This window comes from Desulfobacter vibrioformis DSM 8776 (genome assembly GCF_000745975.1).
In the GTDB taxonomy this organism is placed as follows: Bacteria; Desulfobacterota; Desulfobacteria; order Desulfobacterales; family Desulfobacteraceae; genus Desulfobacter; species Desulfobacter vibrioformis.
Genome location: NZ_JQKJ01000010.1, coordinates 115,343 through 164,305, shown reverse-complemented (window position 1 = coordinate 164,305; position 48,963 = coordinate 115,343). Strand labels below are relative to the sequence as shown.

Genomic DNA, 48,963 nt, shown 5'->3' with positions numbered 1-48,963 from the left:
CCACCTGTATGGCGGCTTCGAGGGGCCTTCCCTCATCTTTTGTGCAGCATGGCTGCACTGTTTATTGCAACAGAGTCTGCCTTCGTGGCACACAACCGTCGGCGTAGCTCCTTAAGTTCCGTGAATTCCGTTTGACTGGTTTTTTGGGCGTCTTTCATCAGGATAGCCACTTGCTTTAATAATTAAAAGTGATTGTTTTTCAATCTGTTGATAACTCTTCTCTGTTACGAAAATGGGTTGTGCCTGTCATGATACCCTCAATGCCATAAACTTAAGCATTCAGATTTTATTTTACCACGAAGAACACGAAGTTCACGAAGATAGAAGATATTAGAGAACTAAACTTCGTGTTCTTCGTGTTCTTCGTGTTCTTCGTGAACTTCGTGGTTTTAATCTGAAAAGTTTCTTAACTTTATGACATTGATGATACCCTCCACATTATTGAACGGCTTTAGAATTTTCATTCCATCATCGGTAATTTTATATTCAAAAATCTCTCTGTGGTGCATTGAACCACGCATTTTTATGACAGTGAGACCACGGCGCATAATTCCACCGGTTTCCACATATCGCAGGAGAATGATCGAATCGGTGAGTGTTGAAATATGGGTTTCGGTGATGGACTCGCCCCCAAGAAGGGTGGCTGTTGTATTGGTAAAAAGGCCTGCAATCTGAAGCTGTTTTGTATGGCTGGTCAACGCAATCACAAATTCTCTGAATGAACGGACACTCACGACCCGCTCCATTGCGGATAGCGAATCTACGGCAATTCGGTTTGGTTTAAAATCAGCGATCTCCCTTTTCATTCTCAGCAGGTGTTCTTCAGGGCCGCAATCCTCCGGATATTCACATATGACCTTTAACAACCCTTTTTCCTCCATGCCTTCAAGATTGACCCCAAAACTTGTTCCGTTTCTAAATAATTGGTCTTTTGATTCCTCAAAAGCAAACATAATGGCCCGCTGTTTTTCTTTTTGAGCCGCATGCAAAAACATGCTTGCCATCATTGTTTTACCCGTTCCGGTGGGTCCAGAGATCAGGATAATGGAGTCTCGGAAGAATCCACCACCGCACATTATATCGACATCCTTGTTTCCGGACGAAATCCGCACATTGGATGATTTAGCGTTGAGTTTCATCCCTACGTTCGGCACGATCACGATGCCTTCATCGGCAATGGTAAATGGATACTCGCCTTGTTTGTGCGCAGAACCACGAAACTTGAGGACTTGAATGGTTCGACGTGTTTTTTCATCTTCAAGAACATGTCGCATCACCAATACGCAATCTGAAACAAATATTTCACCGCGATAGGCGCTGAGAGATCCATATTCTTCAAAGCGCTCAGCCGTCAGTATGGTTGTCACACCCATTTCGTTTAGTTTTTCTGACAAATCTAAAAGCATTCGTCTGACAGGCGGGTGGTCACCGAGTTGCTCGAAAAATGCTGAGATCGAATCGATGAATAATTTTTTTGCGCCTATTTTTTCTATGGCATGGCGAATTCTGTTTACAATGATGGTCAGATCAAATTCCCCTGAAATCATGTACGAAGAAACGCTTCCCTTGTTAAACTCAACAAACGCCAACTTGTTTTCTTTTTGCAGGGCATGCAGGTCCCAGCCAAAGCTCTTTATATTTTGCATAACCCTTTGGGGGCTTTCCTCAAAGGTAACAAATACACAATTTTCCTTATAGTGGGTCATGCTTTTCCATAAGAATTCACACCCTAATACGGTTTTGCCGCTTCCTGCGGTACCTGACAGCATGGTGATCCGGTCCTCAGGTAATCCCCCCTCAAGGATGATGTCTAGCCCCTCGATCCCGGTCGCTGTCTTGGCAATATACTCATTTTTTTCTGTTTTTTTTACCATGCTGCCTCCGCCACTATTCGCCTGTTTATGAAGGTTGAATTACGGAAAAAAATTTCACACATTAATGTTTTTGATCCCTAAACCATACAACACCGTGTCTTCATTACTAAGATCACCAACGACCCTGACGATTGGGGCAGGTTGTCTGCGTTCAACCATTGGTGTCGCCCATATCCCGGAGTCCTCAGCCATTTGGGTATTGTTCTCCAGATCTATTACATCGATTTGATATCGATTTTTCAGGTACTTTTCACAAATCCGATTCAAATTGGCTACTGCAAGGGCCGATTTTTCAACCTTCCCTAAAGTGTATAGCCTGAAGAGATAGTCTTTTTTCATAGGTTCTCCATATCTACTTTGCTTTAAACCGCTCTCCAAGCTTGATGCCACCACGTTTGATTTCATAATGAAGGATATTACGGTTGTGATCACTACCTCTCAATTTAAAGATATTGAGCATTTTATGGATACTCTCATCACGTTCCACATATCGCATAAGAATGATTCCATCGACAATGGAGCTAAGACGCATTTCGTTGGTAGTGAGGCTGCCTAATAGCTGTCCAACGCCAGCACCGAACGTATCGCCGCTAAGATAGTTCATATAGCAAGTAACACCACGGGTTTTAAAAAAGGTGCTTGCCTGAATCAAAAATTCACGCACTTTGTTTCGGTCCATACTTGAGGATTCTAAGCTTGAGACAGAATCGATAACAACGTGGTTTGCGTTGATGCGCTCTACAGCGCGGACAATTCTGTAAAGCAACTGATCTGTACTGATATCTAAAAGACCCTCTCGGATAAAAATCAATTCGTTTTTCTTTTGATATTTTTCAAAATTCCATCCATGTGCGTTGGCCGTCTTTAGAATTTGTTGTATCGGCTCCTCAAGCGCAACGAAGACACACTTTTCGCCATCGTTCAATCCCTGATAAATAAATTGCATGCCCAGAAGGGTCTTACCGACACCGGTGTTCCCGGCAATTAACATGACATGCCCCTGTGGTATACCCCCCCTCAGGGCTTGATCGAGTTCGTTTATTCCCGTTTTTAGCCGGACGTCGAAATTGGTTTCTGCTACGTTAATGTCTACGGGAATTTTGGGGAAAACGGTTAAGCCACTCGGACTGATTTCGTATTCAACTTTGCCACTTCGATAATCAAGGCCACGGAGCTTGATAACCGACATTATCCGAATGGTTTTATTCTGGCCGGAATGAAGTTCAAGGGTCACTGCACCATCTGAAACGAATTCCTCTATACCATATCGAGAAAGTGCGGCATCTCTTGCAGTCTTTTCGCCGCTTATCATCACAGTTACGTTCATCGCTTTGAGCTTATCCATTAATAAAAAAAGGAGTTCGCGTACTTTTTGCTCATCCACAACTTGAGAAAATCTAACGAACGCAGTACCGATGCTGTCGATTGCTACCCGCTTGGCATCGACCCTTTTTATCATTTTTTCGATGCGACTGATCAACACATCCCAGGAAAATTCCCCACTTTGTAAGACAGGTACAGATTGTTGAGTGCAATCGACAATGGCAAGATTATCCTGTTCAATCAACGCGCTAAAGTCCCATCCAAAACTGGAAACATTGCGTATAATATCGTCAGGACGTTCTTCAAATGTTACAAAGACACCATTTTGTGTAAAACTCTGGATGCCGCGGTATAAGAATTCGTTAAGAAGAACCGTCTTTCCGGTACCCGCAGTGCCAGTGACAAGCAGCCCTCTTCCTTTTGCAATACCACCACCAAAAAGTTCATCAAACCCTTCAATACCAGTCTTTAGGCGGTCAACAGCCGATTGAATCTTTGTACCATTTTTTGTGGGATTTCGAGACTCCTTTTTCAAGGCTTTCATTTTTTATCTCCCTAAACTACAATGACTTGGTTTCATATATCTGAATTGATTTTGTTAAGAAGCTGCAATTCCTCCAGCCCTAGACCCTTTAGTGTTTTTGAGATTGCAGAAAGATCACCGATCACACGCATCTCCGGACGTGGAAATATGCGAACTGCTGTTGGTACAGCGTAAATGTCAGGTGGTATTTGGGCGGATTCGTCGTCAATATCCACAATTGTGAGTTTGTACTGGCCAGAAAGATATCGATCGCATATCTGTCTGAGGGTAGATTCAGCCTTCATCGAGGCAACTGAGTCCTCCATAATGTAAAGAACGAATTCCCATTTAATTCTGGAGATTATTGACGATTTATTTTTTTTATCCATCATAGACTTTCAAAGTTCGATACGTTAGAGTCATGCATACTTGCATTATTCATAGACAATCAAATGTGTAACGATACAGATGGTATAATCAGATTTTTTCACAGAGGATACATGGTCAGATACCATCGGAATTCATTCTTACTATAGATCCTGTCCACAATACACAAGCAAAAACAAAAAAGCAATCTTCCAAACGAAATAACCGTGCTGACGCATGCGTTGGCATTAAGATCATTTTATCCCATTCCGCGCTATGGATTTCAACACCCTTTATAAATGTGTTGAAAATTATTTTGATGAACCGGGCCGGTTTTCAGCTGCCGATCACTCCGATGGCGGTATAAAGATCAAGGCCTCCATGGAAAAGGGGCATGGTTGACAGCCCCAGGTTCAGGGCCTGGAACTCTTTTTTGCCCGGGCATACAATGCCTGTGCGCCATCCTTTGAAATCAGCCGCCAGCTTGTGCCCGATCTCTTTATATAGGGCTGTGATGTCATTATTTTTATCCAGGCGGATGCCATAGGGCGGGTTCAGGACCACCACGCCCTGGTTGTCTGTAATGGGCGGAGGCGTCATGCTGAAGAAATCATCGCAGACCGGGCAGATACGTTGAAACACCTTGTGGCGGGCACAGGCCTGTTTCAGGTGGTCAATGGCTGCCGGGTCCAGGTCCCGGGCCAGAATAGGGGGCAAAGGCCGGTCATCCATGCAGGCCCCGGCTGCTGCCATAAGCCTGTTCCGGGCATGCGCGATGCTTTTTTCCTCAAATCCCGGCCAGGCTTCAAAGGCAAAGGATCTGAATGCCCCTGGGGGCAGTGCCCACTGCATCATGGCGCCTTCCAGGCTGAAGGTGCCGGACCCGCACATGGGGTCGGCTAAAATGTCCTTTTCAGACAGATCCAGCCGGGTCAGAATGGCAAAGGCCAGGGTTTCACGCAACGGTGCTTTGACAACTTTTTTTTTAATGCCCCGTTTGTATAAAGGTGTGCCGGACATGTCCAGGGAGAGTTCAAATCTGTCATTTTCCCCGCGGACCATCAGGGTCTGGGGAATGGGCCCGGCTGGTCCGGTGGCGTCGTAAGGCCGGGGTATATCCTCTGAAAACAGCCGGTCATGGATCACGGGCCTGATCCGGTCAGCAATGGCTGTGGAGTGATACAGGCGCGATTTGTGGGTGGTGACCCTGATATCGGGCCGGGCCTGGTGCGGCAGGTACAATTCCCAGTCAATGGCGTTAACCTGCGCTTCAAGCCGGTTGAATCCATCTGCCTTGAACGATGCAATGCGCATGAGAATCCGGGTGGCCGATCCCATGAGCATATTGGCCAGACAGGCGGTTTTCAACCTGGTTGTGAATTCAATCCCCCCGGGAAGCACCTTGATATCACAGATTTTGTGGTTATCTGAGAATATTTCCCCGGCTTTCCGGGAGACCTGGGCCACTTCTTTTTCGCAAATGCCGCCAAGGCCCGGCGGGCATACAGCAAAAAAAACATGGGATCTTCCCGAAATACGGCGTTTGATCCGTTTTTCAAAGGCTATGGTTTTTTTATGGGTATCTGTTGGCAAGGGATTGACATTTTTCCGGCCCCGGGGCGTCACGCTTTGGGGCCAATGGAATGTATCCGGCAATAAACCGGCCGCTGCTGTGTCAGAAGGTTCTGCCGCAGCAGGAACCGGGACCTGAACACCCGCTGTTCTCCCCGGGCCTGGAACCGCAGCAGGCGGTGTCATTGGGGCCGGGCAGGGAAGTGCCGGATTTTCCCGAGAGACTTGAGTGGGCCGCCATGAGTTTTTCAAGGCGGGTAGAGCCGCACTCAGGACAGACTGCCTGGTCATTCCGGCTGGTCATGAGCAGTTCAACGATCCGGTTGCATTCCGGACAATGAAAGTCATATAAAGGCATAGCACCTCCTTTTATGTAGTAAATCGTGTTTGAACGCAAACCCGTGTTTGGACGAACAGTTGCCCAGATGCAAGGCGCAGAAAAATTTACAACCGGAGCATACTAAAGTATGTGAGGATTGTAAATTTTTCTGCAACGCCGCAGATGGGTGACTGTTCGTTCAAACACTAAATAGAGCACACCCTGTGCTGGTGACACCTTCTTAAATGAGACGGGGGTAAGATAGGGGTAAAAAGATGCCACCAAAACAGGGTGCGCGCCATATTAAATTTTACCAGTGTCCCTCGGCATTGGCGCTGTCGGAAAATGTGAATTTACCGGCTTTATAGTCTTCAACCGTACTCCTGACGGTGCCTGTGGCGTCATTGGCTACTTTTACGCCTGCGCTGTCAAGGGTTTTGAACGCATTGGGACCGCAGAACCCTGTGATCAGCACCTGGGCACCCTTGTCGCAGACCGCCGAGGCCGCTGTAATGCCGGCGCCTTTAAATGCATTTTTATTTTCAGAGTTGTCAATGACTTCAAAATCCAGGGTGTCTGTGTCCACCACAATGATGTAGGCAGCTCTGCCGAATCTGGGATCTACCTGGGCATCAAGGTCTTTACCCGTTGATGTGATCGCTATTTTCATTTTTTTATCCTGTTTTTATCCTGGCTGTAAAAGTGTTAAAACGTGTCCGTCCAGAAATAAATTGGGGATGGCACTATTTTGGGCCGCCGCCGCCACCGCCGCCACAGACCTGATCATTTGAAATCTGCGCAAGTTTACCTTCAATCAGGTCCATGACCACAGGCTCAATGTCCGCGCGCTGGTCATCATGATAGACATCAATGCCCACCTGGCGGAATCCCATGAGCGGCCGCATGCCGATGCCACCCACGATCAGGGCATTGACGCGGTGCTCGGCCAGAAGATTTACAGGCACCATGCATCCGCCCTGGGCATGCTCCTGGTTGGCAATGGTGGATACCTTCTCAATTTTTCCGTCCTTGATATCCACAAAGGTGAATACGTCACAATGTCCGAAATGGCCTGCACGGGTGCCGGAAAGTCCGCCTTCCCCGTTGGATGGGATTGCAATTCTACCGTTTTCCATAAGTTTTACTTACTCCTTTATTGGTGTCTATTGAATTTTAAAAGAATAATGTCTTTTTTTCTTTTGTCATGGTCAGCACAGTCTGTCCATCTTCATGGCCGGGTGCGCCATGACCCGGTTCCAGATCTGTCTGATTTGTGTTGCGGCAGGGCTGTCGCCATGGGTTTCCATGATGGTTTTGCACTGGATCATGGCTTTTGTGAATGCCGGATCAAAGGGAATTTTTCCCACATATGCCATGTTTCTTTTTTCGGCAATGACTTCAATGGCCCGGGCCTGGTCCGGGTTTAAATCATATTTGTTGATGCAGACCATGGCCGGGATTTTAAAATGGGCTGCCAGCTGGGCCACCCGTTCCATATCATGGATGCCTGAAACCGTGGGCTCTGTAACAATGAGAACGGCGTTGGCCTGCCCGATGGAGGCAATAACCGGACACCCGATACCCGGAGGGCCGTCTGTGAGCAAAATATCAATGCGGGCTGCCAGCACCCGTTTTCTGGCCTCTTCCCTGACCAGGGCCACCAACCGGCCGGAGTTCTCTTCTGCAATGCCCAGGCGGGCATGGATCATGTCCCCGAACCGGGTACCCGAAGCAAACCACTGGCCGCAGATTTTTTCCTCAAATGTAATGGCAGATTCAGGACAAAGATCTGCGCAGACCCCGCAGCCTTCACAGTCAAGGCCGTTAATATGGAATATTCCTGCGTCTTGAACCGGTTTGACAGCGTCAAATCTGCAAAGTTCCATGCACTGCCCGCAGCCGGTGCACGCGTCGGGGATGATCTGGGCCTCATAGCCGCCTGCAAAATCATGGGTTTCACGGATGTCGGGGTTCATAATCAGGTGCAGGTCTGCTGCATCCACATCCGCGTCACACAGCATCATATTTCCGGCAAGGCTTGCAAATGCAGATGTTAAACTGGTTTTCCCGGTTCCGCCTTTGCCGCTTAAAATAACAAGTTCTTTCATCAGGCAGCCCCTTTCCGGTTCACGAGTGCTTCAATGGATGTGTACAGACCTTTAAATATTTCCTTGTATTCAGGCAATGCCCGGACAAGCAGTTCGCCCTTTGAATAGGCTGAAGCAATGCGCTTGTCAAAGGGAATTTCCAGCAAAATGGGGATATTTTCCTTTTGGGCATAATTGTTAACACCATCATTGCCAAGGCCTGCCCGGTTGATCACAAGACCGCAGGGGATGTCTAACAGTTTGACCGCTTCCACGGCCAGGGTCAGGTCATGCAGGCCAAAGGGCGTGGGTTCTGTGACCAGCAGCACGAAATCCGTTCCTTTCATGGCCGCAATCACGGGACAGGAGGTGCCCGGCGGGGCATCTATAATGGTCAGCTTTTTTTGGCCTTCAAGCTGCCGCACCTGTTTGATGACCGGTGGGGCCATGACCTGGCCGATGTCCAGAAGCCCCTGGCCGAATGAGGCGCCCTCGGGCAGACCCAAGCTGCCTGTCTCCACTGTGCCGATGAACCGGTCTGTTTCGGTGATGGCTTTTTCCGGGCAGACAACCATGCAGCCGCCGCAGGAGTGGCAAAGTTCCGGAAAGGTCACCACTGCTTTCCCGGCCACGGCAATGGCGCCATACCGGCAGATTTCCATGCATTTTTTGCAACGGGTGCAAAGACTCAGGTCCACTTTGGGCACAGGGGCATTGACCTTTTTTTCTTCGGTGATGTTCGGGTTCAGGAAAAGATGGGCATTGGGTTCTTCCACGTCACAGTCCAAGAGCATCAGGTCGGCATCAAGACTTGCACAAAGATTGGTGGCCACAGTGGTCTTGCCTGTGCCGCCCTTTCCGCTTGCTATGCTGATAATCATATAATTTTATCTCCTTGCCGTAAGGTCATTTACCATCACCCCAGCAACCTGATTTTTTTCAATTGGTTTTCCAGGTTCCGGGCATCATCCTGCCCCGGTTCCACAGAAAGCTGCATCAGTACGCCGTATCCTTCATACACATCATGGAACTGTTTTTTGTCCATGGTGCCGGTAATTGCACAATTGGTCATGGGGCTTTGGGTGGTGACGGCCTGAACCAGGGCTTTGGCATTCATGTCCGGCAGTTCTTCTTCCATGATTACCAGATCAATCCACTTCCCTTTGGGGGTATTGGCAATCAGGGACAAAAGTGCTTTGCCGGTTGCGCACCATTTTATTTCAATGCTGTGTTGGCCCAGCATCTGTTCAAGTCCCTTAAACTGAGCGTTGTCCCTGCTTACAAATACCGCCTGTTTCATTTTATATATCTCCAGTCTCGTTGAATTCAAATTGCCAGGATCCTTGATCCCGGAATCTTCGGGATATCGGGATATCAGGATAGCAAAGCGTGTGCCATCACATGTTTAATAGTGAACTTATATGCAATGAATTGAAAAATAAGGCGTATTCTATTTTTGGCAAGGGGATTATGAAAAAAGACGGTCAAGAAATAGGCGCAAAAAAGCGACCATGTACTGCAGGTGCGACAATATGGGCGCAAAAATGAAACCATCGGGGCTGTTGCCGTTGATTTATAAAAACCACGGAAGACACGGAAAACACTGAAAGTTAGAACGCAAAGCGCTTAATTTGTACTTTTGGGTGACTGCCAAAGTTGACGTCTCTTCTTCAAAAATAAAACGCTTTTCCGTGTTCTTCCGTGTTCTTCCGTGTTTTCCGTGGTTCAGAATAGTGTTAAATTCAGGTCAACTTATCAAATGCGCAGTGGATAAGCTTTTCCGTGGTTTCCCATGAGATACATTCATCGGTGATGGATACCCCGTATTTAAGGTTGGCTGCATCCCCGTTGCATTTGCATTTCTGATTGCCTTCATAAAGATTGCTTTCCAGCATCAGGCCCACAATCCTGTCATTGCCCTCAAGTCTTTGATCCACGGCGCTTTTAAATACAAAGGACTGGCCGGTGTATTTCTGGCCGGAGTTGTCATGGGAACAGTCGATGATCACCGCATCCAAAAGTCCCCTTTCCCTGAGCCGGGCCTGGGCTTTTCCCACGGATACGGGATCGTAGTTGGGTGTGGTCCCGCCGCGCAGGACAATGTGGCCAAAGCGGTTGCCCCGGGTGGAGACAATTGCTGTTTTGCCATCCGGGTCAATGCCCAGAAAATGCTGGGGGGTGTTTGCGGCCTGGGTGGCATTGACAGCTGCGGTCAGGCTGCCGTCAGTGCCGTTTTTGAATCCCACGGGCATGGACAGCCCCGAGGCCATTTGCCGGTGGGTCTGGGATTCTGTGGTGCGTGCGCCAATGGCCACCCAGCTCAACAGGTCCGCAATATACTGGGGGGTGATGGGGTCCAGAATTTCCGTGGCCGCAGGCAGGCCCAGGGCATTGATGTCGATCAGCAGGGCCCTGGCCCTTCGAAGCCCTTGTTCCATATTATAGGATGAATCCAGAAACGGATCATTGATCAGTCCTTTCCAGCCCACGGTGGTTCTGGGTTTTTCAAAATAGACCCGCATAATCAGGCAGATCTTATCTTTGACCTCTTCGCGCAGGGCCTTCATCTTCCGGGCATACACCATGGCCGCATCCATGTCGTGAATGGAGCAGGGGCCTGCAATGACCATGAGCCGCTTGTCCGCTCCGGTCAGGATGTCCTGGATTTCCTGGCGGCCGGCAAGCACATTGTCCGCTGTTTTGTCGGGTACGGGCAGTTCTGTTCGTATGACTTCCGGGGAGGTCAGGGTGAGAAATGACTCTACATTTACATCGTTAATCAGTTTCATGGCGATTCCTTTCGCGGGCTCTTGTCGCCTGAAACTTTAAATAAAAAAGCCGCAGGCGGTGTCTGCCTGCGGCTTTAAAAAATGATCTATTTAGCGCAATACAGGCAGGCCGGTATAAAAATAATACCGGAAATAAAAATAAAAGTTGCCTGTCTTGCGGGTGGTCATAGGTTTTTCCTTTTTATAACTTTAGCAGATTGTATAGGCGCGTTTTTCTGGTAAGTCAAGCGTTAAATTTAGATCCCGGAAGACCCGATGTCCGGCGCGGCATTGTGCTTTACATAAGAAATGATGTCTGGTAATTATTTTATAATTTTTTGCGGTTTTTAACAAAACTGCAGTTAACAATCAGAAATCAGAATCTCTGGAATTGATTCAAGGCGACGAGGCAAGCAAATCAGGATTGAGGATGGGCGCATGCCTGCAAACGTCAGGAAAATTAGGATAGTAACATGAAAAGGAGTAAGCAGTATGGGGCTGGCACCGGAATATTTTAACGACGGCAGCGCATTTTTTGCCGTTGATCCTTTATCTATAAATCCGGCTTCTCTGACAGATTTTTCGCTGTTTGAACGATATGCTTCCAAAAATGGTGTTTACAGGTTCCGGTGCCTGCTCGTGGACACTGGATCGATTGAGATCGCGCGCCTGAAGGCCATGCTTGAAAACTGGGATACGGTTTATATTCATAAAAATGAAATTGGGGAATATAAAGAGTATGTGAAGGAGAACCTTACGTTTATCCTCAACCACGAGTCCATCTCTGTGGAGAAGAAAACCGCTATTCTGGTCAGTTTGTCCACGGATGCAATCAAAGAGACCTTTGCCGCCCCTTTTGTGCCCCAGGCTAAAATCAGTGAAACAGTAAAGAATCTTGAAAAACTTGTGTCCCGGGCCCTTGATTTTCTGTCCAGCATAGAATCCTTAAACGGCATCGCCACCATGATCGGGCATGATTATGATACCCACACCCATTCGATTAAAGTCGGATGGCTATCTGCTGTTTTCATCAAGGCCAACCAGGATTTTTTCGGCAATCCCGGCAGGGACCGGTTAAAAGAGCTTCTTCTCCAGGCGACTGTCGCCGGCTGTCTCCATGATCTGGGCAAGGTGAAAATTCCTGAAAATGTGATCCACAAACCCGGACGCCTGGATAATCTTGAATATGTCCTGATGCAGTCTCACCCCGCCCTTGGTGCGGCCCTGCTGTTTGAAAAAAAACTGCCCAATGACACGGTTCAGGCCATTTTGTACCATCATGAAAATGAAGACGGCAGCGGCTATCCATGCGGTTTGACCGGTGATGAGATCCCCCTGTCCGCCAAAATCTGCCATATTGCCGATGTGTTTGACGCATTGACTTCGGAACGGCCTTATAAAAAAGGGAAAACCCCGGTTGAAGCTTTGAGGATTATGGCCGGTAAAAATCCGTACCTGGATACATTGAAGCTTTTTGAAGCTGAAGCGATTAAGAATTCCCGGCCCCCGGTGACGGCCATTGTGCGAGATGATTATGACCCTAAACTGCGGCGCTTACGGGAACGGCAGATGGTTGAAGAAGAAGCGGCGAAACGGGTGAAAGCCAGGGTAAAATTGCGGGACCAGGGCATGGCCCATTGTTTTGACAGGGAATTGCTCAAGCGGTTTATTGTCACATTGAGCAAATCCGACAGCTTTGACCTATCGGGCCTTCTGTGACGCCTTCCTGACATATTCCCCGGTTTATGATAATATGCGGACCTGAAAGATGAACGTTAAAAAAGCATAGGGATTTTTATTTCCTAAAACTTAACACCTAAAACTTAAAACCTAACACCCAACACCCGCCCAAAGGGCGATAATTGAAGGACCTAACGTGACACAACTTACCGGCGCCAAGCGCAAATATCTAAGGGGCCTTGCCCATAACTTAAATCCTTCGGCTTTTGTGGGGACAAAGGGCGTGACAACGGCCCTGATCCAGGAGATGGACAACGCCCTGAACGCATCCGAACTGATTAAAATAAAATTTATTGATCACAAGGAAAAGGAGGTAAAATCCGCCCTTATTGAAGAGATTACAGCCCGGCTTAAATGCCATGTTGCCGGAACCATCGGCCATGTGGCTGTTCTTTACCGCTGCCATCCGGACCCGGAAAAACGGAAAATTACTTTGGCTTGAATTGACGGCCCAAAGGGAGCAAATGTTATGCAGGAAACTTCATGTATTGTTATCCGGGGCAACAGTATGCGGCTGGATGGCGGCAGCATGTTTGGCAATGCGCCTAAAGCCCTGTGGCAGAAATGGATAGCGGCAGATGAAAGCGGCATGATCGATATTGCTTCAAACTGTCTGCTGGTAAAAACCGGGGACCACAATTTATTATTTGAGACCGGCTGCGGCGCATATCTCTCCCCTGACATGAAAGCGCGCTTTGCCGTTAAAGAAGAAACGCATATGTTGCTGCAAGCCCTGGCAGAACAGGGCTTAAGCGACTCAGATATCAGTCACGTTGTGCTGTCTCATATGCATTTTGACCATGTTGGCGGGCTTTTAAGCGCCTGGGAACCGGACCGGGAACCGGACCTGCTTTTCCCCAATGCCTTTTTTGTGGTGGGAGAGGAAAATTTCAAGCGCGCCAAATCTCCCCATTACCGTGACCGGGCCTCATTTATTCCGGGGCTTTGTGAAAAGCTGCAGGCCACGGGACGTCTGGTGCTCAAGCGGGACGGAGACCGTTTGAATGTGGGCGGACTGTCCATTGAATTTTTACAAAGCCAGGGGCACACACCCGGTATGCTGGTTTCCTGGATTCAGGCCCGGGGCGGTACGGTTATTTTTACCGGCGATCTTACCCCGGGACTGCCCTGGGTAAATCTGCCCATTACCATGGGATATGACCGGTTTGCCGAAAAGCTGGTGGAGGAGAAAAAACTTATGCTGGACCGGGCCGTTGCCGAAAATGCCCTGCTGGTCTTTCCCCATGACGCTGTCCATGTGGCTGCCCGCGTTGATCACGATCCCGTAAAAAAAAGGGTGATGCCGGCACAGGTCTTTGAAACATTAAATATGACGCTTTAAAATTTAAAAAGAGGATAAACATAAAAGATGAAGCTAGGCATTATCGGACTTCCCCAGACCGGGAAGAAAACATTGTTCCAGATTCTGACCGGAAACGAGATCACGGATCCGGCCAAGGCATTTAAGCCGGTGCCGGGCACCGCCGACATTCTGGATTCCAGATTTGACCGCTTAGTGGCGATGTATGCGCCCAAAAAAGAGGTCAAGGCGCGTCTTGATCTGGTGCTTTTGCCCAAAATGGAGGCTGAGACCATTTCCAAAGGGGATATATTTAAAGATATATCTGACATGGATGCAGTTTGCCATGTGGTCCGAGCCTTTGAAGATGAGGCGGTTTACCATGCGGAAGGCAGTGTGGATGCCCTGCGGGATTTTGACATGGTCAATTCCGAGCTTGTGATGCACGACCAGATCTTTGTGGAAAAGCGCATTGAGCGTTTGTCTGCCATGATCAAGAAGATCAAGGATGAAGACCAGAAAAAAGAGCTGGCTCTCATGGAGAAAATGCTGGCCCATTTGGAACAGGAACTGCCGCTTCGCCTGCTTGAGTTATCCGAGGATGAGGAGAAACTGATCCGGTCCTACCCCTTTATTACGTTGAAAAAACTGGTGGTTGCAGTGAATGTAGCCGAAGATGACCTTGGCAATACAGGGATTCTGGATGCGTTTAAAAACAGTTGTGATGCCCTGGCCATAGAGGCGATGCTGGTCTCGGCCAAGGTGGAGGCGGAAATCGCCATGCTGGACAATGCAGCGGAAAAACAGGAGTTCCTTGAGGACCTGGGGATTACGTCCACGGCCCTGGAATCATTGACCGCGCTTTGCCTGAAGTCATTGAACCTGATCTCGTTTTTCACGGTGGGAAAAGATGAGGTCCGGCAGTGGCTGGTGAGAAAAGAAGCCAAGGCCCCCACAGCCGCAGGGGTCATCCATTCAGACCTTGAGCGCGGGTTTATCCGGGCCGAGGTGTTCAAGTATGATGAACTCATGGAATTTGGCTCTGAAGCAGAGCTGAAAAAGAACGGCAAATTCTATGTGGAAGGCAAGGATTACGTGGTCCAGGACGGGGATATTTTAAATATCCGCTTTTCGGTGTAGGATCCACAATCCTTCAATCCTGGGATTGAGGTGTTTGGACGAAAAGTTGCCCATATGCAAGGCGCAGAAAAATTTGTAACCGGAGCAACCTCTTGGTTGTGAGGATTGCAAATTTTTCTGCAACGCCGCAGATGGGTGACTTTTCGTTCAAACACTATTCCGGGGCGTTGCCGTGTGCTTCGGTGAGCCGGTCTTTCAGGTACGCCACTTCCTGTTCGTCATATTCATACATGTCAAAACAGTATCCGTCTTCGCCCAGAAGTCCTTCGGGCACAAGGTCTCCTGCCTCCTGGGGATCGGTGACCAGTTCCCCGTAAAAACAGACAGAGAGCCAGCGGTCATCCGGGTCATCATCAATGACATCCACCATGGCAAACAGCGGGCGTTTGGCCTGGGCCGCATGCCGGGGGCGAAGGGAGTAGCTTACCCCGGGCCGGCTCACAAATTCAAGGGTGGTGTCGGCCAGGGATTTCAAGTGGTCCACAAGTTCGGAAAATGCCTTGCGGGTCTGGTTGTCATTATCTTTCCAGTCGTTTAATAACGCGTCAAGTTCTTTCATTGTCTATTCCTTTGCATGTTTGATCAAATGTCCAAGTTCCGGGAAAATCAGATTGCTGCAGGCCAGTTTGCAGGCGTCAAGACTGCCGGGTATGCAGAATACGGCTGTGCTTTTGATAAAGCCTGCCGTGGTCCGGGACAAAATAGCGGCAGAGTCAATCTGTTCAAAACTGAGTTGGGCAAATACCGGCCCAAAGGCTGTCAGCTCCTTGTCAAACAGGGGCTGGACCGCCTCTAGGGTGACATCTTTGGGACTGATGCCGGTACCGCCGGTCATGATGACGGCATGGGGATCGATCCGCTCGATAATATTCCCAAGCGCATCTGTGATGGCATTTGCATCGTCGGGGATTACCTGGTGGATCACCACTTCATGCCCCTCTTTTTTGGCTTGTTTTTTTATCCATAAACCACTTTTGTCATTTTCAAAAGTCCGGGTGGAGGACATGGACAATATGGCAATTTTGAGATGTCTGGGCAAAGATGTCCGATGGGAGTGGACGCTCATGAAAACCTTTCTTTCCAAAGGGCAGCAACCTGTCTGTGCCCGGTTAATAGGCAAACAATGCAGGTTCAGGGCATGGAACTGATGGCTGACGGTCTAGTGCAGTTCCCTGTAGACACAGTCTTCTTTGTCCTGTTCAAGGACATGGACATGGATCATGTCGTTGGGTTCCGTGTCCGCAAAAATACCCTGGTAATCTGCCTGGATGGGCAGTTCTCTGTGACCTCTGTCCACCAGGATGGCAAGCTCAATGCGGGCGGGCCTGCCAAAATCCATCAACGCCTCCATGGCGGCCCGGATGGTCCGGCCGGTGAAAAGTACGTCATCCACTAAAATAATCTCTTTATCATCCACGGAAAAGGGGATGTTCGAGGGCCTTACCGTGGGCTGGTGGCTGATTTTTGTCCAGTCGTCCCGGTACATGTTGATGTCCATGGACCCCACGGGCAGCTGCGTGCCTTCAATGGCGGCTATCTGCTCGGCCAGGCGCTTGGCAAGAAAATCCCCCCGGGTCTGGATCCCCACCAAGGCCAGGTTTTTTACCCCTTTATGTTTTTCAATGATTTCGTAGGCAATGCGGGTGATGATCCGTTTATAATCCTGATCATTGAGAATGCTCTTTTTTTTTGTCATGATATGCCTTTTTACGTGTTCGGGTATGGCCTGAAAGTTTTTTCTATCATCTTTTTTTTAGCACGGCAACACCTTGATTTCTTATCCGGGTTCATATAATCAACAAATGCATGAAGGACAGCAGCATCAAATTCCGGAAACGAGACATACCCATCAGAAAACAGTAAAGCAGAAAGAATTAAAGGCATTGGAAAAAATAGACTGCACGGGCGTGATCCTGGCCGGCGGCTGCAACAGCAGGTTCCCCGGCATAAACAAAACATTTCACAGGGTTGGGGAAAAGACCATGCTGGATCGGATTCATACCCTGTTTTCCATGATGTTTAAGGAAGTGATGCTGGTGGTCAATGATCCGGCACTCTTTTTGGATATTAACGCCCTGGTTGTAACGGATATTGATCCGTCCCGCTGCGCTTTGGCAGGGCTTCATGCAGGCCTGTTCCATGCCTCCTTTGACTGGAGCTATGTAACGGCCTGTGACATTCCTTTTGTCAGTGAGACGATCATCCGCCACCTTCTGGCCCAAAGAATCCCGGGTAAACAGGTTGTCATACCCAAAACCCGGGAAGGGCTTGAACCCTTGTCTGCCCTGTATCATAAATCCTGTCTGCCAAGAATTGAGACCAATCTTGAAAAAAAGGTGTTTATGATCAAAAAAATTTTCAAGCCCGAAAGAATCAGGCAGATCCCGCCCCAAATCCTTGAAGCCCTGGACCCGGACTTACGTTTCAAGTTTAATGTGAACACCCCGGCTGACCTTGAAACCGCCCGGGGGATGGTCTGCCGGGGCCAGGAGCAAAAAGGCGACAGATAAGGAGTGTCCATGGATTTGCCTGCAATGATAAACCAGATGAAAAATCATCCGGATTTTTCCAAAGCCGGGATGGTGCTTTACCATAACGGGGTGGTCCGGGACAGTTCCCGTGACGGCCGGCCTGTCACGGGCCTGATTGTCACCGTGGACCAGGAGAAACTGGATCGGATCTTGGACCAGGCCAGGGCCATGCCCGGTATTGTGGAGGTACTGGTGCATATCAATTCGGATAGGCTGCTGATGGTGGGTGATGATGTGATGTTTCTGGCCGTGGCAGGCGATATCCGGGAACATGTGATAGATGCCTTAACTTGTGCCCTGAACCGGATAAAAATAGAAGCTACGGCTAAAACCCAGGTGTTTGCCTGAACCGGCGGGTGTTTAAAGGAGTTGATTTGAACGAATTTTCCCATGTTGACGGCCAGGGCCGTGTCAGGATGGTGGATGTGGGACAAAAAACTTCCACTAAACGTGTGGCCGTGGCAAAGGGGACGGTGTTCATGTCCCCGGATACCCTGGCCGCCATTGGCGATGAAACGGTGAAAAAGGGGAATGTGCTGGAAACGGCCCGCATTGCAGGGATCATGGCGGCCAAGCAGACCGGGTCCCTGATTCCCATGTGCCATCCCCTGAACATCACCCATGCCCGGGTGGATTTTTTTAACGATAAAAAAAACAGTTGTATTCATATTGAGGCGGAAGTGTCTTTGACCGGAAAAACAGGGGTGGAGATGGAAGCTATGACAGCGGTCAGTGTTGCGGCCCTGACCATCTATGACATGTGCAAGGCCCATGACAAGGGCATGGAAATATCCAATATTCATCTGGCCTTTAAATCCGGCGGCAAAAGCGGCACGTACACGGCCCCGGGAACATCTGTATGATTGATGTTGCCCACATGACCATCAGCACGGGCAACCTGGCCTTTTTAGGGGCCGGGTTTGTGCTTGGTCTGGTAACGGCCCTGGTCCTTGTTAAACTGGCCATGCATCTTTTTTCAGGTCGGTTCAAGGCCTTGTCCGACAAGGCGCTTTATGAGAATTCCCGGCAGTTTGTGGACATGGCCCAGTCCCATTTCAGCGGATATGTCCGGGAAGCCCACCAGGATTTCAAGGTCAAAGAGGATGCTTTTACCCGGGCCGTTGACCCGGTACACCGGATGCTGGACCGGTATGAACAGCGGCTTGGGACCATGGAAAAGGACAGAAGCCAGGCCTTTGGCGCCATCAGCCAGTATTTGTCGGATATGGCCAAAACCCAGCACCAGCTTGCCAAAGAAACAGATAACCTGGTCAAGGCCCTGCGGGTCCCCCATGTCCGGGGCAGATGGGGGGAGGTGACCCTGAAACGGGCCGTGGAACTGGCTGGTATGGCCGACCATTGCGACTTTATTGAACAGGGTGTGCATGGGACAGGCAAAGGCGCGCTTCGTCCGGACATGGTGGTGCAACTGCCCGGCAACCGCCAGGTGGTTGTGGATGCCAAGGTGCCGCTCATGGCGTACCTGGATGCCCTGGAAACAACAGATGAGCAGGCCCAGAAGGAACGGCTTAATGATCATGCCCGCCAGGTCATGGCCCACATTGTCCAGCTGGGATCAAAAAATTATGCAGCCGCCTTTAGCCCAAGTCCTGAGTTTGTGGTCCTGTTTATCCCCGGAGAAAATTTTTTTTCGGCCGCCCTTGCAGCCCGGCCTGATCTTATCGAAAAAGGGGTGGCCCACGGCGTGATCCTGGCCACGCCCACCACGCTCATCGCCCTGCTTAAAACCGTGTCCTATGTGTGGCTGCAGCAGGCAGGCTATGAAAATTCCCGGGCCATCCGGGAGCTTGGTCTGGAACTTTTTGAGCGGCTGTCCACCATGGCAGGGCATATGAACCGGCTGGGAACGGATATTGAGCGCACCGCCGCTACCTTTAACCGCACCCTGGGTGCCATGGAAAAAAGGGTGCTGGCCTCGGCCCGGAAATTTGAAAATTTAGGCGTCTCCAGCGTTGCCTTGCCGGATTGTGACCCTGTGTCTGAATCTGTTCTAACCCTTAAGCGGATGAAGGAAAGGAGTCCGGAAAATGATATTGATTAACGATCCTGAACAAAGATCTGTATATGATGTCGTATTTTATCTGTTCCTGGTACTGACCCTTGCCGGGATCCTGGGGTGCCGGGATCAGAAAAAGGTGGAGCCTCCCCTTGAAAAGCCGTTGGTGAAGGTGGCTGGGGCAGACCTGCCCGAGTTTGCGGACACCTTGTTCCTTCAGGATCTCGGAGTCTCCATTAACCAGAGCCTTGTCTATTTTAGACGGGTACCGGCAACCCGGACCTATGATTATGGCCCGGACGTGTACACGGCCTCCCATATGATCTCTTCCCTTGAAACCTTTAAGGCGTTTCTTGAAACCAGGCCCCCGGCCAAAAATCTGAACCGGTTTATCCGGGAAAAGTATACGGTGTACAAAAGTGTGGGCGGCTCAAATAAAGACGTGCTGTTTACCGGGTATTTTGAACCCACGTATCCGGGCAGCCGCACCGCCAGCCCGGAATATCCCTGGCCGGTCTACTCAATACCAGATGATCTGTTCCGGATTGACCTGCCGGCGTTCTCCGATGCCTACAAGGGACACAAGCGGCTCATGGCGCGTGTTGACACAACGTCCCGCAAAATTCTTCCCTACTACACCCGGGAGCAGATCAACCGCCAGCCGGATTTTGCCCAGAAAGCCCGGCCCGTGATCTGGCTGGCCAACCGTATTGACCGGTTTTTCCTGGAGATCCAGGGATCGGGCAGGGTGGCGCTGCCCGGCGGCGAGATTGTGCGCCTTCACTATGCCGGGGTGAATGGCCGAAAATACAGTGCGGTGGGCAAATATCTCATTGATAAAAACGAGGTGCCAAAGGAGAAGATGTCCATGCAGGCCATCCGCGCATGGCTGACCGCCCACCCGGACCGCATGGACGAGGTGCTTTTTACCAATGACAGCTTTGTGTTCTTTAAGGAAGGCCTGGGCGGCCCTTTTGGGTGCATCGGTGTCGCCGTAACGCCTGTACGTTCCATTGCCACGGACACCAAACTTTTCCCCAAAGGGGGCCTGGCCTTTATCCAGGCCGCACTGCCGGCTGCTGTGGGCCAGCCAAAAGAGGAATGGCCCAGGGCGTCCCTGTTTGTGCTTAACCAGGATACCGGGGGAGCCATAACCGGGCCGGGCCGGGTGGATCTGTTCTGCGGTGCCGGTGACTGGGCTGATTACACTGCCGGCCACATGGTGGCCAGGGGCCAGCTCTATTTTCTGGTGCTTACCCCGAAGAACTAAAGACGCACAAAAACTAACGGTCTTTTAAAAACAGGCTGTGGTATTCGTCTTCGGGAATGTGTTTTCTTAAATATGCGTTGACCCATTCATAAATCTCTTCAAGTTCCTGGTCGGACAGCCTTGGCAGCAGGGCTTTCATAAAAGAATCCTCGCTGAATTTCTGCAGATAGAACATGATGGTTTCCTCATCACTTGCCCTGTCCATGCCAAAGGCGGCAATGCCCTTATATTCCTGGATAAACTGGTGGGTGTCTTTTTGCATCGGCTTTGTGGGTGTTCCGGGTTTAAAATTAATTTAATAGTATAGGAATTTCCATTTCTTAAAACCTAAAACGTAACAACCCGCCCGAAGGGCGATAATTTAAAAATGGCGGAATAGCCAGCTAACAGGTGGTTGTGTTCTGGCCACAGTACAGCATGTGTGCCAAGATTGCCAGGCAATACAAGTTTGGTTTGCCGGATTGGCTTTTGGGATTTCCAATACCCCAATCCCATTTTCCAGATCAATTTCATCCTGTATTGGTTTTTAATGATAATAAATTCATGTTCAATTGATAATTATTATTGTTTTATTTGAATTTTTATTGACATTGAATTATAGGTCAGGTAAACAAGCAGGCAGGCAATAAAACAAAAAATGTTTAACGAATTTATCTGGAGGACAAAATGGAGAATAAAGAACGCATCACCCGGGCCAGCCGGACCTTGAGACGCACATGTACACTGCTTGTTTTTCTGGTACCGGTGATATGTGCACTGTACTGGATTTTTTTCAATCAGATCCGGCATTTGCCGAACATGGTGGACGTTCCGGTACCCATTACCGGTGACCTGCCTGCGTTTTCCCGGCTTCTGGCCTTTTTCACAGACCTGATTTCCCTGTCGGTGTTGATTTACGGGCTGCAGGTGCTTGCAAGGCTGTTTCGCCTGTATGAAAACGGGATCATTTTTGCCAAGGCCAATGTTGACTGTTTTAACCGCCTTGGCCGGGCTATGATTATCTGGATGGGTTGCCATTTTCTGAGCAATTCATTGATCAGTATCGTCGTAACCCTGCACCATCCCCCGGGACAGCGGATGATCACCGTGGGGCTTGAGGGCTCCGATTTCGGTGCCCTGTTTGTGGGCGGGATCGTTCTTACGGTGACATGGGTCATGGATGAAGCGCGCAAAATAAAAGAAGATCAGGAAATGTTCATTTAGGAGGCGTCAATGACCATCACCATCACCCTTGATGTCATGCTTGCTAAACGCAAGGTCAAATCAAAGGATCTGGCGGAATTTATCGGTATAACGGAGCAAAACCTCTCTTTAATAAAAACAGGGAAGATCAAAGGCGTTCGGCTGACCACCCTGGATGCCATATGCAGGTATCTTCAATGCCAGCCCGGGGATATATTGGAATTTAACGAGAATGAACCCTGATATTTTAGGGTTCAAAGGCAAAAAAGAAAGAACGATTTTAATGGAACCGTCTTTTAACAAAGTTGATTTGTTAAAATGTCTTGACAACTTGACAGATTGTCAGCTATGATTCCCGCATATTAATTTGGCGGCATGGCCGATAACGGGTGAAATACAATTTCCGGGCGGCTGCAAACCTATAAAATAAGACTGACAATGCTGAATCCTGACTCCCCTGTACCTTTGTATCACCAGATTTGTGAGCAGCTCCAGTCCCGTATCCGGGAGGGCGTTTACCTGCCCGGGCATATGATTCCGCCTGAAACGGAACTTGCAAAATCATATGGGGTGGGCCGTCCCACCGTGCGCCAGGCCATGGATCTTCTGGTGCAAAGGGGCCTGATCCAAAGAAAGCGGGGGGCCGGAACCTTTGTGAAGGAACCTTCGCCGCAAATTGATCTGTTTTCCCTTGCCGGAACCTCCCAGGCATTTTCCACCCGGGGGGTTCCTACCCAAAAAAAAGTGATTGTGCCTTTGAAAAAAAAGACCGTTACAGGGGATGTGGCAAACCCCTTTCACGGCAAACCCGCCTTTGCCATATCCCGTTTGACCGTGGCCCGGGATGAACCTGTGCTGCTGGAGGATATTTATCTGGACCCGGATCTGTTTGCAGGTATTGACGATATGGATCTTGGGGACAAATCCTTGTCCCGGGTGGTGTCCGAACGGTTTTACCTCACACCTTCCGACGGTACCCAGCAGTTCCAGGTGGAACCCTTGAATGAACAACGGGCGTCCCTTTTGGGCATGTCGCCTCTGGATCCGATTCTGGTGGTCCGGCGGCTGCTCAATTTTCCCAAAGCACCTGGTGCGGTCTATTCGGTTCTGTTCTGCCGCACAGACCGGTTTGCCTTTACCCAGACCATTAAACATCAAAAATAAATTATGAATCTTACTCAAATTGCCAACCCCTTTATGGAGGCAGATATATGAAACACCGCGGATATTACGGCTCCTTTGGCGGGGCATTTATACCTGAAATCCTTGTGGCCACCTTTGACGAGCTGGATGCCCGGTTCAGGCAGGCCAAAGAAGACAAGGGGTTCTGGGAAGAATACGAAACCCTGATGGCAACTTACTCCTGCCGGCCCACGCCCTTGACCTATGCCGAAAACCTCACCCGGCACTTTGGCGGGGCAAAAATCTATATCAAACGTGAAGACCTTAACCACACAGGCGCCCATAAGGCCAACAATGTCATGGGGCAGGGGCTTTTAGTGAAAAAGATGGGAAAAAAACGGGTGATCGCCGAAACCGGGGCAGGGCAGCACGGGGTGGCCACGGCGACCATGGCGGCCAAGTTCGGGCTTGAGTGTACCATCTATATGGGAGAGGTGGATGTCCTGCGCCAGCGGCCCAATGTGTTCTGGATGGAGCAGCTCGGCGCCACCGTGGTGCCGGTCACCGACGGCACCCGGATTCTCAAAGATGCCATTAACGAGGCGTTCCGGGACTGGGTCACCAACATGGACACCACCCACTATGTTTTGGGAACCGCCTGCGGACCCCATCCCTTCCCTGAGATGGTCTCCTGGTTCCAGTCCATCATCGGAAAGGAAGCCCGGGTCCAGATCATGAAAGCCGAAGGCAGGCTGCCGTCCAGAGTATTTGCCTGTGTGGGCGGCGGTTCCAATGCCATGGGCATTTTCCAGGGTTTCATGGATGATCCGGTTGAGCTTGTGGGGGTGGAGGCCGGGGGCCAAGGCATTGCGTCGGGCCGCCACGCATCCCGGCTTTGCTCCGAAGATGCCAGTCCCGGCATTGCCCAGGGCTATAAAACCTATTTTCTGCAGAACAGCGACGGTCAGATGGAAGAGACCCACTCCATCTCCGCAGGCCTGGACTATGTGGGCGTCTCCCCCATCCTTGCCAATATGCGGGATGACAAGAAAGCCCGGTTTGAATATGCCACGGACACCGAGGTGGTGGATGCCCTGAAGCTGACCATGCAGATGGAAGGCATTATCCCGGCCCTGGAGTCTTCTCATGCCTTTGCCGGTGCCTTTAAGGAAGTGGCGAACATGTCAAAGGATGATATCATCATCATCAACCAGTCCGGCCGGGGAGATAAAGACATCTTCACCGTGGCCGATGCCATTGGCGACCCAAAATGGAAAGAATTTATCTGTGCCAAAGCAAAGGAATATCAAGGAGATATATCAAAATGACGGATACAAAAACTTCGGCACCTGCCCCCGCCTTTCTGGAAACCTATATCCGGGAACAGCGGAAGAAAAAAGATATCCTGTTAATGACTCATATTGTCATGGGCTACCCCTCCTTTGATGCCTCTTTTGAAATTGTCCGGCAGATGGTGGACGCAGGCGTGGACTTAATGGAGCTGCAGATCCCGTTTTCAGAACCCATGGCAGACGGGCCGGTGATCCTCAAGGCCAACCAGGCCGCCCTGGACTGCGGGGCCACCGTGGAAAAATGTTTTGAATTTGCCCAAAAAGTGGCAGACAGCTTTGACATCCCGTTTCTGTTCATGACCTATGGCAATATCCTTTATAAATACGGCATGGATGCCTTTGCGGCCCGGATGTCGGAAATCGGGGTTAAAGGTGCCATTATCCCGGATTTTCCCCCGGAAGAAGCGGGTGATTATCTGTCAGCCATGAACAAATATGATCTGTCTGCGGTATTTATATTTTCTCCGGAAACCTCGGACCAGCGTATGAAGATGATCGATGCCCATGCCACAGGATTTATTTACTGTTTGGCAAGAAAAGGGGTAACCGGAAAAGAGACACAGTTCTCTTCAGACATGGGGAGCTATCTTGCCCGGTGCAGACAGTTTACCCGGTTGCCTGTGGCCGTTGGATTCGGCGTGAAAGAAAAGGCAGACATTGATTTTCTTGTGGGCAAAGCCGACATTGCCGTGGTGGGATCCCAGACCATCCGGGAGGTGGAGCAAAAAGGGGTGGATGCCACAGGCCCATTCATTCGCAGCCTGTCCCTCTTGGTATAGCAAATGAATTTTTTGATATTTAAAACAGAATGTCATTTTTTTGATAACAAAATGATATCAAAAACAGATGTCAGCCTGGAGGCAATGTCATAATTTAAGCATTGAGTATTTTATTTTACCACGAAGACCACGAAGTTCACGAAGATATTAGCGGACTAAACTTCGTGTTCTTCGTGAACTTCGTGGTTTTAATCTGAAAGCATATTAACTTTATGGCATTGAGTCTGGAGGGCATATGAAAACCATGACAATCAGGGGTGTTGAGCCTAAGCTTGCTGAAAAATTGAAACAGACTGCCCAGGAAAAAGGCCAAAGCGTCAATCAGTTGATTCTTGAAATGATCCAGGAACGCCTTGGCATGAAAAAACAGAAGTTGTATTCCAGAGAGTATGATGATCTTGACAGGCTTTGGGGCAGATGGAGTGACACCGAGTTTAAAACAATAGAAGATAATATCAGCAAAGAGCGGCGTATTGACCCGGAGATATGGGAATGAAAAAGGTATTGATTGATACCAACATTTATTCCCTGTCCATGAAATGTCCTTGCACCTTGATTCCTGATTCGGTTTAGGATTATTTTTGTACAAATAAACTGTTTGATCTGGTATAAAATTTGGAAACTTAAAATACCAAAGGAAATACGCCATGAATGTGGATGGAAACCAGATGCGGCCCATCTGGTTTGATAATGAGTCAAAAACCGTCAAGGTCATAGACCAGAGGCGCCTGCCCCATGAACTGATTGTCCAAGATCTGACAACCAATGATCTGGTGATTCATGCCATCAAGGATATGTATGTCAGAGGTGCCCCCTTGATCGGTGCCACTGGGGCGTTGGGGGTCTATGTCATCCTGGTGCAGAAGGGCAACCAGGGCGCAGACGATTCATGGTTTAAGCGTGAGTGTGCACGCCTTCGCGATGCCCGGCCCACTGCCACCAACCTGGCCTGGGGCGTGGACCGGGTCATGGAGAAAGCCCTGGGTGAGTCCGGATATGATGCCCGGGTGGCAGCCGCCCTGAAAGAAGCCCTAGGCGTTGTGGAAGAAGAAGCTGTGAACTGTCAAAAGATAGGTGAATTCGGCCTGTCCATTATCAAAGAGATCGCTGAAAAGAAAAACGGTCAGCCCGTAAATATCCTGACCCACTGCAATGCAGGGTGGCTTGCCTGTATCGAGTACGGCACGGCCACAGCCCCCATGTACACCGCCTTTGATGCAGGCATTGACATTCATGTCTGGGTGGATGAGACACGGCCCCTGAACCAGGGATCGCGCCTGACCGCCTGGGAGCTTGGCAAGCATGGCATCAGACATACCGTGATTACGGATAATGCCGGGGGGCATCTCATGCAGCACGGCATGGTGGACCTGGTTATTGTCGGCACGGACCGCACCACCCGGGCAGGTGATGTGGCCAACAAAATCGGCACCTATCTCAAGGCCCTGGCTGCCCGGGACAACAATGTGCCTTTTTATGTGGCGCTTCCCTCATCTACCTTTGACTGGACCATCACCGACGGTGTAAAAGATATTCCCATTGAAGAGCGGGACCCGGACGAGATTAAATACGTGCAAGGGGTTTGCGATGGAAATATTTTATCTGTTCTGGTGCCACCGGAAAACAGCCCGGCTGCCAACCACGCCTTTGACGTGACCCCGGCCCGTCTTGTGACCGGATTCATCACCGAACGCGGCATCTGCGGTGCCGGTGAAGATGAGATTATGGCATTGTTCCCGGAAAAAAAAACAGATAAAAAATTCAGATAAATAAAACAGGCTTTTGGAAAAGAGTGTATGACAACATCCCTCACAGATCTGGAAAAAAAAGTAATTTCACTGCTGCAGACCGATATCCCGGTCTGCAAGCGTCCCTATCTTGTAATGGCAGAACAGATCGGAATTTCAGAAGAAAAATTTCTTGAAGTGCTGTCCGGCCTCCACGACAGAAATATGATCAGGCGGTTCGGTGCCACACTCAAACATCAGAAATCAGGATTCAAGGCCAATGCCATGGTGGCCTGGAAAGTGCCTGAAGAGCGGGTGGAAGAAGTGGGAAACATTATGGCATCCTTCCATGAGATCACCCATTGCTACCGAAGAAATCCCTCGCCCGGGTGGGATAAGAATCTGTACACCATGGTCCACGGGGCATCCGAAGACGAATGCTTTGCCATTGCTGCAAAAGTCTCCGAAGCCACCGGAGAAAAAGATTATACCCTGCTGTTTTCCCACCGGGAGCTGAAAAAAACCTCCATGCAGTATTTTGAAAACTGACCCACCCCACATTCTTTGCGTCAATCCCTGGGTCCACGATTTTGCCGCCTTTGATTTCTGGGCCCGGCCTCTCGGGCTTTTCACCATTGCCGCCATCCTGCGGCAGAACCGCGTACGGGTTTCATTTGTGGACTGCATGAACCGGTTTCACCCCCGGAAAACAAATCGTGTCAAGGTGTATTGGGACGGCAGAGGCCCCTTTGACAAAACCCCGATTCCTTTACCCCGGGCAATTGAAACTCACCTGGGGGGCGCTAATGGAAACTTTACCGGCAAGTTCACCCGGTACGGGGTGTCAAGGGCATGGATTGAACAGGATCTTCTGGCAATGGACCGGCCTGGCCTGATTCTGGTCACCTCGCTCATGACCTATTGGGCCACGGGGGTGAGCGAAACCATTGCCCTGCTTAAAAAGGTTTTTCCCGGCGTGCCCGTGGTGCTGGGCGGTATTTACGCAAGTCTTTGTGAAACCCATGCCCGGAAATATTCCGGGGCAGACCAGGTGATCACCGGCCCGGCCGAACCCGTCCTTGCAGACCTGGTTGAAACGTACACCGGATTTACCCTGAATCACAGACCTGACCCGGCAGACCTTGACACCATACCCTTTGCAGCCCTGGATCTCCAGGACACCATGGCCTATGCCCCGATTCTGACCTCCCGGGGGTGTCCTTTTTCCTGCGAATACTGCGCTTCGTCCTTTCTTGAACCACGGCTGCGGCGGCGCTCCCCGGAAAATGTCTTTCAGGAGATCTGCCACTGGCACACCCAGTTTCAGGTGAAAAATTTTGCCTTTTACGATGATGCGCTTCTGATCAATCCGGAAAAATATGCGTTTCCCCTGCTTGAACGCATCATTGATAAAAAAATGGATATCTTTTTCCACACCCCCAATGCCCTGCATATAAAAGAGATCTCGGCAAAAGCAGCCGGTCTGATGTTAAAAGCCGGGTTTAAAACCATCCGCCTGGGGCTTGAAACCGCTGACTTTTCAAGCCATCGCCACGACATTAAGGTTAAACAGAATGAATTTCTTACGGCCGTGGACCACCTGCGCACGGCAGGATTTGCAACGGATCAACTGGGAGCCTACCTGTTATGCGGGCTGCCCGGCCAGAATCTTGATGAGGTGGAAGGGTCCATCACCCTGGTGAAAGGCCTGGGGCTCACCCCGGTTCTGGCCTATTACACCCCCATCCCCCATACCTCCATGTGGGCGGATGCCGTAAAAAATGCCCGCTTTGATATCACGGCCCATCCGGTGCTGACCAACAACAGTCTGTTTCCCTGTGTGCGTTCGCAACAGGACCTGGATCGCATTTCTCAATTGAAAAAGATGGTGAAATGACGTATATCCACAATTTTATTGGAAATATAATTTGATAACATATGATAGTATTTGATCTGGAATGCATTAACGGCCATGTTTTTGAAGGCTGGTTTGATGACCGGGACGATCTTGACCGGCAGCAGGCCCAGGGCCTTCTGCAATGCCCGGTATGTGACAGTTTCTCCGTAAGTCCCAAGCTGTCTGCCGTGGCCATCCGAAGATCAGCCTCCCCGGCTCCTGCCGGTTCCGGTCAAGAGATGGCGTCCCAGGCCCAGCTGGACGCCATGGCCGAGTTTGCCGAAAAGGTGATCCAGTACGTTGAAAACAACTACGAAAATGTAGGCACATCCTTTGCCAAACAAGCGTTGGAAATGCATTACGGTGTCAAGGATTTCAAGCAGATCCGGGGCACCACCACCAGGGAAGAGGAAAAGACCCTGGAAAAGGAAGGGGTGCCGGTAATGAAACTCCCGATCCTCAAAAAAGACAACGAAGACCTCAATTAATCAGCATACATAATTCATTGTATTTTATATTAAAACGTTTAACCACGGAAGTCACAGAAGACACTGAAGATAAAATTCTGTGACTTCCGTGGTTAACATGTTTTTCATCGTTTGTTGTGTCCGCCAGGTCATGGCTGTTCCATGAAAAAATAAAACCTCCTTGCCTTTTTTGTAAAATGCAATAAAGTTGCATTGATCTGTTATTCATGATTCCATCCGATATAACGATAAAAAATTCATTTGAAAGGAGTCTGACATGAAAAGGTTTGTTAAATTTTTCATAGTTATTTCAATCGTCGCTATGGTCCACGGACCGGCCTGGGCTAAACCGCCGGTCTCCGTGTTTGTCAGCATCGTGCCCCAGCAATATTTTGTGCAACAAATTGGCAAGGATAAAGTGGCTGTTTCCGTAATGGTCCAGCCCGGGGCAAGCCCGGCCACATATGAGCCAAAACCCGCACAAATGGCCAAACTATCCAGAACCCGCCTCTATTTTTCCATTGGCGTGCCCTTTGAAACGTTCTGGCTGGACAAAATTGCATCTGCAAGTCCGGATATGACCATTGTCCACACAGATAAAGGCATAGAAAAACAGCCCATGGGTGCGCACCATCACGAGGGGGAAGCCCCGGCAGATCACCACGATGACATGGCCCGGACAGAAGAGGATCATGACCATGAGAATGATCATGGCCATGCCGGGCTGGACCCCCATATCTGGCTCTCTCCCAGACTGGTCAAGATCCAGGCCGGCCATATCCTTGGGGCCCTTGCAGCTGCAGATCCTGAAAATAAGGATTTCTACACAGCCAATTATAATGCCTTTCTCAGGGAGATTGATCTCCTTGACCAGGATCTTTCGCAGATGTTAAAGGATAACGCTGGCATGCAGTTTATGGTTTTTCATCCGTCATGGGGATATTTTGCCCGGGATTACAACCTGAAAATGATTCCCATTGAAATAGAAGGCAAGGACCCGAAGCCGGCAACATTGCAGGTACTGATCCGGCATGCCAGAGACCAGAGAATCAAAGTGATTTTTGTCCAGCCCCAGTTTTCAACCAAAAGTGCAGAACTTGTGGCCAAGGAGATCAACGGCCAGGTTATCCCGGCCAATCCCCTGGCATTGGACTGGCTGGATAATATGAAAAAAATGGCTGAACAGTTCAAGGAGGCCCTGAAATAGTCGAGATTTTAGAAAAAGCCCTGGTTACGGTTGAAGATGTGGATTTTTCCTACAATGGAGAGCCTGTTCTTTCCAACATCAATCTGACCATCCGGGAACATGATTTCATGGCCGTTATCGGCCCCAACGGCGGGGGAAAATCCACCCTGCTCCGGCTGATCCTGGGTCTGCTCAAGCCAGATAAAGGTAAAATCCGGGTGTTAGGGGAGCGTCCCGGCAAGCATAGCCAGGCCCTGGGATATGTGCCCCAGAACGTTCATATCAATGACCATTTTCCCATTACCGCCCTGGATGTGGTGCTCATGGGGTGTCTTGGCACGGGAGGTCTTTTCGGGCAGTCCAGGCGGACCCGGAAAGAGTGTGAAAAAGATGGGCTGTCCACCCTGGCGCGCCTGGGCATGGCCGACCATGTCCGCAAAAAGATCGGGGAACTTTCCGGGGGACAGCGCCAGCGGGTATTCATTGCCCGGTCCCTGATGACCCGGCCGCGCCTGTTGTTTCTTGACGAACCCACGGCCAGCATCGACTCAAGGGGCCAGACGGATTTTTTAAACCTGCTTGAAACCCTGAATAAGGACGTGGCCATTGTGGTGGTCACCCATGACCTGTTTGCCGTGTCCGGTTATGTCAAATCCGTGGCCTGTGTGAACCATGGGCTGCATTACCACTCCCATGAGGAGATTAAAGGACAGATGCTTGAAACCATGTATGCCTGCTCGGTGGAAGATGTGTGCCGGATGCAGGTGCTCAGCCAGGTCCTGCCCGGGGCAGGGCATAAAAGTGCGGGGGGTGCCGATGGAAATCCTTAAATACGAATTCATGCGCCATGCCCTGGCCGCAGGACTTTTGACCAGCATCATCTGTGGCATCATGGGCACCCTGGTGGTGGTGAACCGCATCGTGTTCCTGTCCGGGGGCATAGCCCACGCCGCCTATGGCGGGATCGGCATGGCATTTTATTTCAACTGGCCTGTGATTCCTTCCACCATGGGGTTTTCCCTGGGCGCCTCCCTGGTCATGGCAGCCGTTACCCTGAACAACAGGCAGCGGGCTGATACGGTCATTGGCGTGATTTGGGCAGTGGGTATGGCATTCGGCATCATCCTGGTGGACCTGACCCCGGGGTATAATGTGGATCTGATGAGCTATCTTTTCGGCAGTATTCTCACCGTGCCCGGATCAGACCTGATCATCATGGGGATTATCGGTACCCTGATTCTTTTTCTGGTTGTCTTTTTTTATAAGGAACTTATGGCGGTTTCCTATGACGAGGAATTTGCAGGTCTGCGGGGGCTTCCGGTGCGCGGGATCTACTTTTCCCTGATTGCCATGCTCGGACTTACCGTGGTCATGGTGATCCAGGTGGTGGGGCTGATCATGGTGATTGCGCTGCTCACCATTCCGCCGTTCATGATGGAAAAATATGCCCGGTCCCTGGGGACCATGATGGCGGGTTCAAGCTTGCTGGGTGCCTGTTTCACCCTGGCAGGCCTATATCTGTCCTACCGGTTTGACCTGACCTCGGGGGCGGCCATCATCATGGTGGCCGGCACTGTATTCCTGGTCTCCCTGGGTGTTGAAAAGATCCGGGGCTTTATACCCAGAACGGTTCGGCATGCCGGAGAGCTGAAAAGATAACATCATGTGTATTCACTGTGATTACAGACAACTGCTCAAAGATGGGGGTGTGTCGCCCACCCTTAACCGGTTGCGGGTACTGGAAATCATCGGCAGTAACAATTTTCCTTTGCCTGCGGCAGATATCCACGAAACCCTGGATAGATCCGCCCCCATCAACCGGGTGACCGTGTACCGCATCCTGGATCTGCTGGTGGAAAAACAGATTGTGGCCCGGATCGCCACCGGCGGCCGGGCTGCCTACTACGGCATGGCCCCCAATGCGCAGCACCAGGCCCATCCTCATTTTTACTGCACCCAGTGCGGGCGCATGGACTGCCTGACCCCCGAAACCGTGGACATTGATTTCCATGCCTTTGAGAATACCTTTCCGGGCCGCATAGACAAAGTTGAAATGCGACTGGACGGCATCTGCAGAAACTGCCTTAAAAAGAAGACGTAATCCTGCCTTAATTCGGTACTTGGACTGGCGTGGGGTGTCTAAATTTTCCTGGCCCTTAATTCACTCGTGTCCTTCAAGGGCCACTTCTTTGACCATGGGATAAATTTCCTTCCAGGACGTACACCGGACCAAATTGTCATGTATGATGCACTCCCGGTTCCAGGGGCGGTGGATCAATGCCGTGGGAACATCCATGTCCCGGGCCAGGAACATGGCCATATCCGGGGAATCTTCCACGGCCAGGTCGTAATCCATCATGGATAACTCCTGTTTTGAAATGGCCAGGGACATGTCGTTTCCGGGACGGTTGTATTTATCCACCATGATGAATCCCCTGAAAGGCACATGATGCATTGCAAGCCAGGCCAGGGTAGGTTCCTGGGCCGAGGTGGGACGCCCTGTTACAATATCAATGACGTGCCCCATATCAGCCCAGGCTTTCAGGGTCTGAACCGCCCCGTCCACCGGCTTAAATCCCAGAAGAAAATCAGGCTGATGAACCAGGTCAAAAAAATATTGAAATTCATTATCCGTCAATTGAAAACAAAATTTCAAATCAAAACCGGTCAGGTCTTCAAAAGACACGGTCTTACCGAATTGCTGGGCCACAACAGCCGGATAAGTCTCTGTGGTCCTGGATACGACATCATCCACATCCACATATATGGTTTTGGGTTGAAAAGCGTTCACCTGTCTGTCCTCTCTATATTGCACATTTAACACAGCATTTTCTTTCATTGAAGGCTTTTAGCAGAATATCAGGCGTTTTGCAAAACCAATTGTTCAGATCTAGTCAAAGAGAAATGCAAGCTTGCTGAAATGCCATAAATCTGGTTGAATACGATCATGAAAATTGTAAATGTAAAAACACCTGATTTAAATATCCCTTTGTTTGAAGCGGAACCCGGCCAGTTCTGGTGCATTCTGGGACGGAACAGATCCGGCATTGACACCTTTTTCAGCCTGTTGTCCCCGGGCCAGGCAAAAATCCCGGACCCTGGAATCTGCCTGCCCGAGGATATGGGAATATTTTCCTTTGCCGGACAGCAGGCGGTATTTGAACAGGAACTCAAAAATGACGACACCGATTTCATGGACCGTCTGGACCCGGGCACGCTGGCCCGGTCCTTTATCCATGATCCGGATCAACACGCAGACCTGATCCGGGCCTTTGCCATGGATCAGGTCCTGGACCAGGGCTATCGCCAGCTGTCCACGGGCCAGACAAGAAAACTGCTGCTGCTGTCCCGGATCTCCTCGGGCAGCCGGTGGCTGTTGATCCAGTCCCCCTTTGACGGCCTGGACAAGGCCGGGTGCAGCCAGCTTGATCTGGCACTGGATCATTGCAGGGTTTGCGGGATGGGGATTCTGGTTTTTGTTTATGATCCCGGGGATATTCCCCTAGGCGCCACCCATATTGCGGTTATTGAAAATGGAACCATGACACGTTCAGGGCCTCGGCAGGAAATCGTATCCAGGCTTTTTGACTTACAGGAACAGGCGAACTTTTCAGCACACGTGACGGATCTGAAACCTGCGGAAACCGCTTTTTTTCAAGCTGTTGCATCCGGGGAAGCGCCGCATTCAAAAGAACTGGTCAGACTTGAAGACGGACATGCGGGATATTCGGGCAGACCTGTTTTTTCACACCTTAACCTGTGCATGGCTCCGGGCGACCATACCCTGGTGTCAGGCCCCAATGGCTGCGGCAAATCAACCCTGCTGCAGGTGATCTCAGGCGACCATCCGGCCTGTTACCGGAACCGGTTGTGGCTGTTCGGCACCCGCCGGGGCACCGGGGAGTCCATCTGGGAGCTGAAAAAAAGGATGGGCATTGTCAGTACGGAGCTTCATCGCAGCTACCGGGTGCCCGGCAGCGTTTTGGACTGTGTGCTGTCCGGTCTTTATGACTCCATCGGCCTGTACCAGCGGCCAGGATTTGAAGACCAAAAAAAGGCCCTGGCCTGGCTGGGACGCATCAGCCTGTCAGATAAGGCGGAATCCTCTTTCCGCACCCTTTCCTATGCAGACCAGCGGCTGGCGCTCATTGCCCGGGCCCTGATAAAACTGCCCGATCTGCTGGTCCTGGACGAACCCACCCACGGTCTGGACCGGGCTAACCGTGATGCTGTCCTGGATTTTTTAAGCCAGGTAGCCGCAGAAAAGTTAAGCACCATTTTATACGTCAGCCACAGGGAGGATGAATTCAGGGATTTTTTTGTCTCTCATATCCGCATGGAAATGAGCCGCCCTCAGGGGCCAAGCGCTTTTGCCAGCCACATGGCCAATGACGGACAATTTGTTTAAAACACAGTGTAAAGTCAAGTATTCAACAGATGCTCAGAAGGTTCCCGAATTTACCTTTTCTTGTCTTTTTCCGGACATCTGTGGTAATAATTTTATGAGTTTTTTTTAATCCGGTAACCTTAAATAAGGATGAAAAAATGAACAAAAAAATGATCACAACCTGCTTTGCTGCCTGCATTATCGTTGCAGGCCTGCCGTTGATCCCGGTCTCCGGCATAATGGCCCAGGACAACGGCCGCCCTGAACTGATCCTGAACGGCCGCAGTAAAGGACCCGTTCCCTTTAAACATCAGCTTCACCAGACCATTGTTAAGGACTGCGCCGTCTGTCACAAGGATTTTGAAAAAAAACCGGGCGCTTTGGATGAAGCAAAGAACGCAGGTACCCTTAAAGCAAAACAGGTGATGACTAAAACCTGTATTGCCTGCCATAAAGCAAAAAAGAAAGCCGGGGAAAAATCCGGTCCCACCAGTTGCAGCGCCTGCCACTCCTGAAAGGTTTGCCGGACATACCACCCAACCCTTAAAGGAGCGTGATCAATGAAATCCATGATGAAAACCCAAAAATTTTTCATTATTATGCTGGCAGGCCTTCTATCCCTTTTTTTTACCGTTCCGGCGTTTGCGGATTCATGCACCAGTGCGATTAATGTGTTTAAGAAGGCCACAGCGGTCCAGCCTTTTTTCAACAACTGCTATGGATATGCGGTATTTCCCACAGTGGGTAAAGGCGGCATTTTTGTCGGGGGTGCCTATGGCACAGGCCGGGTCTATCAGGGGGGGCTGATCACCGGTACCGCCACCATTGCCAAAATAACTGTTGGTTTTCAACTGGGCGGCCAGGCGTTTTCCGAAATTATCTTTTTCCAGGACAAGCGGGCCTATGACGAATTTACCAACGGGTCATATGAATTTGATGCCTCGGTTTCAGCCGTAGTGGTCACTGCAGGTGTCCAGGCCAAGGCCGGCAGTGACGGCGGTACAGCCGGTGCCAGTGCCGGTCCGGCCACGGGCATTCAGGCAGAAACCGGGTATTATAAAGGTATGGCTGTATTTATCCACGCCAAAGGCGGGCTGATGTATGAAGCGGCTATTGGCGGGCAGAGATTTGATGTAGCGCTTTTTAAATAAACGCTTGCGGGTCTCTATTTTCTTAACAGTACAGCCCAAATGATGACGTATTCATCACTTGGGCTGTACTGTTTTATTCTGGGATGTCTAAATTTTCGAGTTTAGTTTGCTCATAATTTGTACCCCAATTCAAATTTTCATTTAAAACCATGAAGCGCATGAAGGACATGAAGATTGATTTATATTCTTCATGTCCTTCATGGTAAAATAAAATACTCAATGCTTAAGTTTATGACATTGCGTCGGATCTGACACAAAATTACAATCATGTAATTTCAAATTCAACCCATTTTTTCCGGGATCTAAACTCAACCCCACAGTTCGTCTATATTTAGAGATGACTGGAGATGCTTAAAACAAAATATAAAAAAATAACATTTTTGTACTCTGTTTTGGCTGCTAATTTCACATTTTTGTAAATTAAAAATTTTTTTCTATTTTCTAAGGCGATTCATCGTGCAACATTTTACCCTGTTTTTCCCCTTGTAATTTCAAGATATTGCCCATGTGCGATCAAGCGGCAGAACACATCTGGTATAACATTTGCTAATCGTAAGAACAAATTTGTTGATTAATTAGGAACGTGCAAAAAATTTTATTTTTTTCATGTTCACCGCTATCTTTATTAACCTGAGAAGAGGAAAATATGATGTTCAGACACTGTGTATTTACCATTGGTTTGATTCTGTTGAATGTATGCCCGGCCCTGGCTGGAGAAGGTAGCATTGATACCGGAGACACCGCATGGGTAACCATGTCCACGGCCCTTGTCATGATGATGACGCCGGCCGGCCTGACCCTGTTCTACGGCGGTCTGTCACGGTACAAAAACCTGCTGAACACCATTGCCATGACGCTTGTGGCCTATTGTCTGGCATCTGTGGTCTGGGTGGCCTGGGGATATTCACTGGCCTTTGGAGAAAGCAACTCTCTTTTCATCGGCAATCTGAATCATCTGTTTTTATCCGGCATTGACATTCATTCGGTATCCGGCTCCATTCCCACCCTGATTTTTGTTCTGTTCCAGATGACCTTTGCCTGCATTTCCGTTGCCATTGTTCTGGGTTCTGTGGTGGACAGAATGAAGTTTTCCTCCTGGATACTGTTCACTGTCCTGTGGATTACATTTGTTTATACACCCGTATGCAACTGGGCATGGGGAGGGGGATGGATGCATCACATCGGGGCCCTGGATTTTGCCGGCGGCAACGTTGTCCACATCAATGCCGGTGTGTCAGGCCTGGTACTGGCCCTGGTCCTAGGCAAACGCAACGGCTACGGTAAGGAACCCATGATCCCTTCCTCAGTTGCGTTTACTGCCCTGGGTGCCGGGCTTCTGTGGTTTGGCTGGTTTGGCTTCAATGCAGGCAGTGAACTGGCAGCCGACGGCGTGGCCGCATCGGCATTCATGGTCACCAACACGGCAGCAGCCATTGCAGGACTTACCTGGTTGTTCACTGAGTGGAAGATATCCGGAAAGCCCACGGTCCTCGGACTTGCCTCCGGCGCGGTTGCCGGGCTGGTGGGTATCACACCGGCAGCAGGGTTTGTCTCCCTTGGCGGCGGATTTGCCATTGGCGCAGTGGCCGGCGTTTTAGGATATGTGGGCGTAGCCATAATCAAGCAAAAACTTGGGTACGACGACTCCCTTGACGCCTTCGGCATCCATGGACTTTGCGGCATCTGGGGTGCCCTGGCCACGGGTCTTTTTGCCACACCCACAGTGACACAAGGGGCGGTTGGCCTTTTTTACGGCAATGCAAAACAATTGGGCATCCAGCTTCTTTCCGTCATCGGCACCGCAGCCTTTGCAGCCATTGCCACACTGATTGTCATCTATATCACCAAAACACTCACCGGCGGAATCCGGGTAAGCCCGGACGACGAACTCTCCGGTCTTGATCATGCCATCCACGGTGAACGTGGTTTTGAAATTGAGTAAAATTAAATAGGATCACAGGTAAAAACTGCAACATCGTCCCAAGAGCCCGTTCCCAATATGCTAAGGCGGCAGAGCCGCAGAAGCTAGAGGCTGGAAACTAGAAACAAGAAGAAAGGAGTCTAACAATTTCTTGTTTTTTGTGACACAAGCTCAGGAGTAAGGCACTAAAGCCCCGGATCGTTTTTTCCGGGGCTTTTAAAATATGACCGCCACCCCGCTTCACTGAAAATCTATAATATCATCGCGGACTTCGTGTTCTTCTCGGCTTAAAAAACACCCTTGACAGAAACAGGTATCACGCTTATTATACGCGGAAGTCATTTTTTGACTATCGGGTCATTTTTTTATACCCCATGGTCAGGAAATGATTTTATTTTTCCCCTCAGGGCCGAGGCAGGGGGCAACCCAAGGAAGCATTAAATGAATTCACCCACCAGAAGAAAAGAGATGATGAACCGTCTGCTCAAGGGGCAGGTCATAAAAACAGTGCTGGCAATGATACAGGAAGGAACGTCCGTTACCATGGATAAGGTGGCGGACAGGTGCGGTGTGTCCAAAGGAACCTTGTACAATTATTTTAAGAACAAAACAGACCTGCTGAACTCTGTCCATGAGGCGGTGATTATCCCCATTAAAAAGGAATCATACAAAATATTTGAAAAAAACATTCCGCCCATGGAAAAAATATACGCATTTGTGGATAATGTATTTAATTTCCAGAAGGAATATCCACTTTATTTTAAATTTATCCAGAGTCAGCGTTCGGCAGCCGCTGCCGTCACGGAACGTATGGACACCATCATCATCCCCCTGGTCAATGTCTGCCGGGAGGGCATGCGCCGGGGGCAATTTATGGTTGTGGACCCCTATGTGATGGCAGCCATGATCTTCGGTACGGTGGTGGGGCCTTTGGAGTCCCTGACATACCGGGAAGAGCCGCTCCAGGATCTGGAAAAACTCAAACAGGAAATTGTCCGCTTTCTGGACATAAGTATACATAAGGAACAGGAGATATCGTTATGAAGCGTTTTTTGCTTGGTTTTATTACAGCCGTGATCATTGGCGGTGGATACTTGTACTCTTCAGGGCAGCTTGCCTTGCCCTGGGCAGGGGGGCAAAAAGGCCAGGCTCAAGCTTCGGCCACGCAGGCACATGCCCAGGCCGGGCCGCCGGTTGAGGTGGCCGTTTATACGGTCAAGCCCCAGGAAGTGGTTTTCACCAAAGATCTGGCCGGCAGAACATCTGCGTACCAGGTGGCTGAAATTCGCCCCCAGGTAACAGGCATCATCCTTAAAAGAATGTTTACCCAGGGCAGTTTTGTTACAAAAGGGCAGCAGCTTTATCAAATTGATCCCGCCACCTACAAAGCGGCATATGAATCCGCCGCCGCAAGCCTGGTTCGTGCCCAGGCTGACGTCAAGGCAGTGGAGCCCAAGCTTGCCCGGTACAGCCGCCTGGTGAAAGTGGGCGGCGTCAGCCGCCAGGTGTATGACGATACTGTGGCAGCCCTGGCCCAGGCCCAGGCCGACGTGGCTGTTGCCGAAGCAAATCTGGCCACCGCAAAAATAAATCTGGACTATACTAAGGTTTTTTCACCCATTTCCGGCCGCATCGGCAAGTCATCGGTAACCGAAGGCGCCCTTGTTACGGCTAACCAGGAGACGGCTTTGGCCCTGGTCCAGAATCTGGACCAGATTTATGTGGACGTGAATCAGTCCAGCGAGGAGCTCATGGCGCTTAAAAAAGGCCTGAACAATTCTGAAGACAACTCCATGGTCAGTCTGTTTATTGGAAAGGAAGGTCTCCCTTATGACCTGCAGGGCAAACTGCTGTTTTCCGATGCCACGGTGGACCAGAGCACCGGCATGGTCCAGTTGAGGATATTGTTTCCCAACCCCGAAAAGGAACTTCTGCCAGGTCTTTTTGTCCGTGCCAGAGTGGCGCAGTCCCGCCAGGATAAAGCCATTGTCGTTCCCCAGCAGGCTGTGGTCCGCAATTCGGACGGATCTGTTTACGTGTGGGTTGTGGATAAGGAAAATACAGTGAAATACCAAATAATTGAAGTATTTCAGGCAGTGAAGGACCAGTGGGTGGTCTCTTCCGGCCTTGCCCCCGGCGACCGGGTAGTGGTTGAGGGGTTGCAGAAAATCAGCCCCCAGGCCAAGGTCAGCACCGTGGAATACAAAGCATCCGCCAACTCATGATAGCAGGATAAAAACATGTCTCGTTTTTTTATAGATCGCCCCATATTTGCATGGGTTATCGCAATTGTCATTATGCTGTCCGGGCTGTTTGCCGTGCTCACCCTGCCGGTGGAACAATATCCCAAGATTGCCCCGCCCAGCATTACCATTTCAACCCGGTATCCCGGAGCCTCGGCCCAGGTGGTGGAAGACAGTGTCACACAGGTCATAGAGCAGGCTCTGACCGGCATTGATTATCTAAGATATTTTTCTGCATCCAGTGAGTCCAGCGGCCAGCTTTCCATCAGCCTGACCTTTGAACCGGAAGCGAATCCGGATATCGCCCAGGTCCAGGTGCAGAACAAAATATCAAAAGTGGAAAGTCTCCTGCCCCAGGAAGTCCAGCAGCAGGGCATCACCGTCCAGAAGGCGTCTGACAGTTTCCTGCTTTTAGTGGGATTGTATTCTGAGACCGGCACCATGAACGACGATGATATTTCCGATTATCTTAAATCCAACATGGCTGATCCGGTTTCCCGTGTCCAGGGCGTGGGTGATTTGACCGTATTCGGCTCCCAGTACGCCATGCGGATATGGGTTAATCCGGAAAAACTCAACGCCTTCAACCTGATGCCATCGGATGTCGTTTCGGCCATCCAGGCACGAAACGCCGATGTCTCCTCAGGCCAGCTCGGCGGGGCTCCGGCCATCAAAGGCCAGCAGATCAATGCCGTTGTTACGGCCCAGTCCAAACTGCAGACCGTGGATGATTTTGAAAAAATTCTGGTCAAGGTCAACCCGGACGGTTCCCAGGTCCGGGTGAAGGATGTGGCCAAAGTGGAAAAAGGGCCTGAAACCTATGGGTTCACCACCCGGTATAACCGTATGCCCGCGGCAGCCATGGCCATCAGCCTTGCCACCGGCGCCAACGCCCTTGACACGGCCAATCGGGTCAAGGATAAAATTAAAGAACTGAGCCAGTTTCTGCCGACCGGACTGAAGGTTATCTTTCCCTACGACACCACGCCCTTTGTCCGGCTCTCCATCGAAGAGGTGGTTAAAACCCTGGTGGAGGCCATTGTACTGGTTTTTCTAGTCATGTACCTGTTTCTGCAGAACTTCAGGGCAACCCTGATACCCACCATTGCGGTGCCGGTGGTTTTACTCGGCACCTTCGGGGTGCTGTCGGCATTCGGGTTCAGCATCAATACGCTGTCCATGTTTGCCATGGTGCTTGCCATCGGCCTTCTGGTGGATGATGCCATTGTTGTGGTGGAGAACGTGGAACGGGTGATGTCTGAAACCGGTAAACCGCCCAAGGAAGCCACCCGGGAATCCATGGATCAGATCACCGGCGCCCTTGTGGGTATTGCCATGGTGCTGTCTGCAGTATTTATCCCCATGGCGTTTTTCTCCGGTTCCACCGGCGCCATCTACCGGCAGTTTTCACTGACCCTGGTATCGGCCATGTCACTTTCCGTGCTCGTGGCCCTGATTCTGACCCCGGCGCTTTGCTCCACATTGCTCAAACCTGTGGAAAAAGGACATCATGAAAATAAACGCGGTTTTTTCGGCTGGTTCAACAAGAGCTTTGACTTCAGCAAGGCCATGTATAAATCCAGTGTCAAATATGCGGCCACCCGGGCCTTAAGATTCCTGGTGGTTTATGCATTGATCATTGTGGGCCTGGTCTATATTTTTAAAGGCATCCCCACAGGGTTTCTGCCCGACGAAGACCAGGGCATGATGATGACCATGATCTCCGCTCCGCCGGGGGCCACCATGGAACGGACCCAGCAGTCCGTATACAAAGTGGAAGACTACTTTCTGGAGCAGGAGAAGGAGAATGTAAAAAGCCTGTTTACGGTCGTCGGGTACAGCCATTCCGGCCGGGGGCAGAATGTGGCCATGGGCTTTCTCAATCTGACGGACTGGTCCCAGCGCCACCGGCCGGACCAGAAAGCTGCCGCAGTTGCGGACCGGGCCATGGCCCGCATGTACAGCATCAAGGATGCATCGGTGTATGCCTTTATTCCGCCGGCCATTCTGGCCTTGGGCGATGCCACCGGTTTTGACTTTGAGCTGGTGGACCGGGGTGCCCTGGGCCATACCGCACTGATGAACGCCAGAAACCAGATGCTGGGTATGGCTGCCCAGAATCCGAAGCTGGTGGGTGTCCGCCCCAACGGGTTGTCTGATGTGCCACAGTACAAGCTGCACATTGATTATGAAAAGGCCGAAGCATTAGGCGTGGCCACGGCCAATATCACCAATGTTCTGCAAACCGCCTGGGGCTCATCCTATGTCAATGACTTCATGGACGGAAACCGGCTTAAAAAAGTATATATCCAGGGAGATGCAGCATCCCGCATGCTGCCCGAAGATATCAACAGATGGCATGTGCGGAACGCCCAGGGCAACATGGTGCCGTTTTCCTCATTCACCTATGGAGAGTGGGGCTATGGATCGCCGAAATTAGAGCGGTATAACGGCACCTCTTCGGTGGAGATCCTGGGCGCACCGGCTCCGGGGGTGTCCTCGGGTGAAGCCATGTCCATTATCGAGGAGCTGGCCCGGAAACTGCCCAAGGGGATCTCCCTGGAATGGACAGGCCTGTCCTATGAAGAGCGGTTGGCAGGCTCCCAGAGCGGAATGCTTTACGCCATCTCCCTTTTGTTTGTGTTCCTGTGCCTGGCCGCCCTTTATGAGTCCTGGTCCATCCCGTTTTCGGTCATGCTGATTGTGCCCTTGGGTATTATCGGATCCGTGGTGGCCGCCAAGTGGGCGGGATTAAGCAATGACGTCTATTTCCAGATTGCGCTGCTGACCACGGTGGGTCTTGCGGCCAAAAACGCCATTCTCATTGTCGAGTTTGCAAAAACGCTATACGAAAGCGGGATGGAACTGGTTCAATCGGCAGTCATTGCCGCCGAGCTCAGACTTCGGCCCATCCTGATGACCTCCTTTGCGTTTATCCTGGGAGTGACACCGCTGGCCATTTCCGACGGTGCGGGTTCTGCCAGCCAGAATGCCATCGGCATCGGCGTTATCGGCGGTATGGTGGCAGCCACATCCCTGGCGATTATCTTTGTTCCCCTCTTTTTCATCCTCATTGAAAGGGGCAGTGAAAAGAAAAAACAGGCCGAAAACGGCCAAGGAGAATGATTCTCATGCCAAATAAAACGATTACGGCAGCCGTTGCCGGCTTACTGCTGATTACTGCCGGCTGTTCCTTTATCCCCGAATACAGGCAGCCGGAAATGCCGGTGGCTGACACATGGCCTGACAAGGATCCAAAAGCAGATCCAGGGTCTGGTCAGGCGGCAGCCGACATTGCCTTTCAGGATTATTTTACATCCCGGACCCTGCAGCAGATCATTGCCATGGCCCTGGAAAACAACCGGGATCTGAAGGTGGCTTTGCTCAATATTGAACAGGCAAAGGCTGCCTACCGGATTAAAAAGTCCGATGAACTGCCTGTCATTGCAGGTAAAACAGGCTTAAGCCGCGAGGGTATCCCCGAAGACAGCAGTAGTTCGGGAGAGCAATATACTGCGGATACCTCCATGAGTGTGGGACTGGGTATCACGGCCTATGAACTTGATTTTTTCGGCCGGGTTAAAAGCCTGAGCCAAAGCGCCCTTGAGACATATCTTGCCACCCGGGAAGCCGCATCAAGCACCCGCATTGCCCTGGTGGCCCAGACCGCAGACGCCTTTGTCAACCTTCTGGCCCAAAGAAAGCTGCAGCAGCTTGCCCAGGAGACATACCAGGCCCAGAAATCCACCTATGATGTGATCAAAACCCAGTATGATGCGGGGTCCACAGACCAGCTTGCCCTGGCCCAGGCCGCCACATCCACAGAGAGTGCCAGGGCTTCCATTTACCAGTACAAACGGCTGGCTGCCCAGGCGGAAAACGCCCTGGTGTACCTTGCGGGTCCCGGGGTGTATGATCTTATCAAGGCGCCGGAGTCACCGGAGTCACCGGAGTCACCGGAATCAATTGACGACATCGGATTTCTGACCCAGCTGCCGGCAGGGCTTCCCTCCCGGATTCTTCTGGCCAGGCCGGATATCCAGGCAGCCGAACATCAGTTGAAGGCGGCCAATGCAGACATTGGTGCGGCCCGGGCAGCCATGTATCCCACCATCAGCCTGACCGGCTCCCTGGGATTTGCCAGCCAGGGCCTTTCCTATTTATTTGATCCGTCCAGAAGCCTTGCATGGGGTTTTTCTCCCAGTGTCACCATTCCCATCTTCAATCGGGAAGGACTCAAGGCCAGTCTGGATGCCGCAACCGTTGGAGAAAAAATTGCGGCGGCCAAGTATGAAGGCGCCATTCAGACAGCGTTCAGGGAAGTGGCAGACCAGCTGGTGGCACGCAAACACTACAAGGATCAGCTGGATGCCCAGAATGCGCTGGTGTCTGCCACCCGGGATGCTTATAAGCTGTCCAAGGCAAGGTATGACAACGGCATAGATAATTTTCTCACGGTGCTGGATTCCCAGCGCTCGCTTTTCAGTGCGGAACAAGGAGCCATTACCCTGAAACAGGCTTACTTGAGCAACCTGATTAACCTGTACAAGGTCATGGGCGGCGGGAAAATGGATACGTCAAACGCCAATTAAATTACCGCCCTTCGGGCGGGTTGTTATGTTTTAAGTTTCAGGAAATGGATCAGGCCTCCTGGTGAACCGTAATCTGGGGAAAGGGAATATCCCAGTTGTACTGGGAGGCTGCATCAACACACCATCGTTGTATGCTTCGTTTCAGGCGGTTGTACACAGGTGCCTGGCTGCCTTTGAAATCAGCAATGACCACAAGATCCAGGGAAGAGGCCCCGGCTTCGGCAAATTCCACCTTCAGGCTCAGCAGGTCTTCGGCATATCCTTCCTCTTCAACCTTCTTTTGGATAAAGGCTGATAAGAGTTCGGGAATCTTTGCCGTGGCGTCTTGCTGGTGACCGTAACCAATGCCGAAGGGCACTTTAAGCCTGAAATTTACAGAGAGGTTCAGGGGCGTCATGGCCAGGAAATCAGCCGTCTGATACGTCTTTTTCGCGCCGCCCCTCAACACCAGCTCCACGGTTTCATGGCTCAAATGGGTCACGCCGCCCCGGGTCCCGTCGGAAAGGATCACCCAGTCATTTTTCCGGCAGGGGAACCAGGGTTCATGGGGGGCAATTTCCCTGGATGTTTTGCCAATGAGTTCCGTGATGGGTATCCTCAGCGTAATGCCCAAATCAGGATTTTCCAGCAATGTATAAAAATTGATATGTTTAACCCGCCAGGGAACGCCCTGGTACATCATGCGTTCTCCCTCCCTGACCGCACCAATGTTGAGCATCAGCTTGCTCTTATCCATGTACATGGGCAAGGTGTACTTGGCCGTCCACACCACTCCCATGATAAAGATAATGGCCAGGGAGAGCAGGACCCAGTCCTCCACGAAATAAAAAACCGCGATGACTGCCAGCACGGTCAGTATGACCGTCATACCCCGGTACACCAGTTCAAGTGCCCGTATATGAAAGGGGCGGTACTCCATTTTATATCCGGGCACAAGGCGGATCAGGGTATGGTACAGGAATTTGATGAACAGCACCACACCGATGCAGGCCAGAATGGCCAGAAACAGGTACAATCCCCGGGTTCTGAAAAATTTTTTAACAGAGTCCTGGGTGCTGTCAATGACCGATGCCTCTTGCCGCTCAATTTCGTCAAGTTTAAGCTGGACCAGGTCCACCTTATTTTTTATCTGGCTTTCAAGGCCTTTGTACTCGGGCAGAATATTTTTAAGGGCAGATACCAGTTCACGGTCCTTGGTCTGGCTGATCAAAGATTCGATACGGGTTCTGGCCTTGATTGCCTCGGGAAGCAATTCATGGTAACTGGCCAGTTCATCATTGAGTTTTGATTTATGTCTGGCTTTGACCGTGAGCCGCTTAAGTTCCATAATCCCGGGTTCAGCCAGGGAGAGCAGTTCGTCTTTCCAGTCAAACCGCTCTTTTTTCTTGCTCACAAACAGACCGATTTCAACACCTGTGGCGGTCATTTCAAAATCGGTCACCGCATCTGCTATCTGCTTGTCCAGTTCGGCAATTTCCTGGGTGAGATATTGTTTTTCGGTTTCGGAACCCGCTTTGGCCATGGCCTGTTTCTTTTCATCCATGCGCTGTTTTAGCGTTGTTTTACTTCTGACAATGGATTTGAGAATTTCAAGGGTATTCTGTTGGGATTCAGCTTTTGCTGCTGACGGGTCATCACTTTTTTCTTCGGTCTGGGCCGCAGTCCCGGACTCCGAAGATGCAGCCTGTTTCTCCTGGCTGATTGCGATACAGGGCAACAGAATCAATGCTGTAATGACAAGTGACAGGTATTTTTTCATATGGGTTTACTCCGGTCTAATGTGGCCTTGTGGGTGCCGGGCAGGGCACGTATTCTTAAACGTGGGTCAAATGTAATGGAATTCAAAATATTTGGCAAGTCTTAGGCTCTGGGGAATGGTGGCCAAGGGTATAGGGATGGGGGGGGATCCCGATTCGATCTTAAATATTCGGGATGCGGAAAAAAAAAGGGGAACCTGTTAAGGTTCCCCTAAGTATAGATTCTGCGGCAAGCGTCAGCTTTCGATAGTGCCAATTGGGCGGCTAATTAAACAATTTCCGGTACGTCCCAGTTGTCAATTTTCATTGTGCCGTTTTTCGCAAGATTCATCTGCATTTTAAAGCATCTGTCAAAGAGCTGGGGCTCATGGCCGATACCTTTTGCAAGCGTGGCCTTGGACGCGATGTCAAGGTATTCCTGCATGATATCTTTATATTCGGGGTGTACACATTTGTCGATGATGGTCTGGGCCCTTTCTTTAGGCGCAAGACCGCGAAGGTCTGCAAGTCCCTGATCTGTGACCACAACGTCAAGATCGTGCTCGGTGTGATCAATATGCGGTGCCTTGGGCACAACACATGTGATACCTGTGGGATCTGTTTTGGTAGGCCGGACAGACGGACAGTGCATCATTTTCAAGAAACCGTTTCTGAGGAAGTCACCGGAACCGCCGATACCGTTAATCATTCTTGTACCGCCGACAAGTGTTGAGTTGGCATGGGCGTAAATGTCAAACTCAACAGGTGTGTTCATAGAGATAACTCCGAGACGGCGGACCGCCTCCGGCGCATTGGAAACGGAAAGCGGACGAAGAACGATCTTGTCTGCGTAAAAATCTTTGTTTGCAAGGAAACGCGGGAAACCCTCTTTCTCGGACAGGGAAAGTGAGCATGAAGACGCGGCATCCAGTTTGCCGGAGTCAAACAGGTCAAGCATGGTATCCTGAAGCACTTCAGTGTAAACGGTAAGGTGTTCGAAAGGCCCTTTGGCAAGACCGCCCACAACCGCATTGGCGATGGAGCCAACGCCGGACTGGAGTGGAAGTAAATTTTCAGGAAGACGTCCGGCTTTCACTTCAGCACCAAAGAAATCAATGATGTGGCCTGCAATGGCTTCGGATGTCGCATCAATTTCCGTAAACGCGCGGCCTTTGTCGGGATATTTTGACTCGACAACGGCAATAACCTTTTCAGGGTCACACGCGATGGACGTTGAACCTATGCGGCTGTCTGCTTTTGTAATGTTGAAAACCTGTCTGTTGGGCGGGGTTCCCGGCATGAAAAGGTCATGCATGCCTTCGAATGAAGGCTGCCCGGTATTAACCTCAAGGATAATTTTATCACAAACCATGAGGATTTCAGGGATTACACCACAAGAGGCCGTGGGGACAATGCTTCCGTCTTCTTTAATGCAGGAGACTTCAAGGATAGCAAGGTCAAGCCTGCCGGACTCCGTATCTTTTGTATAGAAACCGTAACCAAGGTCCTGGGCGAAGAGAGAAAGGTGTTTGTCACCCATTCTGATGCGGCCGGTGTTGATGCCTCTCGCGATGTTTTTGCCTGTCTGGTACGGCCATCTTCTGTCGATCATATCAAGCGTAGCCCATCTGTCTTCTGTTTCCGCACCGACAGATGCCCCGATGAAAAGATTGAACCGCCATTTGCCCTGGAGGCTGTTGGCTTCAACATAGTCAGCCAGCGCTATGGGCACGGCTTTCGGGTAACCGGCAGGTGTGAAACCTGACCAGCCAAGGTTCATTCCAGGTTTAAAAAACTGTATCGTTTCTTCAGCCTTCATCACTTTTTTAAGAAGGCTTTTACATTCTACACGCGTCTCAAGTTCAGACATATACTCCTCCATTTTAGTATTTCAGCAGTCACTTAAACGGAGGGTTTTCTAAAACATAATTTGGGTGATGTCAAGACGTTAAGAGCGCTGGAAAAATAAATTCTTACAAATTTGCGCCGAATTTTTATGAAATTCCCTGGGGCACAACAAAGAATGCGGATAAAAAGGCAGGCAAAGGAGATCATTCATTTCATCTGCGGTCCGAGTTCCACCACTTGATTACGGCCCCCGGTTTTGGCCTGGTAAAGAGCCTTGTCCGCCATGTTCAAGAAAATCTCGCCCGGGGAATCGGGTGTGGGCACTGATGAATATATGCCTGCGCTGATAGTGAATGATATTTTTTCCCCGTCATGGCGGATGATTGCGGCTGACATATGGTTGCGCAGCTCCTCCACATAGGCGTAGACTTTGCATGCATCCTTGCCGGTACAGATAATACCGAACTCTTCACCGCCAATCCGGCACACCACATCGCAGATGCGTTGAAACCGCTCCATAAGCACCTCGCCGAATCGCTTCAA

51 protein-coding genes (1 of these 51 running past the window's edge) are annotated in these 48,963 nt (G+C 50.4%); 31 read left to right on the top strand and 20 right to left on the bottom strand.

Translation table 11 applies throughout. The annotated features are described in order from the left end of the window. Positions 1-389: 389 nt before the first annotated feature. From kaiC to Q366_RS08120, 12 genes are all read right to left on the bottom strand, one after another. A complete protein-coding gene (gene kaiC, locus Q366_RS08175) occupies positions 390-1,874 on the bottom strand; it encodes a circadian clock protein KaiC (protein WP_035237946.1) in 1,485 nt (494 codons plus the stop codon). A gap of 54 nt (positions 1,875-1,928) precedes the next feature. Beyond that, positions 1,929-2,213, bottom strand: coding sequence for a circadian clock KaiB family protein (locus Q366_RS08170; RefSeq protein ID WP_035237945.1), 285 nt, complete (start codon positions 2,211-2,213; stop codon positions 1,929-1,931). 13 nt (positions 2,214-2,226) lie between these two features. Beyond that, positions 2,227-3,741, bottom strand: coding sequence for a DUF7125 family protein (locus tag Q366_RS08165; RefSeq protein WP_035237943.1), 1,515 nt, complete (start codon positions 3,739-3,741; stop codon positions 2,227-2,229). Between the two features lie 32 nt (positions 3,742-3,773). Continuing rightward, positions 3,774-4,112 carry a circadian clock KaiB family protein gene (locus Q366_RS08160; protein ID WP_035237941.1) on the bottom strand — a complete coding sequence of 113 codons (339 nt, stop codon included), beginning with the start codon at positions 4,110-4,112 and terminating at the stop codon, positions 3,774-3,776. Positions 4,113-4,422: 310 nt separating this feature from the next. Beyond that, positions 4,423-5,742 (bottom strand): THUMP domain-containing class I SAM-dependent RNA methyltransferase, encoded by a 1,320-nt coding sequence (locus Q366_RS08155; protein WP_245619909.1) that lies wholly within the window; start codon positions 5,740-5,742, stop codon positions 4,423-4,425. Between the two features lie 19 nt (positions 5,743-5,761). Continuing rightward, positions 5,762-6,016 (bottom strand): FmdB family zinc ribbon protein, encoded by a 255-nt coding sequence (locus Q366_RS08150; protein ID WP_035237939.1) that lies wholly within the window; start codon positions 6,014-6,016, stop codon positions 5,762-5,764. A gap of 271 nt (positions 6,017-6,287) precedes the next feature. Beyond that, positions 6,288-6,647, bottom strand: coding sequence for a NifB/NifX family molybdenum-iron cluster-binding protein (locus Q366_RS08145; protein WP_035237937.1), 360 nt, complete (start codon positions 6,645-6,647; stop codon positions 6,288-6,290). A 73-nt stretch (positions 6,648-6,720) separates the two neighbouring features. Further along, positions 6,721-7,113, bottom strand: coding sequence for a NifB/NifX family molybdenum-iron cluster-binding protein (locus tag Q366_RS08140; RefSeq protein ID WP_035237935.1), 393 nt, complete (start codon positions 7,111-7,113; stop codon positions 6,721-6,723). Between the two features lie 72 nt (positions 7,114-7,185). Further along, positions 7,186-8,085, bottom strand: a complete 900-nt coding sequence (locus Q366_RS08135) for an ATP-binding protein (protein ID WP_035237933.1) — start codon at positions 8,083-8,085, stop codon at positions 7,186-7,188. Continuing rightward, a complete protein-coding gene (locus Q366_RS08130; protein ID WP_035237931.1) occupies positions 8,085-8,945 on the bottom strand; it encodes an ATP-binding protein in 861 nt (286 codons plus the stop codon). The genes Q366_RS08135 and Q366_RS08130 overlap by 1 nt, the downstream gene beginning before the upstream one ends. 35 nt (positions 8,946-8,980) lie before the next feature. Continuing rightward, positions 8,981-9,364: a PleD family two-component system response regulator gene (locus Q366_RS08125; RefSeq protein ID WP_035237926.1), complete on the bottom strand. Its 384-nt coding sequence runs from the start codon at positions 9,362-9,364 to the stop codon at positions 8,981-8,983. A 442-nt stretch (positions 9,365-9,806) separates the two neighbouring features. Then, positions 9,807-10,853 carry a 3-deoxy-7-phosphoheptulonate synthase gene (locus Q366_RS08120; protein ID WP_035237923.1) on the bottom strand — a complete coding sequence of 349 codons (1,047 nt, stop codon included), beginning with the start codon at positions 10,851-10,853 and terminating at the stop codon, positions 9,807-9,809. A 471-nt stretch (positions 10,854-11,324) separates the two neighbouring features. On the opposite strand from Q366_RS08120, the gene Q366_RS08115 reads away from it, so the two are divergent. From Q366_RS08115 to ychF, 4 genes are all read left to right on the top strand, one after another. Continuing rightward, positions 11,325-12,551 carry an HD-GYP domain-containing protein gene (locus Q366_RS08115; RefSeq protein ID WP_035237920.1) on the top strand — a complete coding sequence of 409 codons (1,227 nt, stop codon included), beginning with the start codon at positions 11,325-11,327 and terminating at the stop codon, positions 12,549-12,551. Positions 12,552-12,708: 157 nt separating this feature from the next. Further along, positions 12,709-13,014, top strand: coding sequence for a YhbY family RNA-binding protein (locus Q366_RS08110; RefSeq protein WP_035237918.1), 306 nt, complete (start codon positions 12,709-12,711; stop codon positions 13,012-13,014). Positions 13,015-13,041: 27 nt separating this feature from the next. Then, positions 13,042-13,914, top strand: coding sequence for an MBL fold metallo-hydrolase (locus Q366_RS08105; protein WP_035237916.1), 873 nt, complete (start codon positions 13,042-13,044; stop codon positions 13,912-13,914). Between the two features lie 27 nt (positions 13,915-13,941). Beyond that, positions 13,942-15,012, top strand: coding sequence for a redox-regulated ATPase YchF (ychF, locus tag Q366_RS08100; RefSeq protein WP_035237911.1), 1,071 nt, complete (start codon positions 13,942-13,944; stop codon positions 15,010-15,012). A gap of 154 nt (positions 15,013-15,166) precedes the next feature. Here the strand turns inward: ychF and Q366_RS08095 are convergent, their stop codons facing one another. The 3 genes from Q366_RS08095 to pyrR all read right to left on the bottom strand — a co-directional run bounded on the left by Q366_RS08095 (position 15,167) and on the right by pyrR (position 16,708). Then, positions 15,167-15,571 carry a hypothetical protein gene (locus tag Q366_RS08095; RefSeq protein WP_035237908.1) on the bottom strand — a complete coding sequence of 135 codons (405 nt, stop codon included), beginning with the start codon at positions 15,569-15,571 and terminating at the stop codon, positions 15,167-15,169. Positions 15,572-15,574: 3 nt separating this feature from the next. Further along, a complete protein-coding gene (locus tag Q366_RS08090; RefSeq protein WP_035237906.1) occupies positions 15,575-16,078 on the bottom strand; it encodes a MogA/MoaB family molybdenum cofactor biosynthesis protein in 504 nt (167 codons plus the stop codon). Between the two features lie 93 nt (positions 16,079-16,171). Continuing rightward, entirely contained in the window at positions 16,172-16,708 is a 537-nt protein-coding gene (gene pyrR, locus Q366_RS08085; protein ID WP_035237904.1) for a bifunctional pyr operon transcriptional regulator/uracil phosphoribosyltransferase PyrR, read from the bottom strand. A 106-nt stretch (positions 16,709-16,814) separates the two neighbouring features. On the opposite strand from pyrR, the gene mobA reads away from it, so the two are divergent. From mobA to mltA, 5 genes are read left to right on the top strand one after another with little or no spacing between them, the layout of a single operon-like run. Then, complete coding sequence (gene mobA, locus Q366_RS08080) at positions 16,815-17,522, top strand: molybdenum cofactor guanylyltransferase (RefSeq protein WP_245619908.1); 708 nt, start codon at positions 16,815-16,817, stop codon at positions 17,520-17,522. 9 nt (positions 17,523-17,531) lie between these two features. Then, on the top strand, positions 17,532-17,891 hold the full coding sequence (locus Q366_RS08075; protein ID WP_035237902.1) for a molybdenum cofactor biosynthesis protein MoaE: 360 nt from the start codon (positions 17,532-17,534) through the stop codon (positions 17,889-17,891). A 26-nt stretch (positions 17,892-17,917) separates the two neighbouring features. Further along, complete coding sequence (moaC, locus tag Q366_RS08070) at positions 17,918-18,406, top strand: cyclic pyranopterin monophosphate synthase MoaC (RefSeq protein WP_035237900.1); 489 nt, start codon at positions 17,918-17,920, stop codon at positions 18,404-18,406. Next, positions 18,403-19,605 (top strand): DNA recombination protein RmuC, encoded by a 1,203-nt coding sequence (locus tag Q366_RS08065; protein ID WP_035237899.1) that lies wholly within the window; start codon positions 18,403-18,405, stop codon positions 19,603-19,605. Before moaC ends, Q366_RS08065 begins: the two co-directional genes overlap by 4 nt. After that, a complete protein-coding gene (gene mltA / locus Q366_RS08060; RefSeq protein ID WP_035237897.1) occupies positions 19,592-20,830 on the top strand; it encodes a murein transglycosylase A in 1,239 nt (412 codons plus the stop codon). Before Q366_RS08065 ends, mltA begins: the two co-directional genes overlap by 14 nt. 13 nt (positions 20,831-20,843) lie before the next feature. Here the strand turns inward: mltA and Q366_RS08055 are convergent, their stop codons facing one another. Beyond that, positions 20,844-21,092 carry a hypothetical protein gene (locus Q366_RS08055; RefSeq protein WP_035237896.1) on the bottom strand — a complete coding sequence of 83 codons (249 nt, stop codon included), beginning with the start codon at positions 21,090-21,092 and terminating at the stop codon, positions 20,844-20,846. Between the two features lie 404 nt (positions 21,093-21,496). Here Q366_RS08055 and Q366_RS08050 point away from each other — a divergent pair, with 404 nt between their 5' ends. From Q366_RS08050 to Q366_RS07980, 14 genes are all read left to right on the top strand, one after another. Next, positions 21,497-22,033 (top strand): DUF2975 domain-containing protein, encoded by a 537-nt coding sequence (locus tag Q366_RS08050; RefSeq protein WP_035237895.1) that lies wholly within the window; start codon positions 21,497-21,499, stop codon positions 22,031-22,033. A gap of 9 nt (positions 22,034-22,042) precedes the next feature. Continuing rightward, positions 22,043-22,255 (top strand): helix-turn-helix domain-containing protein, encoded by a 213-nt coding sequence (locus Q366_RS08045; protein ID WP_035237890.1) that lies wholly within the window; start codon positions 22,043-22,045, stop codon positions 22,253-22,255. Positions 22,256-22,450: 195 nt separating this feature from the next. Continuing rightward, positions 22,451-23,176: a GntR family transcriptional regulator gene (locus Q366_RS08040; protein ID WP_035237889.1), complete on the top strand. Its 726-nt coding sequence runs from the start codon at positions 22,451-22,453 to the stop codon at positions 23,174-23,176. Between the two features lie 47 nt (positions 23,177-23,223). Next, positions 23,224-24,462 carry a tryptophan synthase subunit beta gene (trpB, locus tag Q366_RS08035; protein WP_035237888.1) on the top strand — a complete coding sequence of 413 codons (1,239 nt, stop codon included), beginning with the start codon at positions 23,224-23,226 and terminating at the stop codon, positions 24,460-24,462. Beyond that, positions 24,459-25,265, top strand: a complete 807-nt coding sequence (gene trpA, locus Q366_RS08030; protein WP_051957904.1) for a tryptophan synthase subunit alpha — start codon at positions 24,459-24,461, stop codon at positions 25,263-25,265. The genes trpB and trpA overlap by 4 nt, the downstream gene beginning before the upstream one ends. A gap of 235 nt (positions 25,266-25,500) precedes the next feature. Then, a complete protein-coding gene (locus tag Q366_RS08025; protein WP_035237887.1) occupies positions 25,501-25,761 on the top strand; it encodes a RodZ family helix-turn-helix domain-containing protein in 261 nt (86 codons plus the stop codon). A 151-nt stretch (positions 25,762-25,912) separates the two neighbouring features. Then, positions 25,913-27,034, top strand: coding sequence for an S-methyl-5-thioribose-1-phosphate isomerase (gene mtnA, locus Q366_RS08020; protein WP_035237886.1), 1,122 nt, complete (start codon positions 25,913-25,915; stop codon positions 27,032-27,034). Positions 27,035-27,061: 27 nt separating this feature from the next. Then, positions 27,062-27,541 (top strand): siroheme decarboxylase subunit beta, encoded by a 480-nt coding sequence (gene ahbB, locus Q366_RS08015; RefSeq protein ID WP_035237884.1) that lies wholly within the window; start codon positions 27,062-27,064, stop codon positions 27,539-27,541. Continuing rightward, positions 27,531-28,889, top strand: coding sequence for a B12-binding domain-containing radical SAM protein (locus Q366_RS08010; RefSeq protein ID WP_035237882.1), 1,359 nt, complete (start codon positions 27,531-27,533; stop codon positions 28,887-28,889). The genes ahbB and Q366_RS08010 overlap by 11 nt, the downstream gene beginning before the upstream one ends. A 41-nt stretch (positions 28,890-28,930) precedes the next feature. Next, the gene (locus tag Q366_RS08005; protein WP_035237881.1) at positions 28,931-29,377 is read left to right on the top strand and encodes a DUF1178 family protein; all 447 of its coding nucleotides are present in this window, start codon (positions 28,931-28,933) and stop codon (positions 29,375-29,377) included. Positions 29,378-29,633: 256 nt separating this feature from the next. Beyond that, positions 29,634-30,563, top strand: a complete 930-nt coding sequence (locus Q366_RS07995; protein ID WP_035237878.1) for a metal ABC transporter solute-binding protein, Zn/Mn family — start codon at positions 29,634-29,636, stop codon at positions 30,561-30,563. Between the two features lie 38 nt (positions 30,564-30,601). Continuing rightward, entirely contained in the window at positions 30,602-31,372 is a 771-nt protein-coding gene (locus tag Q366_RS07990) for a metal ABC transporter ATP-binding protein (protein WP_245619907.1), read from the top strand. Continuing rightward, on the top strand, positions 31,359-32,201 hold the full coding sequence (locus Q366_RS07985; RefSeq protein ID WP_035237871.1) for a metal ABC transporter permease: 843 nt from the start codon (positions 31,359-31,361) through the stop codon (positions 32,199-32,201). The genes Q366_RS07990 and Q366_RS07985 overlap by 14 nt, the downstream gene beginning before the upstream one ends. A gap of 4 nt (positions 32,202-32,205) precedes the next feature. Then, positions 32,206-32,643: a Fur family transcriptional regulator gene (locus Q366_RS07980; protein WP_035237868.1), complete on the top strand. Its 438-nt coding sequence runs from the start codon at positions 32,206-32,208 to the stop codon at positions 32,641-32,643. 60 nt (positions 32,644-32,703) lie between these two features. Here the strand turns inward: Q366_RS07980 and Q366_RS07975 are convergent, their stop codons facing one another. Beyond that, entirely contained in the window at positions 32,704-33,333 is a 630-nt protein-coding gene (locus tag Q366_RS07975) for a 5' nucleotidase, NT5C type (protein WP_035237972.1), read from the bottom strand. Between the two features lie 156 nt (positions 33,334-33,489). On the opposite strand from Q366_RS07975, the gene Q366_RS07970 reads away from it, so the two are divergent. The 8 genes from Q366_RS07970 to Q366_RS07935 all read left to right on the top strand — a co-directional run bounded on the left by Q366_RS07970 (position 33,490) and on the right by Q366_RS07935 (position 44,836). After that, the gene (locus tag Q366_RS07970) at positions 33,490-34,950 is read left to right on the top strand and encodes an ATP-binding cassette domain-containing protein (protein WP_084691750.1); all 1,461 of its coding nucleotides are present in this window, start codon (positions 33,490-33,492) and stop codon (positions 34,948-34,950) included. Between the two features lie 137 nt (positions 34,951-35,087). Next, positions 35,088-35,444, top strand: coding sequence for a cytochrome c3 family protein (locus Q366_RS07965; protein WP_035237866.1), 357 nt, complete (start codon positions 35,088-35,090; stop codon positions 35,442-35,444). 45 nt (positions 35,445-35,489) lie between these two features. After that, the gene (locus Q366_RS07960; RefSeq protein ID WP_245619906.1) at positions 35,490-36,080 is read left to right on the top strand and encodes a lipid-binding SYLF domain-containing protein; all 591 of its coding nucleotides are present in this window, start codon (positions 35,490-35,492) and stop codon (positions 36,078-36,080) included. A 646-nt stretch (positions 36,081-36,726) separates the two neighbouring features. Beyond that, positions 36,727-38,022, top strand: coding sequence for an ammonium transporter (locus Q366_RS07955; protein WP_035237864.1), 1,296 nt, complete (start codon positions 36,727-36,729; stop codon positions 38,020-38,022). 420 nt (positions 38,023-38,442) lie between these two features. Then, on the top strand, positions 38,443-39,045 hold the full coding sequence (locus Q366_RS07950) for a TetR/AcrR family transcriptional regulator (protein WP_035237862.1): 603 nt from the start codon (positions 38,443-38,445) through the stop codon (positions 39,043-39,045). Further along, entirely contained in the window at positions 39,042-40,226 is a 1,185-nt protein-coding gene (locus Q366_RS07945; RefSeq protein WP_035237861.1) for an efflux RND transporter periplasmic adaptor subunit, read from the top strand. The genes Q366_RS07950 and Q366_RS07945 overlap by 4 nt, the downstream gene beginning before the upstream one ends. Positions 40,227-40,241: 15 nt before the next feature. After that, the gene (locus Q366_RS07940) at positions 40,242-43,370 is read left to right on the top strand and encodes an efflux RND transporter permease subunit (RefSeq protein WP_035237859.1); all 3,129 of its coding nucleotides are present in this window, start codon (positions 40,242-40,244) and stop codon (positions 43,368-43,370) included. Positions 43,371-43,375: 5 nt separating this feature from the next. Beyond that, on the top strand, positions 43,376-44,836 hold the full coding sequence (locus Q366_RS07935) for an efflux transporter outer membrane subunit (protein WP_035237969.1): 1,461 nt from the start codon (positions 43,376-43,378) through the stop codon (positions 44,834-44,836). 49 nt (positions 44,837-44,885) lie between these two features. On the opposite strand, the gene Q366_RS07930 is transcribed toward Q366_RS07935, so the two are convergent. The 3 genes from Q366_RS07930 to Q366_RS07920 form a co-directional block, all read right to left on the bottom strand. After that, positions 44,886-46,595, bottom strand: a complete 1,710-nt coding sequence (locus tag Q366_RS07930) for a hypothetical protein (protein ID WP_035237858.1) — start codon at positions 46,593-46,595, stop codon at positions 44,886-44,888. Between the two features lie 266 nt (positions 46,596-46,861). Next, positions 46,862-48,442 carry a succinyl-CoA:acetate CoA-transferase ScpC gene (gene scpC / locus Q366_RS07925; RefSeq protein ID WP_156968139.1) on the bottom strand — a complete coding sequence of 527 codons (1,581 nt, stop codon included), beginning with the start codon at positions 48,440-48,442 and terminating at the stop codon, positions 46,862-46,864. A 185-nt stretch (positions 48,443-48,627) separates the two neighbouring features. Then, a protein-coding gene (locus tag Q366_RS07920; protein WP_035237854.1) for a transporter substrate-binding domain-containing diguanylate cyclase crosses the window boundary here: on the bottom strand, positions 48,628-48,963 show its 3' portion. It continues 2,580 nt past the right edge of the window; 336 of the gene's 2,916 nt are visible here — the last part of the coding sequence; its start codon lies off the right edge, out of view — the gene reads right to left on this strand; the stop codon is at positions 48,628-48,630.

Bases quoted from the DNA above. Each gene is read 5' to 3' on its own strand.
- Q366_RS07930 (WP_035237858.1), bottom strand. From the start codon at position 46,595: ATGAAAAAATACCTGTCACTTGTCATTACAGCATTGATTCTGTTGCCC.
- Q366_RS08170 (WP_035237945.1), bottom strand. From the start codon at position 2,213: ATGAAAAAAGACTATCTCTTCAGGCTATACACTTTAGGGAAGGTTGAA.
- Q366_RS08090 (WP_035237906.1), bottom strand. From the start codon at position 16,078: ATGAGCGTCCACTCCCATCGGACATCTTTGCCCAGACATCTCAAAATT.
- Q366_RS08050 (WP_035237895.1), top strand. From the start codon at position 21,497: ATGGAGAATAAAGAACGCATCACCCGGGCCAGCCGGACCTTGAGACGC.
- Q366_RS07995 (WP_035237878.1), top strand. From the start codon at position 29,634: ATGAAAAGGTTTGTTAAATTTTTCATAGTTATTTCAATCGTCGCTATG.
- Q366_RS07955 (WP_035237864.1), top strand. From the start codon at position 36,727: ATGATGTTCAGACACTGTGTATTTACCATTGGTTTGATTCTGTTGAAT.
- Q366_RS07970 (WP_084691750.1), top strand. From the start codon at position 33,490: ATGAAAATTGTAAATGTAAAAACACCTGATTTAAATATCCCTTTGTTT.
- Q366_RS08040 (WP_035237889.1), top strand. From the start codon at position 22,451: ATGCTGAATCCTGACTCCCCTGTACCTTTGTATCACCAGATTTGTGAG.
- Q366_RS07985 (WP_035237871.1), top strand. From the start codon at position 31,359: ATGGAAATCCTTAAATACGAATTCATGCGCCATGCCCTGGCCGCAGGA.
- Q366_RS07945 (WP_035237861.1), top strand. From the start codon at position 39,042: ATGAAGCGTTTTTTGCTTGGTTTTATTACAGCCGTGATCATTGGCGGT.
- Q366_RS08075 (WP_035237902.1), top strand. From the start codon at position 17,532: ATGGATTTGCCTGCAATGATAAACCAGATGAAAAATCATCCGGATTTT.
- ychF (WP_035237911.1), top strand. From the start codon at position 13,942: ATGAAGCTAGGCATTATCGGACTTCCCCAGACCGGGAAGAAAACATTG.
- mltA (WP_035237897.1), top strand. From the start codon at position 19,592: ATGATATTGATTAACGATCCTGAACAAAGATCTGTATATGATGTCGTA.
- Q366_RS08130 (WP_035237931.1), bottom strand. From the start codon at position 8,945: ATGATTATCAGCATAGCAAGCGGAAAGGGCGGCACAGGCAAGACCACT.
- Q366_RS08160 (WP_035237941.1), bottom strand. From the start codon at position 4,112: ATGATGGATAAAAAAAATAAATCGTCAATAATCTCCAGAATTAAATGG.
- trpA (WP_051957904.1), top strand. From the start codon at position 24,459: ATGACGGATACAAAAACTTCGGCACCTGCCCCCGCCTTTCTGGAAACC.
- trpB (WP_035237888.1), top strand. From the start codon at position 23,224: ATGAAACACCGCGGATATTACGGCTCCTTTGGCGGGGCATTTATACCT.
- Q366_RS08145 (WP_035237937.1), bottom strand. From the start codon at position 6,647: ATGAAAATAGCGATCACATCAACGGGTAAAGACCTTGATGCCCAGGTA.
- Q366_RS07935 (WP_035237969.1), top strand. From the start codon at position 43,376: ATGCCAAATAAAACGATTACGGCAGCCGTTGCCGGCTTACTGCTGATT.
- pyrR (WP_035237904.1), bottom strand. From the start codon at position 16,708: ATGACAAAAAAAAAGAGCATTCTCAATGATCAGGATTATAAACGGATC.
- Q366_RS08140 (WP_035237935.1), bottom strand. From the start codon at position 7,113: ATGGAAAACGGTAGAATTGCAATCCCATCCAACGGGGAAGGCGGACTT.
- Q366_RS08025 (WP_035237887.1), top strand. From the start codon at position 25,501: ATGAAAACCATGACAATCAGGGGTGTTGAGCCTAAGCTTGCTGAAAAA.
- Q366_RS07965 (WP_035237866.1), top strand. From the start codon at position 35,088: ATGAACAAAAAAATGATCACAACCTGCTTTGCTGCCTGCATTATCGTT.
- Q366_RS07940 (WP_035237859.1), top strand. From the start codon at position 40,242: ATGTCTCGTTTTTTTATAGATCGCCCCATATTTGCATGGGTTATCGCA.
- Q366_RS08095 (WP_035237908.1), bottom strand. From the start codon at position 15,571: ATGAAAGAACTTGACGCGTTATTAAACGACTGGAAAGATAATGACAAC.
- Q366_RS08150 (WP_035237939.1), bottom strand. From the start codon at position 6,016: ATGCCTTTATATGACTTTCATTGTCCGGAATGCAACCGGATCGTTGAA.
- Q366_RS08120 (WP_035237923.1), bottom strand. From the start codon at position 10,853: ATGAAACTGATTAACGATGTAAATGTAGAGTCATTTCTCACCCTGACC.
- Q366_RS08005 (WP_035237881.1), top strand. From the start codon at position 28,931: ATGATAGTATTTGATCTGGAATGCATTAACGGCCATGTTTTTGAAGGC.
- Q366_RS08055 (WP_035237896.1), bottom strand. From the start codon at position 21,092: ATGCAAAAAGACACCCACCAGTTTATCCAGGAATATAAGGGCATTGCC.
- Q366_RS07960 (WP_245619906.1), top strand. From the start codon at position 35,490: ATGAAATCCATGATGAAAACCCAAAAATTTTTCATTATTATGCTGGCA.
- Q366_RS08135 (WP_035237933.1), bottom strand. From the start codon at position 8,085: ATGAAAGAACTTGTTATTTTAAGCGGCAAAGGCGGAACCGGGAAAACC.
- Q366_RS07980 (WP_035237868.1), top strand. From the start codon at position 32,206: ATGTGTATTCACTGTGATTACAGACAACTGCTCAAAGATGGGGGTGTG.
- kaiC (WP_035237946.1), bottom strand. From the start codon at position 1,874: ATGGTAAAAAAAACAGAAAAAAATGAGTATATTGCCAAGACAGCGACC.
- mobA (WP_245619908.1), top strand. From the start codon at position 16,815: ATGCATGAAGGACAGCAGCATCAAATTCCGGAAACGAGACATACCCAT.
- Q366_RS08105 (WP_035237916.1), top strand. From the start codon at position 13,042: ATGCAGGAAACTTCATGTATTGTTATCCGGGGCAACAGTATGCGGCTG.
- scpC (WP_156968139.1), bottom strand. From the start codon at position 48,442: ATGTCTGAACTTGAGACGCGTGTAGAATGTAAAAGCCTTCTTAAAAAA.
- Q366_RS08125 (WP_035237926.1), bottom strand. From the start codon at position 9,364: ATGAAACAGGCGGTATTTGTAAGCAGGGACAACGCTCAGTTTAAGGGA.
- ahbB (WP_035237884.1), top strand. From the start codon at position 27,062: ATGACAACATCCCTCACAGATCTGGAAAAAAAAGTAATTTCACTGCTG.
- mtnA (WP_035237886.1), top strand. From the start codon at position 25,913: ATGAATGTGGATGGAAACCAGATGCGGCCCATCTGGTTTGATAATGAG.
- Q366_RS07950 (WP_035237862.1), top strand. From the start codon at position 38,443: ATGAATTCACCCACCAGAAGAAAAGAGATGATGAACCGTCTGCTCAAG.
- Q366_RS08065 (WP_035237899.1), top strand. From the start codon at position 18,403: ATGATTGATGTTGCCCACATGACCATCAGCACGGGCAACCTGGCCTTT.
- Q366_RS08045 (WP_035237890.1), top strand. From the start codon at position 22,043: ATGACCATCACCATCACCCTTGATGTCATGCTTGCTAAACGCAAGGTC.
- Q366_RS08115 (WP_035237920.1), top strand. From the start codon at position 11,325: ATGGGGCTGGCACCGGAATATTTTAACGACGGCAGCGCATTTTTTGCC.
- Q366_RS08165 (WP_035237943.1), bottom strand. From the start codon at position 3,741: ATGAAAGCCTTGAAAAAGGAGTCTCGAAATCCCACAAAAAATGGTACA.